The 54,574-nt window shown below is 70.1% G+C and carries 59 protein-coding genes (2 of these 59 running past the window's edge); 21 read left to right on the top strand and 38 right to left on the bottom strand.

Annotated elements, in window-relative coordinates; genetic code table 11:
- From K5L01_RS04030 to K5L01_RS04000, 7 genes are all read right to left on the bottom strand, one after another.
- A protein-coding gene (locus tag K5L01_RS04030; protein WP_250062147.1) for a TonB-dependent receptor crosses the window boundary here: on the bottom strand, positions 1–191 show its start. It extends 2,035 nt beyond the left edge of the window; the window shows 191 of its 2,226 coding nt (coding positions 1–191); it begins with the start codon at positions 189–191; its stop codon lies off the left edge, out of view.
- A 103-nt stretch (positions 192–294) separates the two neighbouring features.
- Positions 295–1,272 carry a siderophore ABC transporter substrate-binding protein gene (locus K5L01_RS04025; protein ID WP_272494039.1) on the bottom strand — a complete coding sequence of 326 codons (978 nt, stop codon included), beginning with the start codon at positions 1,270–1,272 and terminating at the stop codon, positions 295–297.
- Entirely contained in the window at positions 1,269–2,045 is a 777-nt protein-coding gene (locus K5L01_RS04020; protein WP_250062146.1) for an iron ABC transporter ATP-binding protein, read from the bottom strand. The genes K5L01_RS04025 and K5L01_RS04020 overlap by 4 nt, the downstream gene beginning before the upstream one ends.
- Entirely contained in the window at positions 2,042–2,980 is a 939-nt protein-coding gene (locus K5L01_RS04015) for an iron chelate uptake ABC transporter family permease subunit (RefSeq protein ID WP_272494038.1), read from the bottom strand. Before K5L01_RS04015 ends, K5L01_RS04020 begins: the two co-directional genes overlap by 4 nt.
- Entirely contained in the window at positions 2,977–3,924 is a 948-nt protein-coding gene (locus tag K5L01_RS04010; protein WP_336254075.1) for an ABC transporter permease, read from the bottom strand. The genes K5L01_RS04015 and K5L01_RS04010 overlap by 4 nt, the downstream gene beginning before the upstream one ends.
- Complete coding sequence (locus tag K5L01_RS04005) at positions 3,921–5,693, bottom strand: ABC transporter ATP-binding protein (RefSeq protein ID WP_250062144.1); 1,773 nt, start codon at positions 5,691–5,693, stop codon at positions 3,921–3,923. Before K5L01_RS04005 ends, K5L01_RS04010 begins: the two co-directional genes overlap by 4 nt.
- Positions 5,687–7,480 (bottom strand): ABC transporter ATP-binding protein, encoded by a 1,794-nt coding sequence (locus K5L01_RS04000; RefSeq protein ID WP_250062143.1) that lies wholly within the window; start codon positions 7,478–7,480, stop codon positions 5,687–5,689. The genes K5L01_RS04005 and K5L01_RS04000 overlap by 7 nt, the downstream gene beginning before the upstream one ends.
- A 227-nt stretch (positions 7,481–7,707) precedes the next feature.
- Between K5L01_RS04000 and K5L01_RS03995 the strand changes: the two genes are divergently transcribed.
- On the top strand, positions 7,708–8,337 hold the full coding sequence (locus K5L01_RS03995) for a TetR/AcrR family transcriptional regulator (RefSeq protein WP_250062141.1): 630 nt from the start codon (positions 7,708–7,710) through the stop codon (positions 8,335–8,337).
- Between the two features lie 87 nt (positions 8,338–8,424).
- Here K5L01_RS03995 and K5L01_RS03990 read toward each other — a convergent pair whose 3' ends face one another.
- From K5L01_RS03990 to ppsR, 12 genes are all read right to left on the bottom strand, one after another.
- Positions 8,425–8,589: a hypothetical protein gene (locus K5L01_RS03990; RefSeq protein WP_250062139.1), complete on the bottom strand. Its 165-nt coding sequence runs from the start codon at positions 8,587–8,589 to the stop codon at positions 8,425–8,427.
- A 31-nt stretch (positions 8,590–8,620) separates the two neighbouring features.
- On the bottom strand, positions 8,621–10,963 hold the full coding sequence (locus K5L01_RS03985) for a Tex family protein (RefSeq protein ID WP_250062137.1): 2,343 nt from the start codon (positions 10,961–10,963) through the stop codon (positions 8,621–8,623).
- 197 nt (positions 10,964–11,160) lie between these two features.
- Positions 11,161–11,376, bottom strand: coding sequence for a hypothetical protein (locus K5L01_RS03980; protein WP_250062134.1), 216 nt, complete (start codon positions 11,374–11,376; stop codon positions 11,161–11,163).
- A 155-nt stretch (positions 11,377–11,531) separates the two neighbouring features.
- Positions 11,532–11,996: a hypothetical protein gene (locus K5L01_RS03975; RefSeq protein ID WP_250062132.1), complete on the bottom strand. Its 465-nt coding sequence runs from the start codon at positions 11,994–11,996 to the stop codon at positions 11,532–11,534.
- Positions 11,986–12,354, bottom strand: a complete 369-nt coding sequence (locus K5L01_RS03970; RefSeq protein WP_250062130.1) for a DUF5329 family protein — start codon at positions 12,352–12,354, stop codon at positions 11,986–11,988. Before K5L01_RS03970 ends, K5L01_RS03975 begins: the two co-directional genes overlap by 11 nt.
- Entirely contained in the window at positions 12,351–13,415 is a 1,065-nt protein-coding gene (locus tag K5L01_RS03965) for a class III poly(R)-hydroxyalkanoic acid synthase subunit PhaC (protein ID WP_250062128.1), read from the bottom strand. The genes K5L01_RS03970 and K5L01_RS03965 overlap by 4 nt, the downstream gene beginning before the upstream one ends.
- Positions 13,412–14,446 carry a class III poly(R)-hydroxyalkanoic acid synthase subunit PhaE gene (phaE, locus tag K5L01_RS03960; RefSeq protein ID WP_250062126.1) on the bottom strand — a complete coding sequence of 345 codons (1,035 nt, stop codon included), beginning with the start codon at positions 14,444–14,446 and terminating at the stop codon, positions 13,412–13,414. The genes K5L01_RS03965 and phaE overlap by 4 nt, the downstream gene beginning before the upstream one ends.
- Before the next feature lie 49 nt (positions 14,447–14,495).
- A complete protein-coding gene (locus K5L01_RS03955) occupies positions 14,496–15,110 on the bottom strand; it encodes a CDP-alcohol phosphatidyltransferase family protein (protein WP_250062123.1) in 615 nt (204 codons plus the stop codon).
- A gap of 133 nt (positions 15,111–15,243) precedes the next feature.
- Positions 15,244–15,858, bottom strand: coding sequence for a DUF2239 family protein (locus tag K5L01_RS03950; protein WP_250062122.1), 615 nt, complete (start codon positions 15,856–15,858; stop codon positions 15,244–15,246).
- 102 nt (positions 15,859–15,960) lie between these two features.
- On the bottom strand, positions 15,961–16,449 hold the full coding sequence (locus K5L01_RS03945; protein ID WP_250062121.1) for an NUDIX hydrolase: 489 nt from the start codon (positions 16,447–16,449) through the stop codon (positions 15,961–15,963).
- Between the two features lie 30 nt (positions 16,450–16,479).
- On the bottom strand, positions 16,480–16,995 hold the full coding sequence (locus K5L01_RS03940; protein WP_250062120.1) for a DUF1249 domain-containing protein: 516 nt from the start codon (positions 16,993–16,995) through the stop codon (positions 16,480–16,482).
- A gap of 49 nt (positions 16,996–17,044) precedes the next feature.
- The gene (ppsR, locus tag K5L01_RS03935; RefSeq protein ID WP_250062119.1) at positions 17,045–17,866 is read right to left on the bottom strand and encodes a posphoenolpyruvate synthetase regulatory kinase/phosphorylase PpsR; all 822 of its coding nucleotides are present in this window, start codon (positions 17,864–17,866) and stop codon (positions 17,045–17,047) included.
- 194 nt (positions 17,867–18,060) lie between these two features.
- Between ppsR and ppsA the strand changes: the two genes are divergently transcribed.
- The gene (gene ppsA / locus K5L01_RS03930) at positions 18,061–20,439 is read left to right on the top strand and encodes a phosphoenolpyruvate synthase (RefSeq protein WP_250062118.1); all 2,379 of its coding nucleotides are present in this window, start codon (positions 18,061–18,063) and stop codon (positions 20,437–20,439) included.
- A gap of 228 nt (positions 20,440–20,667) precedes the next feature.
- Here ppsA and K5L01_RS03925 read toward each other — a convergent pair whose 3' ends face one another.
- Entirely contained in the window at positions 20,668–21,501 is an 834-nt protein-coding gene (locus tag K5L01_RS03925; protein ID WP_272494036.1) for a glycine zipper 2TM domain-containing protein, read from the bottom strand.
- A gap of 161 nt (positions 21,502–21,662) precedes the next feature.
- Between K5L01_RS03925 and K5L01_RS03920 the strand changes: the two genes are divergently transcribed.
- Together K5L01_RS03920 and K5L01_RS03915 are read left to right on the top strand one after the other, a co-directional pair.
- The gene (locus tag K5L01_RS03920) at positions 21,663–21,899 is read left to right on the top strand and encodes a DUF6116 family protein (protein ID WP_250062117.1); all 237 of its coding nucleotides are present in this window, start codon (positions 21,663–21,665) and stop codon (positions 21,897–21,899) included.
- Between the two features lie 5 nt (positions 21,900–21,904).
- Positions 21,905–22,681, top strand: coding sequence for a TatD family hydrolase (locus tag K5L01_RS03915; protein ID WP_250062115.1), 777 nt, complete (start codon positions 21,905–21,907; stop codon positions 22,679–22,681).
- Positions 22,682–22,696: 15 nt separating this feature from the next.
- Here the strand turns inward: K5L01_RS03915 and K5L01_RS03910 are convergent, their stop codons facing one another.
- On the bottom strand, positions 22,697–23,491 hold the full coding sequence (locus K5L01_RS03910) for a tRNA threonylcarbamoyladenosine dehydratase (RefSeq protein ID WP_250062112.1): 795 nt from the start codon (positions 23,489–23,491) through the stop codon (positions 22,697–22,699).
- 84 nt (positions 23,492–23,575) lie between these two features.
- Here K5L01_RS03910 and K5L01_RS03905 point away from each other — a divergent pair, with 84 nt between their 5' ends.
- Together K5L01_RS03905 and K5L01_RS03900 are read left to right on the top strand one after the other, a co-directional pair.
- A complete protein-coding gene (locus K5L01_RS03905) occupies positions 23,576–24,007 on the top strand; it encodes a cytochrome c (protein WP_250062110.1) in 432 nt (143 codons plus the stop codon).
- Positions 24,008–24,116: 109 nt separating this feature from the next.
- A complete protein-coding gene (locus K5L01_RS03900; RefSeq protein ID WP_250062108.1) occupies positions 24,117–24,605 on the top strand; it encodes a glycine zipper 2TM domain-containing protein in 489 nt (162 codons plus the stop codon).
- Between the two features lie 78 nt (positions 24,606–24,683).
- Here K5L01_RS03900 and K5L01_RS03895 read toward each other — a convergent pair whose 3' ends face one another.
- Positions 24,684–24,893, bottom strand: coding sequence for a cold-shock protein (locus tag K5L01_RS03895; RefSeq protein WP_250062106.1), 210 nt, complete (start codon positions 24,891–24,893; stop codon positions 24,684–24,686).
- Positions 24,894–25,125: 232 nt separating this feature from the next.
- Between K5L01_RS03895 and K5L01_RS03890 the strand changes: the two genes are divergently transcribed.
- The 4 genes from K5L01_RS03890 to K5L01_RS03875 all read left to right on the top strand — a co-directional run bounded on the left by K5L01_RS03890 (position 25,126) and on the right by K5L01_RS03875 (position 28,445).
- Positions 25,126–25,611 carry a DUF456 domain-containing protein gene (locus tag K5L01_RS03890; RefSeq protein ID WP_250062105.1) on the top strand — a complete coding sequence of 162 codons (486 nt, stop codon included), beginning with the start codon at positions 25,126–25,128 and terminating at the stop codon, positions 25,609–25,611.
- A 124-nt stretch (positions 25,612–25,735) separates the two neighbouring features.
- A complete protein-coding gene (locus K5L01_RS03885) occupies positions 25,736–26,875 on the top strand; it encodes a phospholipase A (protein WP_250062104.1) in 1,140 nt (379 codons plus the stop codon).
- A 4-nt stretch (positions 26,876–26,879) separates the two neighbouring features.
- Complete coding sequence (gene arsC, locus K5L01_RS03880) at positions 26,880–27,227, top strand: arsenate reductase (glutaredoxin) (RefSeq protein WP_250062103.1); 348 nt, start codon at positions 26,880–26,882, stop codon at positions 27,225–27,227.
- A gap of 108 nt (positions 27,228–27,335) precedes the next feature.
- Complete coding sequence (locus K5L01_RS03875) at positions 27,336–28,445, top strand: sterol desaturase family protein (RefSeq protein ID WP_250062102.1); 1,110 nt, start codon at positions 27,336–27,338, stop codon at positions 28,443–28,445.
- Between the two features lie 13 nt (positions 28,446–28,458).
- Here K5L01_RS03875 and K5L01_RS03870 read toward each other — a convergent pair whose 3' ends face one another.
- The 3 genes from K5L01_RS03870 to K5L01_RS03860 all read right to left on the bottom strand — a co-directional run bounded on the left by K5L01_RS03870 (position 28,459) and on the right by K5L01_RS03860 (position 31,100).
- Positions 28,459–29,097 carry a glutathione S-transferase family protein gene (locus tag K5L01_RS03870; protein WP_250063457.1) on the bottom strand — a complete coding sequence of 213 codons (639 nt, stop codon included), beginning with the start codon at positions 29,095–29,097 and terminating at the stop codon, positions 28,459–28,461.
- 94 nt (positions 29,098–29,191) lie between these two features.
- Positions 29,192–29,491, bottom strand: coding sequence for a hypothetical protein (locus K5L01_RS03865; protein ID WP_250062101.1), 300 nt, complete (start codon positions 29,489–29,491; stop codon positions 29,192–29,194).
- A 91-nt stretch (positions 29,492–29,582) separates the two neighbouring features.
- Positions 29,583–31,100 carry a fumarate hydratase gene (locus K5L01_RS03860; protein ID WP_250062100.1) on the bottom strand — a complete coding sequence of 506 codons (1,518 nt, stop codon included), beginning with the start codon at positions 31,098–31,100 and terminating at the stop codon, positions 29,583–29,585.
- 165 nt (positions 31,101–31,265) lie between these two features.
- On the opposite strand from K5L01_RS03860, the gene sigJ reads away from it, so the two are divergent.
- The 5 genes from sigJ to K5L01_RS03835 all read left to right on the top strand — a co-directional run bounded on the left by sigJ (position 31,266) and on the right by K5L01_RS03835 (position 36,371).
- On the top strand, positions 31,266–32,165 hold the full coding sequence (gene sigJ, locus K5L01_RS03855) for an RNA polymerase sigma factor SigJ (RefSeq protein WP_250062098.1): 900 nt from the start codon (positions 31,266–31,268) through the stop codon (positions 32,163–32,165).
- Between the two features lie 35 nt (positions 32,166–32,200).
- Positions 32,201–32,647: a carboxymuconolactone decarboxylase family protein gene (locus K5L01_RS03850; RefSeq protein WP_425603826.1), complete on the top strand. Its 447-nt coding sequence runs from the start codon at positions 32,201–32,203 to the stop codon at positions 32,645–32,647.
- Between the two features lie 78 nt (positions 32,648–32,725).
- A complete protein-coding gene (locus K5L01_RS03845) occupies positions 32,726–33,370 on the top strand; it encodes a trimeric intracellular cation channel family protein (RefSeq protein WP_250062096.1) in 645 nt (214 codons plus the stop codon).
- A 153-nt stretch (positions 33,371–33,523) separates the two neighbouring features.
- On the top strand, positions 33,524–35,392 hold the full coding sequence (locus K5L01_RS03840; protein WP_250062094.1) for an ABC transporter ATP-binding protein: 1,869 nt from the start codon (positions 33,524–33,526) through the stop codon (positions 35,390–35,392).
- 196 nt (positions 35,393–35,588) lie between these two features.
- A complete protein-coding gene (locus tag K5L01_RS03835; RefSeq protein ID WP_250062092.1) occupies positions 35,589–36,371 on the top strand; it encodes a ferredoxin--NADP reductase in 783 nt (260 codons plus the stop codon).
- Positions 36,372–36,383: 12 nt separating this feature from the next.
- Here the strand turns inward: K5L01_RS03835 and K5L01_RS03830 are convergent, their stop codons facing one another.
- Positions 36,384–36,866, bottom strand: a complete 483-nt coding sequence (locus tag K5L01_RS03830) for a glutathione peroxidase (protein WP_425603825.1) — start codon at positions 36,864–36,866, stop codon at positions 36,384–36,386.
- 154 nt (positions 36,867–37,020) lie between these two features.
- Between K5L01_RS03830 and K5L01_RS03825 the strand changes: the two genes are divergently transcribed.
- Complete coding sequence (locus K5L01_RS03825) at positions 37,021–39,189, top strand: M3 family metallopeptidase (protein WP_250062090.1); 2,169 nt, start codon at positions 37,021–37,023, stop codon at positions 39,187–39,189.
- A gap of 102 nt (positions 39,190–39,291) precedes the next feature.
- Here K5L01_RS03825 and cfa read toward each other — a convergent pair whose 3' ends face one another.
- The 5 genes from cfa to K5L01_RS03800 form a co-directional block, all read right to left on the bottom strand.
- Positions 39,292–40,407 (bottom strand): cyclopropane fatty acyl phospholipid synthase, encoded by a 1,116-nt coding sequence (gene cfa / locus K5L01_RS03820; protein WP_250062088.1) that lies wholly within the window; start codon positions 40,405–40,407, stop codon positions 39,292–39,294.
- Positions 40,408–40,517: 110 nt separating this feature from the next.
- Positions 40,518–41,363 carry a DUF3298 and DUF4163 domain-containing protein gene (locus K5L01_RS03815; protein ID WP_250062086.1) on the bottom strand — a complete coding sequence of 282 codons (846 nt, stop codon included), beginning with the start codon at positions 41,361–41,363 and terminating at the stop codon, positions 40,518–40,520.
- 57 nt (positions 41,364–41,420) lie between these two features.
- Complete coding sequence (locus K5L01_RS03810; protein ID WP_250062084.1) at positions 41,421–41,717, bottom strand: GNAT family N-acetyltransferase; 297 nt, start codon at positions 41,715–41,717, stop codon at positions 41,421–41,423.
- A gap of 93 nt (positions 41,718–41,810) precedes the next feature.
- Positions 41,811–42,431 carry a rhomboid family intramembrane serine protease gene (locus tag K5L01_RS03805; protein ID WP_250062082.1) on the bottom strand — a complete coding sequence of 207 codons (621 nt, stop codon included), beginning with the start codon at positions 42,429–42,431 and terminating at the stop codon, positions 41,811–41,813.
- 2 nt (positions 42,432–42,433) lie between these two features.
- Complete coding sequence (locus K5L01_RS03800) at positions 42,434–44,029, bottom strand: POT-type proton-dependent oligopeptide transporter (protein WP_250062080.1); 1,596 nt, start codon at positions 44,027–44,029, stop codon at positions 42,434–42,436.
- A gap of 185 nt (positions 44,030–44,214) precedes the next feature.
- Here K5L01_RS03800 and K5L01_RS03795 point away from each other — a divergent pair, with 185 nt between their 5' ends.
- Entirely contained in the window at positions 44,215–44,985 is a 771-nt protein-coding gene (locus K5L01_RS03795) for an endonuclease/exonuclease/phosphatase family protein (protein WP_250062078.1), read from the top strand.
- A gap of 79 nt (positions 44,986–45,064) precedes the next feature.
- Here the strand turns inward: K5L01_RS03795 and K5L01_RS03790 are convergent, their stop codons facing one another.
- Positions 45,065–45,676, bottom strand: a complete 612-nt coding sequence (locus K5L01_RS03790) for a superoxide dismutase (protein WP_250062076.1) — start codon at positions 45,674–45,676, stop codon at positions 45,065–45,067.
- A 236-nt stretch (positions 45,677–45,912) separates the two neighbouring features.
- Between K5L01_RS03790 and K5L01_RS03785 the strand changes: the two genes are divergently transcribed.
- Together K5L01_RS03785 and K5L01_RS03780 are read left to right on the top strand one after the other, a co-directional pair.
- A complete protein-coding gene (locus K5L01_RS03785; protein WP_250062074.1) occupies positions 45,913–46,362 on the top strand; it encodes a guanyl-specific ribonuclease in 450 nt (149 codons plus the stop codon).
- On the top strand, positions 46,359–46,796 hold the full coding sequence (locus K5L01_RS03780) for a barstar family protein (protein WP_250062072.1): 438 nt from the start codon (positions 46,359–46,361) through the stop codon (positions 46,794–46,796). Before K5L01_RS03785 ends, K5L01_RS03780 begins: the two co-directional genes overlap by 4 nt.
- A gap of 11 nt (positions 46,797–46,807) precedes the next feature.
- Here K5L01_RS03780 and K5L01_RS03775 read toward each other — a convergent pair whose 3' ends face one another.
- The 3 genes from K5L01_RS03775 to K5L01_RS03765 all read right to left on the bottom strand — a co-directional run bounded on the left by K5L01_RS03775 (position 46,808) and on the right by K5L01_RS03765 (position 50,154).
- Positions 46,808–47,227, bottom strand: a complete 420-nt coding sequence (locus K5L01_RS03775) for a VOC family protein (protein WP_250062070.1) — start codon at positions 47,225–47,227, stop codon at positions 46,808–46,810.
- 89 nt (positions 47,228–47,316) lie between these two features.
- The gene (locus K5L01_RS03770) at positions 47,317–49,194 is read right to left on the bottom strand and encodes an ATP-binding cassette domain-containing protein (protein ID WP_250062068.1); all 1,878 of its coding nucleotides are present in this window, start codon (positions 49,192–49,194) and stop codon (positions 47,317–47,319) included.
- Between the two features lie 54 nt (positions 49,195–49,248).
- Positions 49,249–50,154: a LysR family transcriptional regulator gene (locus K5L01_RS03765; protein ID WP_250062066.1), complete on the bottom strand. Its 906-nt coding sequence runs from the start codon at positions 50,152–50,154 to the stop codon at positions 49,249–49,251.
- 96 nt (positions 50,155–50,250) lie between these two features.
- On the opposite strand from K5L01_RS03765, the gene K5L01_RS03760 reads away from it, so the two are divergent.
- Together K5L01_RS03760 and dbpA are read left to right on the top strand one after the other, a co-directional pair.
- Positions 50,251–51,303 (top strand): YeiH family protein, encoded by a 1,053-nt coding sequence (locus K5L01_RS03760; protein ID WP_250062064.1) that lies wholly within the window; start codon positions 50,251–50,253, stop codon positions 51,301–51,303.
- Between the two features lie 52 nt (positions 51,304–51,355).
- Complete coding sequence (dbpA, locus tag K5L01_RS03755) at positions 51,356–52,732, top strand: ATP-dependent RNA helicase DbpA (RefSeq protein WP_250062062.1); 1,377 nt, start codon at positions 51,356–51,358, stop codon at positions 52,730–52,732.
- 177 nt (positions 52,733–52,909) lie between these two features.
- Here dbpA and K5L01_RS03750 read toward each other — a convergent pair whose 3' ends face one another.
- The 3 genes in view from K5L01_RS03750 to K5L01_RS03740 are tightly spaced (at most 12 nt apart) and all read right to left on the bottom strand, a layout consistent with a single transcriptional unit that may run on beyond the window.
- Positions 52,910–53,461, bottom strand: a complete 552-nt coding sequence (locus tag K5L01_RS03750; protein ID WP_250062060.1) for a demethoxyubiquinone hydroxylase family protein — start codon at positions 53,459–53,461, stop codon at positions 52,910–52,912.
- A gap of 4 nt (positions 53,462–53,465) precedes the next feature.
- On the bottom strand, positions 53,466–54,005 hold the full coding sequence (locus tag K5L01_RS03745) for an adenine phosphoribosyltransferase (RefSeq protein ID WP_250062058.1): 540 nt from the start codon (positions 54,003–54,005) through the stop codon (positions 53,466–53,468).
- A gap of 12 nt (positions 54,006–54,017) precedes the next feature.
- Positions 54,018–54,574: the 3' end of a protein adenylyltransferase SelO gene (locus K5L01_RS03740; RefSeq protein ID WP_250062056.1), read on the bottom strand. It continues 997 nt past the right edge of the window; 557 of the gene's 1,554 nt are visible here — the last part of the coding sequence; the start codon falls outside the window, past its right edge — the gene reads right to left on this strand; it ends in the stop codon at positions 54,018–54,020.

The following is a 54,574-nucleotide window of genomic DNA, read 5'->3' as shown; positions in this document are numbered from 1 at the left end:
TGCAGCGTCGATACCGCGGGCGGCTGGGCCGGCGCCTGCGCGGCGCGCTGGCGGGCCACGGCCTGGGCCAGGGCGCTGGGCGCGGCGAGCAGCGAGGTGGCCAGGCCGAGCGCCAGCAGCGGCGCGGGCCCGGGGCGCGAGGGCCGGGACCGGCGGGGGACCGGGGCGGAGGAGAGGTGCAGCGTTTTCATGCCGGGTTCCTTCTATCTGTCGTGCAGGGGGCGGCGCTCCACGCGGAGCGCGCGCCGTGGGGTGTTGGCTGGGTCGGAACCTGGCTGGCAGGGGGTGTCGGGGTCAGTCGCGGTAGCCGCGGATGATGTCGTCGGCCAGCAGCGCCAGCGACGTCGGGCTGGCGGCGGTGATGTACCAGGCGTCGGCGTCGACGAACACGACGCGGCCGTTCTTCCACGCGCGGGTCTGCCGCAGCAGCGGATTGGCCATGCGCTCAGCGGTCATCAGCGGGCCGTGCTCCATCACCGCGGTGCGGTCGACCACGTACAGGATGTCCGGGTTCGCCTGCTGGATGAATTCGCTGGAGATCGGCTGTCCGTGCAGGCTGGAGGCCAGCGCGCCGCTGGCCGGCTTGACGCCCAGGGCGTCGAACACGAAGCCGTAGCGCGAGCCGATCCCGAACGAGCTGAAGGCGCCGTTGTTGTGCAGCACGATCAGTGCCCGCTCGGGGCGGCCGGCGGTGACCGCGCGTACCTGCTCCATCTTGGCGTCTAGTTCGGCGGCGATCTCCGCGGCCTGCGCCTGGCGGTCGAAGATCCGCCCGAGGGTCAGCAGGTGGTCCTTGACGATGTCCAGGTGGTGCCCGCGGCTGTCGCGGAAATCCACGTCGTAGTGCAGCGTCGGCGCAAGTTCGGACAGCTCCTGGTAGTGGTTGCCCTGGATGGAGGTCATCAGCACCAGGTCGGGGTGGAGTGCATGCACGCGTTCGAGGTTGGGCTGCACGATCGCGCCGAGGTCGCGCACCGCGGCGTCGTCCTTGTAGCGGGCCAGGAAGTGCGGCACGTAGTCCTTGGCCATGCCGGCGACCGGCACCCCGAGGCGGTCCAGGAAGTCGACTTCGTTCATGTCCAGCGCCGCGACGCGCTGCGGGCGGTGGGTGATGGTGGTGATGCCCAGTGCATGGGCCACGGTGACCGGGGTCTCCAGCACCGGGGACGGCGCGGCGGCCGCCGGCGTGCTGCCGGGGTTGCCGCAGCCGGCCAGTGCCGTGGCGGCCAGCAGGGCCAGCAGGCCGCGCAGGCGCGGGGGGGAAAGGTTCATGAGGGGACTCCGTTGGCGTTGAAGTAGTCGCAGAGGCGGCCGTGGGCGCCCTGCACGATTTCCACCTGCAGGCCGTACAGGTCGGAAAGGCCGGCCCGGGTGACGACCTCCGCCACCCCGCCGCTGCTGTGCACGCGGCCGTGCTTCAGCGCGACGATGTGGTCGGCGTGGCTGGCGGCGAAATTGATGTCGTGGATGACCAGGATCACCGTGCGGCCGGATTCGTCGCACAGGCGGCGCAGTGCCAGCATCAGTTCGACGCCGTGCTTCAGATCCAGGTTGTTCAGCGGTTCGTCGAGCAGCAGCACGTCGGTCTGCTGGGCGATGGTCATGGCCAGGAACGCCATCTGCCGCTGGCCGCCGCTGAGTTCGTCGAGGGGGGCGTGGCGCAGCGGTACCAGCCCCAGGAACGCGAGGGCTTCGTCGACCGCGCGCCGGTCGGCGGCGGTCAGCGTTCCACGGCTGTGGGGAAAACGGCCGAAGCCCACCAGTTCCTCGACCCGCAGCCGCAGTGCGACGCCGGGCGACTGGCGCAGCGTGGCCACCCGGCGCGCATAGGCGGCGATGCCGAACGTGGCGATGTCGCGGCCACCGAGCAGGATCCGGCCGCCGTCCACCGACAACAGCCCTGCCATGGACATCAGCAGCGTCGACTTGCCGGCCCCGTTGGGGCCGATGAGCGCGCTCAGTTTCCCGGCGGGGAACCGAGCGGTGACGTCGTCGAGCACCTGTGTGGCGCCATAGCGCTTGCGCAGCCCGTGCACGCTGATCATGCCGTACTTCCCCGCCGCAGCATGAGCCCCAGGAAATAGCCGCCGCAGACCAGGTTGACCAGGATGCTGACGGTCGTGCGGTAGTTGAACACGTGCTCGACCAGGAGCTGGGCGGCCACGAACAGGCCGATGGCGACCATGCAGCCGGTGGGCAGCGTCCAGCGGTGGCGGCTGCTGCCGGCCAGCGCGTAGGCGGTGTTGGCGATGAAGATGCCCATGAATCCCGCCGGCCCGATCAGGCTGGTCGATACCGCCACCAGCACCGCGATCAGCGCGAACCCGACGCGCAGGACACGGGCATGGTCGAGGCCGAGGGAGCGGGCGTTGTCGCGGCCCAGCGCCATGACGTCCAGTACCGGCAGCAGGCGCCGGCCCAGCACGAGCACGGCCGCCAGGCCGGCCGCGGCGTACAGCAGGGTATCCGGACGCGCGCGGTTGAACGAGGCGTGGCTCAGCCCCTGGAAGACCGCGAATTCGCCGGGGCTGATGCGCAGCTGCACGAACTGCGCGAAGGTGCCGAGCACCAGCGTCAGCACCAGGCCCAGCAACAGCACCGGGAAGATGTCAGCATCGCCGCGCAGCAGCCAGCGCTGCAGCGCCCAGGAGTAGCCGAGCATCAGTGCGATGGAGACCAGGAAGCCGCCGCCGGTGCCCAGCACCGCCATGCCGGCGGTGCCCGCCAGCAGCAGCAACAACGATTGCCACAGCAGGTACACCGCTTCGTAGCCCATGATGGCGGGGGTCAGGATGCGGTTGCCGACCAGGGTCTGGAACAGGATCGAGGAAAGGGCCACGCAGAGACCGCCGATGACGATGGCCGACAGCCGCTGCAGGCGCTTGGGGATCACGTAGGCGACATCCAGCCCGGCGCCGGCGAACACGAACACCGCGGCCAGGACCGCGAGCAGCAGCGCCAGCGCCAGCAGCCGGTTCATGCGCACCGCCGCATCCCCCGGATGATCAGCAGCAGGAACAGCACGCCGCCGATGCCGCCCGCGGTCAGGCCGATGGGAACCTCGTAGGGATGCATCAGCAGGCGGCCGGCGATGTCGCAGACCAGCAGCAGCGAGGCGCCGCCCAGGGCCACCAGCGGCAGCGTGCGGGCGAGGTTCTCGCCCCGCCACAACGCCACCAGGTTGGGGACCACCAGGCCGATGAAGGGAATGGCGCCGACGGTGATGACGATGGCCGCCACCGTCACCGATACCAGTACCAGACCCAGGGCCGCGGTGGCCGTGTACCCCAGGCCGAGGCTGCCGGCCATGTCCTCGCCCATGCCCAGCACGGTGAAGCGGTGCGCGTACAGGTACGCCACCACGACCGCGGGCAGCACCAGGTAGATGATCTCGTAGTGGCCCTGCACCACCTTGGAGAAGTCGCCCAGCAGCCAGCCCTGCATGCTCTGCAGGATGTTGTGCCGGTAGGCGTGGAACTCGGCGAGCGCGGCGAGCACGCTGCCGTACATCAGCCCGACCACCGGCACCAGTACGGTGTTGCGGAAGCGGATCCGGCGGATGATCGCCACGTAGAGCAGACTCGCGCCGAAGCAGAACAGCAGGGCGAAGGCCATCCGTGTCGGCACGGCGGCCGCCGGCAGCACGGTCAGCGACACCAGGATGCCCAGCTTGGCCGCATCCAGTCCGCCGGACGTGCCCGGTTCGACGAAGCGGTTGCGCACGATGTGCTGCAGGATCACCCCGCAGACCGACAGCCCGACCCCGCTCAGCACCAGGGCGGCCAGCCGCGGCAGGCGGCTGGCGGTGAGCGTGAGCCAGGCGTCGGCCGGTGCCGCACCGAGGAGCGGGGTCGCACCGATCGCCAGCGATGCCAGGCACAGGGCGGCGAACAGGCCGCACAGGCCGATGCGCACCGTACTCACGGCTCGGCGCTGGGAGCGGGCCCGGCCGTGTCGATCCGCCATCCGCGGGCGTTGCGCGCCTGCTCCAGGAAGCGCGCATAGGCGCCCCCGGCCGCCCGCAGCCGCGCCGGCGGGCCGTACTCGACGATCCGACCATCCGCGAGCACGGCGATCTGGTCGGCGTTCTCCACCGTGGACAGCTGGTGGGCGATGACCACCAGGGTCCGCTTGCCGCGCAGCTGCGCCAGCGCGGCGGCGATGACCGCCTGGTTCCCGGCATCGAGCGCGGCGGTGGCCTCGTCCACCAGCAGGATGGGCGCGTCCTTGATCAGGGCGCGGGCGATGGCGATGCGCTGGCGTTCGCCACCGGACAGCTGTGCGCCGCCCTCGCCCACCGGCGTGGCGAGGCCGTCGGGCAGCCGCGCGGCGATGTCCTCGACCCCCGCCAGGCGTACCGCCTCGGCCAGCTGCGCGTCGCTGGCCGCGGGCCGGCCCATGCGGATGTTGTCGGCGATGCTGCCGGCGAACAGGTAGCTGTCCTGGAACACCTGGCTGACCTGCGCCGCCAGCTCGGTCTCCGCGATCTCGCGCACGTCCACGCCACCGATCATGACCCGGCCCCGGCGGACATCGAAGAAGCGTGCGATCAAGCGCACCAGGGTGGTCTTGCCGGAGCCGGAGGCGCCGACCAGTGCGAGCATGCTGCCGGCGGGAACGTCCAGGTCGATCTGCTGCAGGGTGTCCGGGGCGTCCGCGCTGTAGCCGAAGCCGACACCGCGCAGCTGGATCGAGCTGTCGGCCGGGCGCCGGGGCTGCAGCGGTTGCGGCAGCGGGGCCTGGGCGAAGATCCCGGCCACCGTATCGAGCTGGCCACGGGCGCTGCGCAGCACTTCGCTGTAGCCGGCCAGTTCCTGCAGCGGATCGATGAACCGGGTGACCAGCAGCAGCGCGACGCTCAGGCCGATCGACTGCGCCGGATCGAACGGCCCGTGCAGGCCGCCGCCGATCCGGAACACCGCCAGCAGCACGAGCCCGGCGAACACGGCCTGGACCGCCCAGCTGCCCAGCACTGCCGACAGCGAGGAGAGCACGATCAGCCGCAGCCCGGAGCGTTGCTGGCGGTCGAACGAGGCCTGCAGGAAGCGCAGGCTCGTGGCCTCGCCGCTGAAGGCGCGCAGCACCGACTGCGCCTGCGCGAACTCGATCATGCGCTGGCTGGCGTCGGCGAAATGCCGATGGAAGGCGGTGTCGGCACGCCGCGACAGGCGACCGCAGGCGGCGAACACCGCGAGCAGCGCCGGTACCGCGAGCAGCGCAACCGTGGCCAACGCCGGTTCGATCGCGAACAGCGCGATGCCCAGCACCAGCGGCGTCACGATGCCGGCGATCACCGGGGTCAGGACATGGGCCGGCAGCTGTGCCACCGACATCATGCCCTGGGTCACGACATGGCCGAGCCGGGCGGAGTTGGCGGCGTCGAACCAGCCCACCGGCAGGCGCGCGACATGCGCACCGAGCCGGTGCCGGGTGCCGCGCAGGATCGCCACCCCGACGCGGATGCCGGCATGCTCGACCTGGCGGCGCCAGGCCCAGCACACCAGCACCGCCGCCAGCAGCAGCCCCAGCCAGGGCAGCAGGCCCTGCATGTCGCCGGCCAGCAGGTGCTGGAAGACCGGCAGCAGCAGCGCCGTGGCCAGGCCGCACAGCACGCCGTACAGCGTCGCCATCCACAGGTAGCGGCGGAACGTGCCGGCCTCTTCGCCGAGCAGCTGCATCAGGTGCTTCAGCATGGACGGTCCTCCATGGCGGCGGATGCGCGGGCATGGCCGCCACTGGCCCACAGCCGCGCATAGCGTCCGCCGCGGGCCAGCAGCTGCGCATGGGTGCCCTGCTCGACGAGGATGCCGCGGTCGAGCACGACGATCCGGTCGGCATGCACTATGGTCTCCAGGCGGTGGGCGATGACCATCACCGTGCGGCCGCGGACGAAGTGCGACAGCGCTTCCTGGATCGCCACTTCGTTGCCGGCGTCGGCCGCGGCGGTCGGCTCGTCCAGCACCAGCACCGGCGGGTCCAGCAGCATCGCGCGGGCGATGCTCAGCCGCTGGCGTTCGCCGCCGGACAACTGCACGTCTTCGTCCAGCACCGAGTCGTAGCCGCGCGGCAGGGCCAGGATGCGCTCGTGCAGGCTGGCCAGGCGGGCGGCCTGTTCGATCTGCTCCTGGGTCGCCGATGCGCGCCCCAGGGCGATGTTGTCGCGCACGCTGGCCCGGAGCAGGCGCACCTCCTGCAGCACGAAGCCGATGCTCCGGTACAGTTCCGGCGACGGAATGTCGCGCAGGTCCACGCCGCCCAGGGTGATGCGGCCCTGCTCCGGATCGTGGAAGCGCAGCAGCAGCCGCGCCAGGGTCGACTTGCCGGCGCCGGACGCGCCGACGACGGCGGTGACGGTGCCCGGTGCCAGGGTCAGGTCGATGCCGGACAGCACCGGGTGGTCGCCGGCATAGCCGAAGCCGACGTTCTCGAAGCGGATCTCGTGCCCCGAGGGGCGCTGCCCGGCGTAGTCCGGGGGGGCTTCCAGCAACGGTGTCTCCAGCAGCTGCAGGAGACGGCCGGCGGCCGCCCTGCTGGCCTCGAGGTCGTGCAGGAGCGTGTGCAGCAGCAGCAGCGGCGCGGAGATGCCGGGGGCCACGAGGACGAACGGCAGGACCTCGACCGGCCGCATCTGCCCGTAGTGCACCAGGCCGGCGCCGCCGGCGACGGCCACCGCGAGCACGGTCACCGGGGCGATCAGGGCATGCGCTTGGGCCATCGCGGCGACCAGGGGCCGGGTGAAGTCGGTGAAGGCGTCGGCGAAGCCGTCGACCGCCGCGCTGTAGCCGCGGTGCGCACCTCCGTCGGCGGTGAACGTCTTGATGACCGGCAGGCCGTTGACGAACGCGATCGTGGCGCTGTTCAGGCGTCCAAGGCTGGCCGCGAAATCCGGCATGCTGGCGCCGCCGGCGCGCAGCGCCCGGCGCAGGAACAGCAGGTAGCCGGGGAACGGCAGCAGCGCGATGAGCGCCAGCCGCCAGTCCATGGCGGCCAGGTACAGCACCGCGCCGGCGACGGCGCCGGCGGCCCGCCCGGCACTCGGATAGAAGTGCGCGCTGAGCGCGTGCAGGGTGGCGATGTCGTCCTGCAGGATCTGCTTGACCTCGCCGGAGCTCTTCCGGTCGAACCAGCCCAGCGGCACCCGCATCAGCCGCTGCGCCACCGCCTGCCGCAGCTGGCCGGTCATCCGGTTGTCCGCCAGGTGCGCCAGCATTTCGGCGACGACCGCCAGGGCCAGGCCCGCGACCAGGCTCGCCACCGCCAGGGTGATCGGTGCCCCCAGTCCCCTGCCCGCCTGCGCGGCGAGCAGGGACGGATCAAGCAGCGTGGCGGCGACATGGGCCAGCACCGCCAGCGGCACCAGCACCAGGATCGCGGCCACCGCCGACAGCAGCGCGGCAGCGCGCAGGGGGACCCTGATCGGGCCGAGCACACGTCCGATCGGATCGGGCGGCGGCGGGGAGGAGGCTCCGGAAGGATTCATGCGGTCGTATCGGGCAGACGGGCGGTCCTGGCGACGCCCCGCTCCCCAGCCAGGACCAGCGAGGACCGGGATCGGGCCTGGCGTGCGGGACTGGGGTCGGAACGGCAGGAACAGCGCCGTTAATGAGAGTGATAATCAACAATCAAATTAGTTGATGGACTATAAACTAATTGACCCGAGGGCAACAAGGCGGCTAGATGGACGCCCGCTACAGACGAACAGGACCCATGCACGCTGGCCAGCCGCCCCCCGCCCGCGGACGCCCCCGCCGCATCACCCCGCAGCGCATCGCCGAGGCCGGCATCGCGCTGGGCCTGCCGAACCTCACGTTTGTCGGGGTCGCCGGTGCCCTCGGGGTCAGCCCGGTGGCCCTGTACCGCCACGTGCCGAACCTGGAGGCGCTCAAGCACCTGGTGGCCGAGGCGATCTTCCAGCGCTGGGCCCCTCCCCTGGCGGTGCGCGGGGAGGACGGGGAGCTCGAGGGCTACCTGCGGCGCTTCGTCGCCGCTTCGCAGGCACTGGTGAAGGCGCACCCCGGGCTGACGCCCTACCTGCTCCGGCGCTCGGCGGCCACCGCGCCGATGCTCGACAAGATCGGTGCCCACCAGCGGCATGTGGCCGAGGTGTTCGGGCTGTCGACCGGGCAGGCGCGCTGGCTGCTCGCGACCCTGGCGTTCCACTGCTTCGCGGGCGCGGACGCCCTGTATTCGGCGATGGCGGTGGACACCGGCCGGCCCTCGCCTGGCGATGACCGCGAACTGGCCGAACTCGAAGCGGAGTTCGCCCCCGGCATGGACGCCTTGATCGTCGGTGTGCTGGCGATGCTGGAAGAGCGCGGAACCCCCGCGGCGGAGTGATGCGGGGCCGAGCGCGGGCCGGTACCAGGCCGGGAACGGCGGTGGACGTCCCCGGCGCCTGACGGCCGGGACTCCGGCGCCGGCCGGTTACGCCGGACCGTCATCCTGCACGCAGCGCAGGGCGTCGCCGTCCAGGTAGCGCCTGGGTGCGCGGGCATAGGTGCTTGCCGCGGCCATGGGCCGCCAGGCGCGGCGCGGTGCATCCACTGCGCCACTGTGCTGTGGCAGGCCACCGGGCACGGCGACGGTCATGCCCCCGCCGTGGTCCGCGAACGCCGGGGCGTCAGCCGCGCCGGGCGCGGGCGAAGGCCTCCGCCAGGGCATTGTCCGCCGGCGGCGCGCTGCCGGTCCGCGGGCCCCGTGCGGGGGCGCCGCGGCCGTTGTCGCGGCGGGCCGGAGTGCCCTGCCCGCCGGCCTTGTCGGTGCGCTTCGCCGCCGCCGGGGTGTCCTCCAGGCGTCGGGTCAGGGCGATCCGCTTGCGTACGACATCCACCTCCAGCACCTTCACCTTGACGATGTCGCCCGCCTTGACCACGTCGCGCGGGTCCTTGACGTAGGTGTCGGAGAGCGCGGAAATGTGGATCAGGCCATCCTGGTGCACGCCGATGTCGACGAATGCGCCGAACGCGGCCACGTTGCTGACCACGCCTTCCAGCACCATGCCTTCGCGCAGGTCCTTAATGTCCTCCACACCTTCGGCGAAGCGTGCGGCCTTGAACTCCGGGCGCGGGTCGCGTCCGGGCTTTTCCAGCTCCTTGAGGATGTCGCGCACGGTCGGCAGGCCGAAGGTCGCGTCGGTGAACTGTTCGGCCTTCAGGCCGCGCAGGTAGCGGCCGTCGCCGAGCAGCGTGCTGATCGACCGTTGTGCGGCGGCGACGATGCGCTCCACCACCGGGTAGGCCTCGGGGTGCACCGCGGAAGCGTCCAGCGGTTCGTCGCCATCGGCGATGCGCAGGAAGCCGGCGCACTGCTCGAAGGTCTTGTCGCCCAGCCGCGGCACCTTGAGCAGGTCCTTGCGGCGCTTGAACGGGCCGTTCTCGTCGCGGTGGCGGACGATGTTCTCGGCCACGCTCGCGCTCAGCCCGGAAACCCGCGACAGCAGGGCCGCCGAGGCGGTGTTGACGAACACGCCGACGGCGTTCACGCAGTCCTCCACGCGCGCATCCAGCGCCTTGGCCAGGCGGAACTGGTCCACGTCATGCTGGTACTGGCCGACGCCGATCGCCTTGGGCTCGATCTTGACCAGCTCGGCCAGCGGATCCTGCAGGCGGCGGGCGATGGACACCGCGCCGCGCAGCGAGACGTCCAGCCCCGGGAACTCGCGGGCCGCGAACTCGGATGCCGAGTACACCGAAGCGCCGGCCTCGCTGACCACGATCTTCTGCAGCTTCGGCGTGTCGCAGGCCTGGATGACCTCGCCGGCCAGCTTGTCGGTCTCGCGGCTGGCGGTGCCGTTGCCGATCGCGATCAGCTCGACCCCGTGCGTGGTGCACAGGCGCTTGAGCGTCTGCAGCGACTGTTCCCACTGGCGCCGGGGCTCGTGCGGATAGATCGTCTCGGTGGCCAGCAGCTTGCCGGTGGCGTCGACCACCGCCACCTTGCAGCCGGTGCGGATGCCAGGATCCAGGCCGAGCACGGCTTTCGGGCCCGCCGGGGCAGCCAGCAGCAGGTCCTTGAGGTTGTCGCCGAACACGGCGATGGCCTCGGCTTCGGCCTTCTCGCGGGCCTGGTTGAACAGGTCCAGCAGCAGGTGCATGTGCAGCTTGGCGCGCCAGGTCAGGCGGCAGGCGTCGAGCAGCCAGCGGTCGGCGGCCCGGCCCTGGTCGGCGATGCCGGCGTTGCGTGCCACGCGGCCCTCGGCGTACTGGTGGCCGGCCTCGGCGTCACCGCCCGGGTCCAGCTCCAGGAACAGGATCTCCTCACGGCGCGCGCGGAACAGCGCCAGCAGCCGGTGCGAAGGTATCTTCGCCAGCGATTCGGCATGCTCGAAATAATCGCGGTACTTGGCACCTTCGGTCTCCTTGCCCTCGGCGACGCGGGCGCGGATCACGCCGACGTCGGCCAGCCACTGGCGCAGTTCGCCGACCAGTGCGGCGTCCTCGCCCCAGCGCTCCATCAGGATCGCGCGGGCACCTTCCAGCGCGGCCTTGACGTCGGCCACGCCCTTGTCCGCATCGACGAAGGCGGCGGCGCAGCCCTGCGGATCCTGGGCGGGATCGGCCAGCAGGCTGTCCGCCAACGGCTCCAGCCCGGCTTCGCGGGCGATCTGGGCACGGGTGCGGCGCTTGGGCTTGTACGGCAGGTACAGGTCTTCCAGGCGGCTCTTGGTGTCCGCGCCCAGGATGTCGTTGCGCAGCTCGTCGCTCAGCTTGCCCTGCTCGGCGATGCTGGCCAGCACCGCCGCACGGCGGTCCTCCAGTTCACGCAGGTAGGTCAGGCGGGTTTCCAGGTTGCGCAGCTGGGTATCGTCCAGGCCGCCGGTCACTTCCTTGCGGTAGCGGGCGATGAACGGAACGCTGGCACCCTCGTCCAGCAGGGCGATGGCGGCCTTGGCCTGGGTGGGCTGTGCACCGATCTCGTCGGCGATGGTCTGCGCGATCTGCTGCGCGAGCGTGCTTTCTTGCATGGGATCCGGGGGCTGCCGCTACTCGGGAGGCCGCATTCTGGCAGCGCGCTCCAGCACGGGGAAGCCGTTGACAGCGGGGTCCGGGGTTGCTTCGGCCCGGCGCCAGCCTGGCCGATGCAGGCGCCTGTCATGCCGGCGGCGCGGCGGGAATCCCCTGCGCCGGCCCCGCGCCGTGGCGGAGCGCGGAGGGGCGGGCCTCAGCCCAGGTGGCGGCTGAGCTGCTGGACGGCGATCTCCTCGCGCAGATCCTCCAGCACCATCACCCGCATGCGGCCCTTGCCGCTGATGTCCATCATGCGTTCCACGTAGATCTCGGGGCCTTTGTCGGTATCCATGCGGGTCTTGCTGAAACCGTACGGAACCACACCCTTCTTACCGTCCTTGCTGCCACCGATATAAAGAACCACTGCCATGGTGACCGGTACTCCTGTTGCGTCTGTAACGGTTCCACTTTAGGCGCGCGGGCGTTATCGCGATGTTCAAGGGAGGTTGACGATTCATGACGGCCCGCCGGTAATGCGCTGGCCGTCACGCTCGTACTGCGATGCGTGCCTGGTCGCGCATTCCGTCAAGGCCTGCCGGGCCACCACCCACGGCCCTGCAGTGCGTAGCGGTCGGCCGCCCGCTCGAACGGGTTGCGCACGCTGACCCCGCCACAGAGCAGGTAGACCGGCAGGAACAACGGCCCCAGCACCATGTACTGGAACACGTGCGCGCGCTCATGGTCACCCAGGCGGATCCGCGGATGCCGGCAGCGGCCGGCCCGGTGTTCATAGGTATCGCAGGCGGTGTCCAGGGTCGGGCCCGTGTGCAGGATCACCATGCCCAGGGTGATCGCGCCGCCCGGTCCCCACGGCCAGTGTTGGAACACCAGGGCATGGTCACGGCGACTGCAGTGCGCGCGGGCGCCGGCCAGCAGCCCGGCAAGCCCCGCGGCCAGGCCGATCACGGTGTTGGGCAGGGTCCAGAGCGCGCCCAGCAGCCAGGCCAGGCGCCGCGGCGCCGTCCCCTGCCGCGGCCGATCAGCGGCCACGCAGCTCCGCCAGGTGCTGGCGGAACCAGGGCGCCGCGTCCTGCTCGGGACGGCCCGGGCACGCGACCCGGTACGCGCTGCCGCTGCGGCTGCTGTGCGAGGCCGCACGCTCGATGAACCGCTCCGCGCTGTCGACCAGGCCGCGCTTGTGCAGATAGGCGTACTTGCGCTGCAGGTGGCGCTGCGCCTCGCCGGCCTCGTGCCAGTGTCCGTTGCGCTGGAAGCGGCAACCGGAGTGCGCCAGCGCCTCCATCAGGCCGTTGATCTCCCGTTGCGCGGTGGCCGTCGGCGGCGTGGCCGCCTGGCCGCTGCCGGCCACCAGCAACGCCGCCAGCAGGCAGGCGCGGGCCGCGCTCATGTCCGTGCGTCCAGCCAGTCGTGGATGGCCGGGGGCACCTCGCGCTGGGCGCGGCCGGAGACATAGAGCCCGATATGGCCGCCGCGGAAGCCCAGCTCGGTGTAGTCGCCGGTGCCCAGCCGGTCGCGCATCGCCCGCGATGCCGCGGGCGGCACCAAGTGGTCCTGCTCGGCATAGATGTTGAGCACCGGCATGCGTACCCGGGCGAGGTCCACGGCCTCGCCGCCGATGCAGACACTGCCGTGCATCAGCCCGTTGGCCTGGTAGAACTGCTTGACGAACTGGCGGAAGGCCTCGCCGGCCAGGTCGGGCGAATCGAAGATCCACTTCTCCATGCGCAGGAAATCCTCCAGCGCCTGCCTGTCGTCGAGGATGTCCAGCATCCCCACGTACTTCTGCACGTTCAGCCGGAAAGGCTTGAGCATCAGGTAGCTGGCGTTCATCAGATCGGCCGGGACATTGCCCAGGGTGTCGACGAACAGGTCCACGTCCACGTGCCGCGCCCAGTGCGAGAGCATGTTATCCGGCGTATGGAAGTCCACCGGCGTGACCATGGTGACCAGGTTGCGCACCTGGTGCGGCCGCAGCGCGGCGTAGCACAGCGCGAACACGCCGCCCTGGCAGATGCCGAGCAGGCTGGGCGGCCCGCCATGCGCCGCGCGCAGGTGGTCGACGGCGCCATCGACATAGCGCAGCAGGTAGTCCGCCAGGTCCAGGAAGCGTTCCGAACGGTCGGGGTAGCCCCAGTCCAGCACGTAGACGTCCTGTCCGGACGCGAGCAACTTCTGCACCAGCGAGCGGCCGTCCTGCAGGTCCACCATGTAGGGACGGTTGACCAGGGCATAGACGATCAGCAGCGGCGGGCGTGACGATGGCGGCTGCGGGCCGACGAAGCGGTAGAGCTTGACCCGGCCGTCGCTCCAGACCTCCTCGCGCTCGGTGACGCCGTATTCGACGTCCTCCACCGCCGGCAGCAGCTTCAGTCCGTCGGCCAGCTTGCGCTGCAGCTGCAGGGTCTCCTGCAGCAGGTCGTCCATGCCGAAGCCCAGCGGCCCCTTCATGCCTTGCCTCCGCGCCGCGGGGCGGCCGTGGCCTTCTTCGTCGCGGTCTTCTTCGCCGCACTCCCGCCTGCTTTCGGGGCGGCCCTGCGCCGGCGCGTGGCGGTGGGGGCATCGGCCGGCATCCCGGCGGTGGCCACCGGGGGCGCCGCCGAGGCGTTGGCCATGCGCCGGACCCAGCGTTCCAGGTCGGCGATGCGCCGGTGCGCGGCATCCATCTCGGTGCGGGTCGGCATGCCCAACTGCTCGCAGGCGCGCTCCAGCTCCTGGCGGGCGGCGGCCTGCAGCCGCAGCTGGCTGTTGGCCAGCTCGGCGTAGAGCCGCTGGAAGCGGTCGGACAGCGCGACCGCGGCGTAGGCGTCTTCGGCGGCGTCGATCCACAGGTCGAACAAGGCCCGTGCCCCGGTCAACTGGCGGCCGGGCGCCTCGTGTTCGGCCAGCTTGGCCTCGAAGCGCACGAAGGCATCGTCCAGTACGCCGCGGAGCACGCCGGCGTAGGCGTCCATGTGCTGCCGGTGCTCGCGCTGGGCGCGCAGCAGTGCCTGCCAGCGCGCCTGGTGCTCGCGCGCCGGCCCGAACGCCGGGACCTTCAGCCAGTCGCCGCCCTCCATGCCCTCACGCAGGCCCTGGAACAGCGGATGCTCCCACCAGGACGGCCCGGCCAGGCCGCCGCGGGCGGCATCGAGCATCCAGTGCAGCATCGCATCGCCCTGCCCTTCGACGCTGTCGCGCCAGGCCGCGGCGATCTCGGCGGCGCTGGTGTCGCGGCCGGCGAACCTGGCCGCCAGCTGCTGCATCGCCCCGAGCCAACCGCTCGCCTGCTGCTGCAGGTGGGCCCCGAGCTGCTGTGCCTGCGCGGGGGCGTCGGTGGCGACCAGCTGGGCCCACCGGGTGAGGCCTTCGCGCCAGTCGAACCCGTTGTCCGCAGTGGCGCCGGGGGCTTCGCCCAGCGCATGCAGCCAGGCGTCCCAGCTGCGCTTCAGGCTGGCGTCGAACCCGGTTCCGTCATTGTCCTCGGCCATCGCCATCTTCATGCTCCCGCAGTACCACGGCGATGATAGCAACGCGGCCGCAGGACCGCGGTCAGGGTTTGGGGATGCGCAGGGTCTTGCTGATCATCAACGAGCCGGACAGCGCGAACAGCAGCACCAGCGGATGCAGCTGCCATGGCCCGAGTTGCCAAACCCCGCCCCATACCGCCGGGCCGATCGCGCCGACGTGCGCGGCCACCGCGAGCACGACCACCAGCGCCAGGCTGGTCGGGATCGGCGTGCCCTCGAAATACGGCACCTTGTCGGCGTCGCCGGCGATCGCCTCCGCGGTGACGTTGTAGCGCGCCAGGCGGCCGACGCCGCAGCAGACGAAGTAGCTCAGGACCAGCCAGTCCCACCCGCCCTGCATGCCGCAGGCGTAGGCCAGCGCCGCGGGCGCGACGCCGAAGGAGATCACGTCGGCCAGCGAATCCAGTTCGCGCCCGAGGGTGGACGCGGACTGCCGCCAGCGCGCGACCCGGCCATCGAGCGCATCGAACACGAACGCCAGCGGGATCAGCGCCATGCCGAACAGCAGGAAGCCGCGCTCGCCCTCCTGCAGGAAACGCATCGCGGCGAAGACCGCGCCGGTGCCGCAGAACGCATTGACCAGCGTGAACCAGTCGGCGAGCTGGAAGTCGCGCAGCATGGAGAAATGGCGTTTCATGGAGCCTCGCGATGCAGGGGACGGTGCAGAGTAGAGCGTAGCCTGCGTCGGCACGGTGTCGACCTGCCCTGGCGCTGGCAGGGAGCGCCGGGCATTGGCCTCCGGCCACCGAGGCGGTGCCCGCTGCCGGGCGTCAGCCGGTGGAAGCGTCGTCCTCGTCGGGGGTGGCCAGGCGCAGCGCATGGGTGCGCACGTCCGCCGGCCAGTTGCCGGCCAGCGCCTCCAGGCGCGCGTGATCTTCGGCGAACAGCGCACGGAGGGCCTCCTCGAAGCCCGGCAGATCACCGGCGAGGGTCTGCAGGAAGTGATAGGCGCGCTCGGCCGCGCGGCGGCGGCGGTCCTTGTCGAGCTGGGTGCGGCGGGCCGCCTCCACCAGTCGCCGCAATGCCACCGATGCGCCCCCCGGCTGCTCGCCCAGCCAGGCCCAGTGGCGCGGCAAGAGGGTCACTTCGCGACCGACCACGCCCAACCGGGGCCGTCCGCGGCCCCGTGCCGCGGGCGGGTCGGCTGGGCCTGGAGCCGGCTCGGGCGGCGGTGGCGCGGCGAGCCGCGCCCGTACCTCGGCCTCGCTGCCGCGGGTGTCGAAGTCGTGCGTGCGTCCGGACGTGTTGTCGAACACCAGCGCGGGCGGCGATGGCGATACCTGGCGCAGCTGCCGCAGTGCGAGGGCGACGACCTCGGGGGAACCGCAGGCGACATGGCGGTGCCCCTGGAAAAGGCTGTAGAGCGGCAATGGAGTGGCGGGCATGGTCGGGCACCGGGAAGGAAAGCCGGATTATTACCCGGGTATATAGTTCCGTCAATATCATCCGGGTTTTATTTCCGATGTGTCCTGCGGTCCGGGACGGCGCTACATCCGGCTGAATGCCCAGGACTGCATCTGGCCGTCCTTGTAGGGCATCACGCCATGGAACGGCCGCGGATCGTCGTCGAACACCAGCGGCAGGAAATGACGGTCGCCTTCCCACATGGGCAACCGGTCGAGCTTGTCGACATCGACCCACTCCAGCGTCCCTTCGTGGTTGCCGCCGTGCGGGCGGCCCTCGAAGCGGTCGATGATGAAGACGAACCCGAACCAGTCCTCGCCGTGCTTGCCGAATCCCGGCCAGCTGAGGGTGCCCCGCAGGCGCATATCGGTGCAGTCGATGCCCGCCTCCTCGGCGATTTCGCGGCGCATGCAGGCGAGCACGTCCTCGCTTGGCTCGACCTTGCCGCCCAGGCCGTTGTACTTGCCCAGGTGGTGGTCGCCGGGACGGGTGTTGCGGTGGATCATCAGCACCTGGCGACGATCGGGCGAAAGCACGTAGCCCAGGGTGGCCACGATCGGGGTATACGGCATTACGGGGTCCAGCGGTGGATCAGCCGCCGATTATGGACGATCCGCGCCGATGCGGCAGGCGGCCGCCGGCGCGTGGGGCTCGGCCGCCGCCCGCCGCAGGGTGGCCACGCCATGCCCGCGCTCGGCCAGGTACTCCAGCCATTTGCCGAGGAAGGTGTTCATCCGCAGCCGGTGGCTGACCAGTTCGGCGGCCGGGGGGTACATGCCCATCACGTCCTGCCAGCGCCGGCCGACGTAGCAGTGTGTGCTCTCGGCCTGCCGCGCGTCGCGGTAGACGCGCAGGTAGGCCGAGGGATCCGGTTCGCCGGTCAGCGGGTCGCGGATGCCGTAGGTCATCCGCAGTTCCACGGTGTAGCGGTGGCACTCGATCACGTCCAGGCACAGGTCCAGTCCGTCGCCGATGGACGATACGTAATGCCCGTGGACGAGGCGCTCAGGTGCGAACAGGCGGGTCAGGTGCCGGTAGTTCTCCGCGTACAGCCCCATCAGCCAGCCGAGACGGCTGAGCTTGGGAAGGCGGTCAACGCGGGAAAGCGCCTGGTTCATGCCGTGATCGTACACGCCCGGCCCGGCACGGGGATGCGCGGCCGGGCGCTCAGAACATCTCCCGTTGCAGGCCCAGGGTGCCGAGCACCTTGCTGGAGATCTCCTCGATCGAGGTGTGGGTGGTGCTCAGCGTGGGAATGCGCTCCATGCGGAACATGAGCTCGGCGGCGGCCACCTCGCGGCGGCAGACCTCGGCGCTGGCGTAGCGGGAATTGGGGCGCCGCTCCTGGCGGATCTGCTGCAGGCGTTCCGGATCGATGGTCAGGCCGAACAGCTTGTTGCGGTACGGGCGCAGGCGCGGCGGCAACCGGTCGCTCTCCAGGTCCTCCTCGGTCAGCGGGTAGTTGGCGGCGCGCAGGCCGTAGTGCAGGGCCAGGTAGATGCAGGTCGGGGTCTTGCCGGCGCGCGATACCGCCACCAGCACCACGTCGGCCTCGTCGTAGTTCACCGCGATGCCGTCGTCGTAGCTGAGCGCGAAGTTCATCGCGTTGATGCGGCGATGGTAACGTTCGAAATCGACCATGCCGTGGGCCTGGCCGATCTTGGCGTGGCGCGCGGCTCCCAGTTCGTTTTCCAGCAGGCCGATGAACGGCTCGAACACGTCCAGCACCAGCGCCCCGCTCTCTTCGAGCACCTTGGCCAGCCCCGAATCCACGCAGGAACTGATCACGATCGGGCGTATCCGGTAGCGCTCGCCGGCGGCGCGGATGCTTTCCGCCGCCGCATGGGCCTTGTCGGTATCGTCCACGAACGACAGGCGATCGGTCACGAAGCTAAAGCCCGAGAACTGGGTCAACAGGCTGTGGCCCACGGTTTCGGCGGTGATGCCGGTACCGTCTGACACATAGAAAACCGGCCGGATCGCCGTCATGCAGGAGTCCTCGGGAAGGAGTGGGAAGCAGGCAGGCCGCACTGGCCGGCGCCTGTCCGGGAAAAGACAAGCACAAGACAAAGTAATGTCACAAGCTTGTGCGGCTTGGGTGTGCACTGCATCATATTGGCTTCTTCCTACGGACGTGGCCAAACCAGCCCGCCTCGGGCGATGGCCCCAACGGAGCATCGCGCTTGAACGAGAACATCCTGTGGTTGCATGAGCTGCGCCTGGCCGATCTGGCACGCGTGGGTGGCAAGAATTCTTCGCTCGGCGAAATGATCGGCAACCTTGCCGGGCTCGGGGTGTCGGTGCCGGGGGGCTATGCCACCACCGCCGAAGCGTTCAAGGATTTCATCGCCCACAACGACCTGTCCAAGCGCATCTTCGACCGGCTGGCCACGCTGGACGTGGAAGACGTCGAGGCCCTGACCGTCGCCGGCGGCGAAATCCGCGGCTGGGTGACCGATGCTCCGTTGCAGCCGGCGCTGGACAAGGACATCCGCGAGGCCTATGCCGCGCTGTGCGCCGACAACGGCGGTGGCGAGGTGGCCGTGGCGGTGCGTTCTTCGGCCACCGCCGAAGACCTGCCCGACGCCTCGTTCGCCGGCCAGCAGGAGACCTTCCTCAACGTCACCGGTGCCGACGACGTCGTGCACAAGGTCAAGGAAGTGTTCGCCTCGCTCTACAACGACCGTGCCATCGCCTACCGCGTGCACCACGGCTTCAAGCACGAGGACGTGTTCCTGTCCGCCGGCGTGCAGCTGATGGTGCGCTCCGGTTCGGGCTCGTCCGGCGTGCTGTTCACCCTGGATACCGAATCCGGGTTCCGCGACGTGGTGTTCGTCACCTCGTCGGTCGGGCTGGGCGAAATGGTGGTCCAGGGCGCGGTCAACCCTGACGAATTCTACGTCTACAAGCCGACGCTGCAGGCCGGCAAGCCGGCGATCCTGCGCCGTTCGCTGGGTTCCAAGGCGATCCGCATGGTGTACTCGGACGACCCCGGCGAGCGGGTGCGGGTCGAGGACACCCCGGCCGACCTGCGCGGCCGCTTCTCCATCAGCGACGAGGACGTGCATGCGCTCGCCCGGCAGGCGCTGATCATCGAGAAGCACTATGGCCGCCCGATGGATATCGAGTGGGCCAAGGACGGCGTCAGCGGCAAGCTGTTCATCGTCCAGGCGCGTCCGGAGACGGTGAAGTCGCGCAGCCACGCCACCCAGATCGAGCGCTTCGCGCTGGCCGACAAGGGCGCCAAGGTACTGGCCGAAGGCCGTGCCGTCGGCGCCAAGATCGGCTCGGGCGTCGCGCGCGTGGTGAAGTCGCTGGACGACATGAGCCGGGTGCAGCCCGGTGACGTGCTGATCGCCGACATGACCGACCCGGACTGGGAGCCGGTGATGAAGCGCGCCGCGGCGATCGTGACCAACCGCGGCGGCCGCACCTGCCATGCGGCGATCATCGCGCGCGAGCTGGGCGTGCCGGCCGTGGTCGGCTCGGGCAACGCCACCCAGGTGATCGAGGACGGCCAGGAAGTCACCGTCAGCTGCGCCGAAGGCGATACCGGCTTCATCTATGCCGGCAAGCTCCACTTCGAGCGCACCACCACCGACCTGGACAACATGCCGCCGGCGCCGCTCAAGATCATGATGAACGTCGCCAACCCGGAGCGCGCGTTCGACTTCGGCCAGCTGCCCAATGCCGGCATCGGCCTGGCGCGCCTGGAGATGATCATCGCCAGCCACATCGGCGTGCATCCGAATGCGCTGCTGGAGTACGACCGCCAGGATCCGGCGACCAAGGCCAAGATCGACGCCAAGATCGCCGGCTACAAGGATCCGGTGAGCTTCTACGTGGACCGCCTGGCCGAAGGCATCGCCACTCTCACCGCCTCGGTCGCGCCGAACCCGGTGATCGTGCGTCTGTCGGACTTCAAGTCCAACGAGTACGCCAACCTGATCGGCGGCAGCACCTACGAGCCGCACGAAGAGAACCCGATGATCGGCTTCCGCGGCGCCAGCCGCTATGTCGATCCGAGCTTCGCCCGCGCCTTCGCCCTGGAATGCCAGGCGGTGCTGCGCGTGCGCAACGAGATGGGCCTGGAGAACCTGTGGGTCATGATCCCGTTCGTGCGCACCCTCGAGGAAGGCCGCAAGGTCGTCGAGGTACTGGCGCAGAACGGCCTCAAGCAGGGCGAGAACGGCCTGAAGATCATCATGATGTGCGAGGTGCCTTCCAACGCGCTGCTGGCCGAGGAGTTCCTGGACATCTTCGACGGCTTCTCGATCGGCTCCAACGACCTCACCCAGCTCTCGCTGGGCCTGGACCGCGATTCCTCGATCGTCGCGCACCTGTTCGACGAACGGAACCCGGCGGTCAAGAAGCTGCTGTCGATGGCGATCAAGGCCGCCCGCGCCAAGGGCAAGTATGTGGGCATCTGCGGCCAGGGGCCGTCGGATCACCCCGACCTCGCCGAGTGGCTGATGCAGGAGGGCATCGAGTCGGTCTCGCTCAATCCCGATACCGTGGTCGATACCTGGCTGCGGTTGGCCAAGAGCAAGGCCGCGGCCTGACCGCGCGCCCGTCGGGTTGAACAGACGAAGCCCCGGTCCGCCGGGGCTTCGTGTTTTCCGGCGGCGGCAGCCGGAGCTGTCAACGGTGGGCGGACCGTCCGGCCGCCGGGCGGGCCTCGCCCCAGCCCGGGCGCAGACGACGACGCCCCCGGAAAGGGGGCGTCGATCATGCTGCCGGCGGTTGCAGCACCGCGGCCACAGGCGGCAATGGCGCGACCCGTCCGGAGGTTACTGCCGGGTGCCGGCGGACTCCGCGGCGGCGGTCCGCGTCACCACCTTGCCGTCGATGACCGGCAGGCGGTCGCTGCTGGGCTTGTCGTCCATGCGGATCTTCTGCTCCTCGCCGTTGAGGCGGTAGGTCACGTCATAGCCGATGGTCCGACGGGTGTTGCCCAGCGAGATCCGGTTGCCGGGCTGCTGGTCCATGCGCATGCTGCCGGTGCTGCCGTCGGCCTTGCGGTAGGTAACGTTGTAGCCGGTGACACGGGACGACTCGGAGGGCGTCTGTTCGGTGTGGCACTGGCGCTCGGTACGTTGGACCACGCGTCCGCCGACATGCCGCTTGTCGACCTGGTTGCCGATCACGCCACCGGCGACGGCGCCGGCCGCGGTCGCGGCCTTGCGGCCACTGCCCTTGCCCACCTGGTTGCCCAGCAGGCCGCCGATGACCGCGCCGGCGACGGTGCCGCCGACGTTGCCGTCGCGCTCCGGCAGGCGCTCCTGTACCACCACGTCCTCGCAGACCTCGCGCGGCACCATGGTGGTCGAGGTCTCGCGGACCGGATCGGTACCGATCACGGTGGCGTAGGCCGGTTCGTTGCGGGTGACCGGGTCGACCTTCAGGACATCGGCATACACCAGCGCGGCCACCGGCGGCGCGACGCTGTCGTCGACCGCGGCATCCTCGGCCGGCGGCGTCGTCGCCTCGGCCAGCGGTTGTTCCGTGTGCGGCGATGGCAGGGGGGCGCTCTTGTCGCGCCCGCTCATGAAGGCCGCGGTGGCGATGCCGCCCACCAGCAGCGCACCCGCCGCCACCAGAACCGTCGTCGTGCTGCTCTTCATCGTCTGCTCCCTGCGGATTGCCCGCCCGTTGACTGTAGCAATTGCACCATGATGAAGCTGAACGATGGCATCGGGTTCACCCGCCGTCCCTTAAATTCCCCTTCGGCTGCCGCAATATCAAGCCCGTACGACCTTGTACCTTCTCCCGCAGGAGCCTTCCCATGTCCAGTCCCGTCGTGCTGCCCTTGATGGAATGGGCGCGCAAGCTGCGCTATCCGACCCTCTTCAAGATCACCGCAGGCCTGTTCCTGCTCAGCCTGGTCGTGCCCGATCCGCTGCCGTTCGTCGACGAGATCCTGTTCGGCCTGGGTACCCTGCTGCTCGCCAACTGGAAGCGCCGGCGGCGTCCCGGCGGCGTTGACGACGCGGTCCCCGCGACCGCGCCACGCAAGCCCTGAGCGCCGTGCAGCTGGTAGACAGCCACTGCCACCTGGATGCCCCCCGGTTCGACCCGGACCGCGGCGCGGTGCTGGAACGCGCCGCGGCGGCCGGTGTCGCCGCGCTGGTGGTGCCGGCGGTCACCGCCGCCAGCTGGCCGGCCCTGCGCCAGGCCTGTGCCCTGCCCGGCCCTCTGCTCCGCCGTCCGGCCTATGGCCTGCATCCGATGTTCCTGGCCGAGCACCGGCCGGAGCATCTCCAGGCACTGGGCGACTGGCTGGAGCGCGAGCGTCCCTGCGCGGTCGGTGAATGCGGCCTGGACTTCTTCGTCGAGGGCCTGGACGCCGACGTCCAGCGCCGCTATTTCCTCGCCCAGCTGCAGTTGGCGCGGGACCTGGGGCTTCCGGTCATCGTGCATGCGCGCCGCGCCCTGGACGAGGTCATCCATACCCTGCGCCGTGTCGGCGGACTGAGTGGCGTGGTCCACAGCTTCTCCGGCAGCCAGGAGCAGGCGCGGCAGCTGTGGGACAGCGGATTCCTGCTCGGCCTCGGCGGGCCGGTGACGTATCCGCGGGCCAATCGCCTGCGCACCCTGGCCGCGCGCATGCCGCTGGACTACCTGCTGCTGGAGACCGATGCCCCCGACCAGCCGGATAGCGCGATCCGCGGGCAGCGCAATGCGCCGGAGCGGTTGCCGGTCATCGCCTCGGTCATCGCCGGACTGCGCGGCCAGCCGCTGGACGAGGTCGCCGCGCAGACCACCCGCAACGCGCAGCGCCTGTTCGGCCTGCCGGCGCTGTAGGGCCCGCGGGGCGGCTCAGGCCGTCCGGTGTTTCAGCAGCATTTCCAGCGCCTTGCCCACCGCCGCGAAGGCGAAGGCGCCGGTGATGTGGGTGGCCGCGCCGAGGCCGGCGCCGCAGTCCAGCGAGAGCGCCGCATCGGCTCCCAGATTCGGGCGCACGCCGCAGACACTGCCGTCGGCCTGCGGATAACGGACGTTCTCCAGCGAGTACACCGCGGGCACGCCGAAATAGCGCTGGGGATTCTTCGGGAAGTTGAAGTCGCCGCGCAGCTTCTTGCGGATCAGCGCCAGCATCGCGTCGTGCTCGGTGCGGGACACATCGCGGACCCGCACCAGCGTGGGATCGGTGCGGCCACCGGCAGCCCCGATGGTGAGCACGGGCTGCTTGCGCCGCCGGCACCAGGCGATGGCCTCGACCTTGACCCGGAAGCTGTCGCAGGCATCGATCACCAGGTCGAAGCCGCGGTCCAGCAGGTCGTCCAGGTTGGACGGGGTCAGGAACGCCTCCACCGCCTCCACTTGCACCTCGGGGTTGATCGCGCGGCAGCGTTCGGCCATGGCGACGGCCTTGTTGCGCCCGTACTGGCCGGCCAGTGCCGGCAGCTGGCGGTTGGTGTTGGAGACGCAGATGTCGTCGGCGTCGACCAGGGTGAGGTGGCCGACTGCCGAGCGCGCCAGCGCTTCGACGATCCACGACCCGACGCCCCCCATCCCGACCACCGCGACCCGGCGGCCGGCCAGGTACTCGATGGTGCCGGCTCCATACAGCCGGTCGATGCCGGCGAAACGTTCCCGCAGTGCTTCTTTCATCCTCACATCTTACCCGTGGCCGCAAACCGCCCGGGCGTCGTACCATCGTTCCATCCCCAGTGATGCTCCAACGGAACCAGGGCCATGACCGAAACCACCCGCAAGCCGTCCAACGCCTACCGCTACCTGTTCGTGCTCATCTTCGGACTGGTGATCGGCGTCGTCGCCAGCGTGATGCTCGCGTCCGCGATCAAGAAGCGCCAGGACCCCTTCCCCGGCAGCCTGATGCAGGTCATGGCCAAGCAGTCGCAGCTGCTCGAACAGAGCCGCAAGCAGAGCCGCTGCTCCATCAACGACACCGCGCCGCGGCTGCAGACCCTGCGGGCCCTGTCCAACGATCTGGACCTGGCCTTCCCCGGGCTGCGTGACGACGCCCGCTTCCAGCAGCACGCCAGCCGCTTCCGCGCCAGCCTGAACGATGCGCTGGGCACGCCGCCGTCCGACTGCACGGCGCTGGCCATCGTCACCGAGCGCATCGGGAACGACTGCAAGGCCTGCCACCAGGACTTCCGCTGAAACGATGCCCTTTTCACGCGTGGTTGGCCCGCCATTCACGCGTGAAAAGGGAGGATTGCCCGTGCCGGGTATGGCCATACCCGCTCACCCTCTGGCAAGGAGAACGACCATGAAGATCCAGTTGATCGCCGCGGGCGCCATCGCCACCCTGGCATTGGCCGGCTGTGCCACGTCCCCCGGGTACGGCGGCGGTTATGGCGGCGGGTACAACAACGGGGGCTACAACAGCGGCGGCTACAACGATGGCCGCTGTGCCGACTGCGGCATCGTGACCCGCATCAACACCGTGGCCTCGGGCCGCAGCGCACCGTCGGCGACGGGGGCGATCCTCGGCGGCATCGTCGGTGCCGTCGCCGGCCACGAGATCTCCAGCCATACCGGAGGCAGCAAGGGCAACCAGAATGTGTCCGCCGCCGCCGGTGCGGCCGCCGGCGCGCTGGCCGGCAACAAGGTCCAGCAGAACGTCACCGGCGACTCCTATGACATCCAGGTGCGGATGGACGATGGCCGGGTGATCATGGTGAACCAGAAGGACCTCGGCGGCATCCGCGAGAACACCTACGTGCGCGTGGTCAACGGCCGCGTGGTGATCCGCTGACGCAGCGCCGCCGCGAACCGCGCGATGCAAACGGAAAGGCCCGCCGAAGCGGGCCTTTCCTTTGCCTGTCCGGCCCGGTCAGTCGGGCTGGACGGCGTCGGCCTGCAGGCCCTTCTGGCCCTGCACCACGGTGAAGGTCACCTTCTGGCCTTCCTTCAGGCTCTTGAAGCCCTGGGTCTGGATGGCGCGGAAATGCACGAACACGTCCTCGCCGTTCTCACGGCTGATGAAGCCGAAGCCCTTGGCGTCGTTGAACCACTTCACGGTGCCGGATTCACGTTCAGTCATCTCGACTAACTCCCTGTTGCTCTCTCGTTTTATGGATACGCCCGCGAGGACGGCTGACTGCAAGGAGGAAGCGAGGTGCAACGATGCAGCAAATCATGCGATCTACCCATCAGGCCACGATTCACGGTGACCTTGCCAAGCTCAGCGGCTGAAACTTAACCCGACCATAACCAAAAAGCAATCGCTTTCGCGCACTCTTGTCAACCCCTTTTCCCGCCCTCCCCAGCCGCCCATGGATCATTCGTTCATCTTGTATCTGCTAGCCGGCCTGCTGGTCGTGGCCGGAATCGCCGGGGTCGTGCTGCCGGCGATCCCCGGCGTACCGCTGGTGTTCCTGGGCCTGCTGCTGGCGGCCTGGGGCGAGGGATTCAACCGGGTGGGCGTGGTGACGCTGGTGGTGCTGGGGGTATTGACGGTGATCTCGCTCATCGTGGACGTGCTTTCCACCACCCTGGGAGCGCAGCGGCTCGGCGCCAGCCGGCTGGCCCTGGCCGGGTCAGTCCTGGGCACCCTGGTCGGCCTGTTCTTCATGCCCATCGGGCTGTTCGCCGGCCCCTTCGCCGGGGCCATGCTCGGCGAGTTCCTTCACGGCCGGCGGCTGGGCCATGCCACCAAGGTGGGGTTCGGCACGTGGCTGGGCATCGTGCTCGGGGTCGCGCTCAAGCTCGGCCTGGCACTGGCGATGCTGGCGGTCTTCGCCCTGGCCTGGTTCCTGTAGCACGGTTCCCGATGGGCACTGACTCCCACTACACGGGCCAATGACCGACAATCCCCGATTCGGGGGCCGGCGGACATTCTCCACCGGCGCGCCCTTTTCCCATGTCTGGACGGATCATCGCCGCATGCCCAAGCCTTCCACCCGCCACCTCCTCCTGATCGCGCTGTCCGGGTGTTCCCCGAGTGTGCTCGCGCAGGAGTCCGTTGCCGCTCCCTCCTCGCCGCAGGCCTGTTTCGCGCTGGATTCGGATGCCGCCCGGCTCAGCTGCTACGACCGGACCCTGGGCCGGAGCCCGGCCGATACCCGGGCGGCCGATGCGGCAGCCAGCGCCGCGCAGCAGACCCTGAAGGAGGCCCGGACCGGCGCCGCCGAGCTGGACCGGGCGCTGCCCGCGCGCAACGAGCTTTTCGCCCACGACGAGCTGGCCTCGGCGGTCGCCAATGCCGGACGCGGTTCGATGCTCGACGGCCGCTGGGAGCTGGCGAAGGACTCCAAGCTCGGGCTGTTCCAGTTGCGGGCCTACAAGCCGGTGTACCTGTTCCCGGCATTCTGGAGCAGCAAGACGAACCAGATGCCGCATTCGCCCAATCCGGCCAATACCGTGACCGAGGCGGAGCAGCTGGACAACACCGAGCTGAAGTTCCAGCTGAGCTTCAAGACCAAGGTGGCCGAGAACCTGTTCGGGGACAACGGCGACATCTGGGTCGGCTACACCCAGAGTTCGCGCTGGCAGGCCTACAACGGCGAGACCTCACGGCCGTTCCGCGAAACCAACTACGAGCCGGAGGCGATGCTGGTCTTCCGCAACGGCTATTCGCTGTTCGGCTGGAACGGGCGCATGACCGGGATCAGCCTCAACCACCAGTCCAACGGCCGCAGCGATCCACTCTCGCGCAGCTGGAACCGGGTGATCCTCAACGTCGGCCTGGACCGTGAGAACTGGGCGATCATGCTGCGCCCCTGGTACCGCATCCCGGAGAAGGCCGGGGACGACAACAACCGCGACATCCAGGACTACATCGGGCGCGGTGATGCCACCCTGGTCTACAACCGCGACGGCCACGAGTTCGCGCTCACCGCCCGGCATTCGCTGCGCAGCGGCAGCCGCGCACACGGCTCGCTGCAGGCCGACTACGGGTTCCCGCTCAACCGCCTGCTGCGCGGGCACATCCAGGTGTTCGACGGCTATGGCGAGAGCATGATCGACTACAACCACCGCGCCACCTACGTCGGCGTCGGCATCTCCCTGCTGGAATGGTTCTGAGACGATGAAAGCGACGATCTGGCACAACAACCGCTGCTCCAACTCGCGCGGCGCGCTGGCCCTGCTGCAGGAAGCCGGGGCGGACGTCGAGGTCATCGACTATCTGGCCACTCCGCCGGATCCGGCCACCCTGCGCCGGCTGCTGGACGAGATGGGCCTGCCGGCGCGCGACCTGCTGCGCCGCAAGGAGGCCGCCTATGCCGAGCTCGGCCTGGACAGGCACCTCGACGATGATGCCGCGCTGGTCCAGGCGATGGCGGCCCACCCGGCGCTGATCAACCGTCCCATCGTACGGACGGCGAAAGGCACGGCACTGTGCCGGCCGCCGGAGACTGTCCGCACGCTGCTGTAGCGCAGCGCCCCTGCCCTGCGGCCGGAGTCGGTCCGCAGGGCGGCCGGGAGTTGTCCGGGGTCCGCGTCTGCAGGCAGAATCCTGCCGTCCTCCGGCAGAAGCCCCCACATGGCACGACCGCACCGATCCTTTTTCGCCCATGCCTCGGCCCTGCTGGGAGTGCTGAGCCTGATGGCGGTGGCCTGCTTCCACTTTCCGGAGCTGCTGACCAGCCGCGAGTTCCGCGCGGTCTACAACGAGCAGTTCGCCCGCCACCTGCTGCTGGTCGGGCTCGCCGCGGCCTTCGTCCTGGGCACCCTGGCCATCCTGCGCGACCGCAACAAGCGCATCGCCACGATCGGCGTCGCCAGCGCGACGCTGGCGGTGCTGTTCGGCGGCACCAACGTGCAGTTCGACACCATCGGCCAGACCCCCTATTCGCTGGGGCTGGACTGGTTCGTGCTGTCGCTGTTCTTCTCCGCGCTGGTGTTCGTGCCGCTGGAGCGCTACCTCGGCAAGCGCCCGCTGTCGCCGCTGCGCCCCGGCTGGCGCACCGACGTGGCGTATTTCTTCATGAGCCACGTGCTGGTCCAGTTCATCCTGATCGTGGTGACGGCCTCGACCTCCACCCTCGCCGGGCTGGCGGCGTTCCCGGCGCTCAAGACGGCCATCCAGTCGCTGCCGGTCTGGGCGCAGTTCCTGATCGCGGTGTTCGTGGCCGACATGGCCCAGGCGCTCCTGCACCGCGCGTACCACAACATCCCCTGGCTGTGGCGTTTCCACGCCGTGCACCATTCCAGCCGCCACCTGGACTGGCTGGCCGGCTCGCGCATCCATTTCGCCGAGATCGTGATGACCCGCAGCGCGGTGCTGCTGCCGCTGCTGGTCCTGGGGTTCTCCCCCCCCGCGGTGAACGCCTACGTGATCCTGGTCGGCCTGCAGGCGGTGCTGGCGCACGCCAACCTGGGCATCCGCTTCGGCTGGCTGGAGTACCTGGTGGTGCTGCCGCGCTACCACCACTGGCATCACGCCCGCCAGCAGGACTACATCGACGTCAACTACGCCATCCACCTGCCGCTGGTGGACATGCTGATGGGCACCTTCAAGCTGCCGCGCGACCAGGCACGGTGGCCGCAGGAATACGGCGTGATGAAGCTGGAAACCGTGCCCAAGGGGATCCTCCGGCAGCACGCGATGCCGTTCCAGCGCGGCCGCCGCTTCGACGACCACGTGGACTGACCCCGCGCCGGGCTCAGGTCCAGTCGTGGATGCCCTCGCGCCGGTAGACCTCGGCGAATGCGGGCCGGGCCTTCATCCGCCGCGCATGTCCGGCCAGCGCGGGCCAGGCATCGCTCGGCCGCGGCATGCCGCGCGACCAGCGCATCAGCATGGTCAGCATGGAATCCACCGCCGAGACCTGCGCCCCCAGCATGTACGGCCCCTGCGTGTCCTGCAGGTGGTCGGCGACCTGCTGCCAGGCGGCCTCCAGCTGCACGCGGGCACGTTCCTTCACCGCGTCGATGCCGGCCTCGCCGGCCGGCTCGTGCGGATAGAACCACGCGCGGTAGGCCGGCATCAGGGTATAGACGCAGAAACACATCCAGCGGTAGTAGTCGCCGCGCGCCGGGGTGCCGGGGGGTGGTGCCAACCCGGCCTGCGGATGCAGGTCGGCCAGGTGCATGGCGATGGCCGCCGACTCGGTCAGTACCTGGCCGTCGAGCAGCAGGGCCGGCACGCGCCCGGCCGGGTTGATCGCCAGGTACCCGGGCGATGCCTGCTCGCGCCGTTCGAAGTCCAACTGGCGCAGTTCGTGCTCCAGGCCCAGCTCGATCAGCAGCCAGTGCACGACCAGCGAGGCGGTGCTGCGCGACCCGTACAGGACGATCGATATGGCGGTTCCCGAAGGCAGGCGGTGCCGCATCTTACTGCGCGGTCTTGGCGGGAGCGCAGGCTGTCCCTCGAGTACCGGGCCGGCTGGCAGCGGCTCAGTTGCAGCCGGCCATGCAGCTGTCCAGGCGTTCGCCGCAGACGGCGCCACGCGAACGGTTCTGGCAGAAGGCCTGCGAGGTCTGGCAGGCGCCCCGCAGCTCCGGGTTGGTGATCCGCTCGCACGAGTTCTGGCGGCTGCCCTCGCCGCAGTCGCCATAGCCGCCGGTGCTGGCCATGCAGCTCTGGTGCCGGGCCTGGCAATGGGTCACGCAGGCGGCGGGGTCGCCTCCCGGAGCGGTGCGCCATCCGCCATGGCCACAGCCGGCGAGCAGCAGCGCCAGCATCGAAACCTGCATTCCTCGCCATCCGCGCATCGCCCTTCTCCGGAAACCGTGACGGCCCGAGCATAGCGCGGGCCGTCACGGCGCCCCGTGGATCCGTGGCCTCCTACTCGACCACCACCGGAATCTTGCCGATGCGGGCCTGCCATTCGCGCGGACCGGTCGTGTGCACCGACTCACCGGTGGAATCGACAGCCACGGTCACCGGCATGTCCTGCACGGTGAACTCGTAGATCGCTTCCATGCCCAGGTCGGCGAAACCGACCACCCTGGAGGCCTTGATCGCCTTGGACACCAGGTAGGCCGAGCCCCCGACGGCCATCAGGTAGGCTGACTTGTTGTCACGAATGGCCTCGATCGCCGCCGGGCCACGCTCGGCCTTGCCGACCATGCCCAGCAGGCCGGTCTGCTCCAGGATCTGGCGGGTGAACTTGTCCATGCGGGTGGCGGTGGTCGGGCCGGCCGGTCCCACCACTTCGTCTCGCACCGGATCGACCGGGCCGACGTAGTAGATGAAGCGGCCCTTCAGGTCGACCGGCAGTTCCTCACCCTTGTTGAGCATGTCGACCATGCGCTTGTGCGCGGCGTCGCGGCCGGTCAACAGCCTGCCGTTGAGCAGCAGGGTCTGGCCCGGCTTCCAGCCGGCCACCTCTTCCGGCGTGATCGTGTCCAGGTCCACGCGGGTGCCCTTGGACGCGTCGTAGGTCAGCTTCGGCCAGTCTTCCAGCGACGGCGGATCCAGCATCACCGGGCCGCTGCCGTCCAGGGTGAAGTGCGCATGGCGGGTGGCCGCGCAGTTCGGGATCATCGCCACCGGCAGGTTGGCCGCGTGGGTCGGGTAGTCGTTGATCTTGATGTCGAGCACGGTGGTCAGTCCGCCCAGGCCCTGCGCCCCGATGCCCAGCGCGTTGACCTTCTCGTACAGCTCCAGGCGCAGCTCCTCGATGCGGTTGGAGGCGCCACGGGCCTGCAGCTCGGTGATGTCGATCGGCTCCATCAGCGCTTCCTTGGCCAGCAGCATCGCCTTCTCGGCGGTACCGCCGATGCCGATGCCGAGCATGCCCGGCGGGCACCAGCCGGCGCCCATGGTCGGCACGGTCTTCAGCACCCAGTCGACGATGGAGTCGGACGGGTTGAGCATGGCGAACTTGGTCTTGGCTTCCGAACCGCCACCCTTGGCGGCGACGATGACGTCGACGGTATTGCCCGGCACCACCTTGACGTTGACCACGCCCGGGGTGTTGTCCCTGGTGTTGATGCGCTTGCCGGCCGGGTCGGCCAGCACCGAGGCGCGCAGCGTGTTGTCCGGGTGCAGGTAGGCGCGGCGCACGCCTTCGTTGGCCATCTCTTCCACGCCCATGGTCGCGTCGTCCCAGCGCACGTCCGTGCCGATCTTCAGGAACACGGTGACGATCCCGGTGTCCTGGCAGATCGGACGGTGGCCTTCGGCGCACATCCGCGAATTGATCAGGATCTGCGCCATCGCTTCCTTCGCGGCCGGCGACTCCTCGCGCTCGTAGGCGGCGGCAAGGTTCTTGATGTAGTCGACCGGGTGGTAGTACGAGATGTACTGCAGCGCGTCGGCGATGGACTGGATGAGGTCTTCCTGCTTGATCGATGTCACGGCTTGCTCGAGGCTGGCGGGGGTGGACCGGGCATTTTACGCCGTGCCGCCGCGGCCGTCCCCGACCGGCCCGCCTGGTCGCCTGGTCGCCGATGGCGCGGCCGGCGTTGAGGCACGGTGCCGGTCCGGCTGTCACGATGGCAGCCCCTGCCGCGTCCTGGACGCATGGACATGACCGCTACCTTCGAGCACCACCGCCCGCGCCTGCTGGCGCTCGCCTACCGCCTGCTCGGCAGCCGCGCCGATGCCGAGGACGTGGTCCAGGACGCCTGGCTGCGCTGGGCCGCCGCGGAGACCGATGCGATCCAGGATCCGGAGGCGTGGCTGGTCACCGCCACCACCCGGCTGGGGCTGGACCGGTTGCGGGCGGCCGCCCGGCAGCGGTTGGACTACGTGGGCCCCTGGCTGCCCGAGCCGCTGCACATCGCCGCGGACCTGCCGCCGGTGCCCGGCCCGGCGCAGGTCCATGCCCTGGCCGAGGACCTCTCGCTGGCCTTCCTGGCGCTGCTCGAACAGCTGGGCCCGGACGAGCGCGCCGCCTTCCTGCTCAGGGAGGTGTTCGACCACGACTATGCGGCCATCGCCGGGCTGCTCGGCCACAGCCCGGCCAACTGCCGGCAGCTGGTCCACCGCGCCCGCCAGCGCCTGCAGGCGGGACGGCCGCGCTTCGCCGCCGACAGCGGCCAGCACCGGCGCCTGCTGGCGCGCTTCATGGAGGCCACGCAGAACGGCGACGGGGCGGCCATCCAGGCCCTGCTGCACGCCAACGCGCAGCTGCTCTCCGACGGCGGCGGCGTGGCCACGGCCGCCCGCCGGCCCTTGCACGGCGCCGAGCGCATCGGCCGCCTGTTCTGGGCCATCGCGCGCCGGGGCGGGGTCCATCCCTCGCGGCTGGGCAGCGTCAACGGCGAGCCGGCGATCCTGCGTTTCGAAGGCGACCGGCTGCGCTCGATCACCACCATCGTGGTCGACGGCGAGCGCATCGCCCGCATCTACAGCGTGCTCAACCCGGCAAAGCTGGGCGCCTTTGTCACGGCGACCGGCCCCGGCGCGTCCTTGCAGTGAAAGTGGCCCTTCCGGCCACTCCCCGGAGCCTGACGATGCACACCCCGTTCCCCCGCGTTCCCTATACCCGCCTTGCCGCCGACGCCTTCAAGGCATTGCAGGCGACCAGCCAGGCCGTGCACGCGGGATCGCTGGAGCACGCGCTTCTGGAGCTGGTCTTCCTGCGCGTCTCGCAGATCAACGGGTGCGCCTACTGCATGGACATGCACGCCACCGCGCTGCGCGGGGCCGGCGTGGAGCCACGCAAGCTCGACACCCTGGCGGCCTGGCACGAAAGCCGCTTCTTCGATGCGCGCGAGCGTGCCGCACTGGGCTGGGCCGACGCCCTGACCCGCCTGCCCGCGGCGGCGCCCTCCGAGGCCGCCTACCAGGCGCTGGCGGCGCATTTCGATGAAAAGGGCATCAGCGACCTGAGCATGGCGATCGCGGTGATCAACGCCTGGAACCGGCTGGGCACCGGGCTGCTGCCGCCGCTGCCCTGAGGCCTCGATCGCACGCCGGCGCCCGAGCGCGGCCCGCGCCGATGGCCGTTGCCGGGGCCACGGCCCACAATAGGGTGCATGAACACCCTCGTGCTGATCCTGGATCTCATCGGTACCTTCGTCTTCGCCCTGTCCGGGGCGACGATGGGCGCGCGCCGGCGGCTGGACATCTTCGGCGTGCTGGTCCTGTCCTTTGCCGCCGCACTGGCCGGCGGCATCACCCGCGACCTGCTGATCGGCGCCACCCCGGTGGCGGCGATCAGCGACTGGCGCTACCCCGCCATCACCCTCATGGCCGGCATCGTCACCTTCTACTGGGCGCCGCTGATCGAGCGCCTGCAGTACCCGGTGCGGCTGTTCGACGCCATGGGCCTGGCCCTGTTCGCCGTGGCCGGCACCCAGAAAGCGCTGGCCTTCGGCATCGCACCGCCGATGGCCGCCGCGCTGGGCATGCTCACCGGCATCGGCGGCGGCATCGCCCGCGACGTGCTGTTGGCGCAGGTGCCGCTGGTGCTGCAGGCCGAGCTGTATGCCGTCGCGGCGCTGGCCGGCGCTTGCGTGGTGGCCCTGGGCAACTGGCTGGGGCTGCCGCCGCTGCCCTGTGCACTGGCCGGTGCCGGCCTGTGCTTCGGGTTGAGGATGATGGCGATGCACTACGGCTGGCACCTGCCGGTGGCGCTGCAGTCCTCCGATCCGCCGCCTCCCGAGGGCCCCCGGCGTTGAGCCCGGCGGCCGGCGGCCGCATCGGCGCCGCCGCCCCGCGCTCCGGGCCGGTGTCGCCGCCCCCCGGCGGCGTGCGTGGCGCACAGGTGCCGGTTGTCGCCGCCGAAACGGGCCGCGGGCGATAATCCCGGACGACCCCGGCCCGAGTCCCCCATGCCCCACGCCCCTTCCCCCGCCTCCCCGGCGAACAAGCGCCCCAGTTTCCGCGAGCGCATGAATGCCATGCGCAACCTGCCGCCGTTCCTCCGGCAGATCTGGCAGACCAGCCCCGCCCTGACCCTGACCAGCCTCGGCCTGCGCCTGGTGCGCGCGCTCATGCCGGTGGCGATGCTGTACGTGGGCAAGCTGATCATCGACGAGGCAGTACGCCTGGCCGGCGCCGGTGCGATGCCGCCGCTGGGCGAGGCCCTGGCCAGCGGCCACCTGGACACGCTGCTGGAGCTGCTGCTGCTGGAGCTGTGCATCGCCATCGGCTCGGACCTGCTGGGGCGGCTGGTCAACTATGCCGACTCGCTGCTCTCCGAACTGTTCACCAACGTCACCAGCGTGCGGCTGATGGAACATGCCGCGGAACTGGACCTGGAAGACTTCGAGGACCCCGAGCTGCAGGACCGGCTCGACCGCGCCCGCCGCCAGACCATGGGCCGGATGAACCTGATGAGCCAGCTGCTCGGGCAGGCGCAGGATGCGATCACCGTGGTCAGTTTCGCCGCCGGGCTGGTGGCCTATGCGCCCTGGCTGATCGTCCTGCTGGCGGTGGCGCTGGTGCCGGCCTTCCTGGGCGAATCGCACTTCAACACGCTGGGCTATTCGCTCAACTTCAGCTGGACCCCGGAGCGCCGCCAGCTGGACTACCTGCGCCAGGTCGGCGCCAGCGTCGAGACCGCCAAGGAGGTGAAGATCTTCAACCTCCACCGCTTCCTGATCGACCGCTACCGCCTGCTGGCCGGGCGCTTCTACCAGGCCAACCGCACCCTGGCGCGCAAGCGCGCGTTCTGGGGCACGCTGCTCGCGGCGCTGGGCACGCTGGGCTACTACACCGCCTACGCCTACATCGCCTGGCGGACCATCCGCGGCGATTTCAGCATCGGCGACCTGACCTTTCTCTCCGGCAGTTTCCTGCGCCTGCGGCAGCTGCTGGAAGGCCTGCTGACCGGCTTTTCGCAGGTGGCCGGCCAGGCGCTGTACCTGGACGACCTGTTCTCGTTCTTCGCCATCGAGCCGGAGATCCGCTCGCGGCCGGACGCGGTGCCGGTGCCGCGTCCGATCCGCGACGGCTTCGTGTTCGAGAATGTCGGCTTCCGCTACCCCGATGCCGAGCACTGGGCGGTGCGGCACCTGGATTTCCACCTGCGCGCCGGCGAGGTCATCGCCCTGGTCGGCGAGAACGGCGCCGGCAAGACCACCCTGGTCAAGCTGCTGGCGCGGCTCTACGACCCGGACGAAGGCCGCATCCTGCTGGACGGGCGCGACCTGCGCGACTATGACCTGGACGACCTGCGCGCCAACATGGGGGTGATCTTCCAGGATTTCGTGCGCTATCACCTGACCGCCGGCGAGAACATCGGGGTCGGCCTGGTGGAGGCGCTGCAGGACGAGCAGCGGATCCGCGGCGCGGCCCGCCGGGCGCTGGCCGACGAGGTCATCGAAGGGCTTCCGGACGGCTACGGGCAGCTGATCGGACGTCGTTTCAAGAGCGGTGTGGACCTTTCCGGCGGGCAGTGGCAGAAGATCGCCATCGCCCGCGCGTACATGCGCGATGCGCAGGTGATGATCCTCGACGAACCCACCGCAGCGCTCGACGCACGGGCCGAGTTCGAGGTGTTCCAGCGCTTCAAGGAGCTGTCCGACGAACGTACCGCGGTACTGATCTCGCACCGCTTCTCCTCGGTGCGCATGGCCGACCGCATCCTGGTGCTGGCGGGCGGGCGGATCGAAGCCAGCGGCACCCATGCGGAGTTGATGGCCGAGGGAGGCCGCTACGCGGAACTGTTCGAACTGCAGGCCGCCGGGTATCGCTGAGTCCCGGCGACGGTGACCCGTTCCCGCACTGCCCCGGCACTGGCCGGGACAGCAGCCGCTCCCGGCCAGCGGTCCGGCCCGGGGCGGCACCGACACCGCAGGGCCCGTTGCCGGCTCCCGCCCTCAAATGCGAGTCATTCCCATTTGTGGCATTTCAGCTAGAATGCACGGGACTCTCCAAATCCGACCCCCCAGCATGTCTTCCGCTTTTGGCGCCGAAACGGTGCTTGAAGTCCGTCACTGGACGGACGCCTACTTCAGCTTCTCCACCACCCGCGACAACGGTTTCCGCTTCGAGAACGGCCAGTTCGTGATGATCGGCCTGGAAAACGAGGGCGGTCGCCCGCTGATGCGCGCCTATTCGCTGGCCAGCGCCAACTGGGAAGAACAGCTGCACTTCTTCAGCATCAAGGTGCAGGACGGCCCCCTGACCTCGCGCCTGCAGCACCTCAAGCCGGGCGACCAGATCCTGGTCGGGAAAAAGCCCACCGGCACCCTGCTGATCTCCGACCTGCACCCCGGCAAGCACCTGTACCTGCTGGGCACCGGCACCGGCCTGGCGCCCTGGCTGAGCATCGTCAAGGACCCGGAGACCTACGAGCGCTTCGAGAAGGTCATCGTCTGCCATGGCGTGCGCTTCGAGAAGGACCTGGCCTACCGCGAGCACTTCGAGAAGGAGCTGTTCGAGGACGAGATCCTCGGCGAGCTGGTCCGCGACAAGCTGCTGTACTACCCGGCGGTCACCCGCGAGCCGTTCCGCAACCAGGGCCGCCTGACCACCCTGATGGACACCGGCGAGATGCCGCGGACGCTGGGGCTGCCGGCGTTCGACCCGGCCAACGACCGCTTCATGATCTGCGGCAGCCCGCAGATGCTGGCCGACCTGCGCGGCGTGCTGGATGCCCGCGGTTTCGAGGTCTCGCCGCGCATCGGCTCGCCGGGCCACTACGTCTTCGAACGCGCCTTCGTCGAGAAGTAAGGCCGCCCGGCCTCAGGCGAGTGCGGCGCGGAGCCGGTCTTCCAGCGCCGCCGGGCGCGTGGAAGGCGCATGGCGGGAAAGTACCCGGCCCTCGCGTCCGACCAGGAACTTGCTGAAGTTCCACTTGATCGCGGCGATCCCGAGGGCGCCGCGCTGCTCGCGCTGCAGCCAGCGCCACAGCGGATCGGCGCCCGGGCCATTGACCTTCAGCTTGGCCGACATCGGGAAACTGACTCCGTAGTCGCGGCGGCAGAACGTGGCGATCGCGCCCGCGTCGCCGGGCTCCTGGCCGCCGAACTGGTCGCAGGGACAGCCCAGCACCACCAGGCCCTGTGCCCGGTACGCGCGCCACAGCCATTCCAGCTCGGCGTACTGCGGCGTGAAGCCGCAGCGCGAGGCGGTATTGACGATCAACAGGACCTTGCCGGCGAAGGCCGCCAACGGCAGTGGCCCGCCGTCCAGCGCGGTCAGCTCGAAATCGTGGGCAACGGCCACCGCAGGCTCCCCGCCGGAAAGCCCCCAGCGTACGCGATCGGGCCGGCAACGGTTTGCAACAGACGGCTTTTCAGCGCACCCCTGCCCTTCGACACACCTGCCGCCGACGCCGGCAAGGTACCCTGACGGTTCAGAATTTTCCGGAGTTCCCGAATTGAATACCCGTCTCGCTCTCGCCATCGCCCTCGCGCTGGGTGCCGCCCTGCCGGCCGGCAGTCAGGCCGCGGCCACCACCGCCGGGCAGGCTGCCCAGCAGGCCAATCCTTTCTTCGCCGAGAGCACGCTGCCGCTGCACTACCCGCAGTTCGACCGTATCCATGACAGCGACTTCGCACCGGCCTTCGACGCCGGCATGGCGCAGCAGCTCCGCGAAGTGGCGGCCATCGCCGACAATCCGGACGCGCCGACCTTCGACAACACGCTGATCGCCCTGGAAAAGAGCGGCGGCATCCTCGACCGCGCCACCACCGTGTTCTTCTCGCTGATCGGCGCCGACACCAACGATGCGCGCAGGAAGCTGCAGGCCGACTACTCGGCCCGGTTCGCCGCGCACAGCGATGCGGTCAACCTCAACGGGAAGCTGTTCGAGCGCATCCAGGCGCTCCATGAGAAGCGCGACACCCTGGGCCTGGATGCCGAAGGCCTGCGCCTGGTCGAGAAGTACCATGACAACTTCGTCCGCGCCGGCGCCCAGCTGTCCGACGCCGACAAGGCCACGCTCAAGGAGATCAACGCCGAGCTGGCCAACCTGGGTACCCGTTTCAGCCAGAACGTGCAGGCCGAGGTCAACGCCGCCTATATCGTGGTCGACAGTGCCGCCGAGCTGGACGGGCTGTCGGCCGGGCAGATCGCCGCCGCCGGCGAAGCCGCCAAGGCCCGCGGACTGGAAGGCAAGTACGTGATCGCCCTGCTCAACACCACCGGCCAGCCGGCGCTGAGCAACCTCACCAACCGTGCGCTGCGCCAGCGCATCCACGAGGCGTCGGTGGCGCGCGGCAGCAAGGGCGGCGAGTACGACAACACCGCACTGGTGTCGCGGATCATGACCCTCCGGGCACAGAAGGCCGCACTGATGGGCTTCCCGAACTATGCCGCCTATGGGCTGGGCAACCAGACCGCCAAGACCGCCGAAGCGGTGAACGCCATGCTCGGCCAGCTGGCGCCGGCGGCGGTCGCCAATGCCCGCCGCGAGGCCGCCGACCTGCAGGCGATGATCGACCGCGAGCAGCAGGCCGCCGGCAAGCCCGGCTTCGAGCTGCAGCCGTGGGACTGGGCGTTCTACACCGAGAAGGTGCGCCAGGCCCGCTACGATTTCGACGAATCCCAGCTCAAGCCGTATTTCGAGCTGAAGAGCGTGCTGGAGAACGGCGTGTTCTTCGCCGCCGGCAAGGAGTTCGGGCTGAGCTTCAAGCAGCGCACCGACCTGCCGGTCTACCACGAGGACGTCACCGTCTACGACGTGTTCGACGCCGACGGCAGCCAGCTGGCGATCTTCATCTTCGACCCGTATGCCCGCGAGTCCAAGCGTGGCGGTGCGTGGATGAACGCCTATGTGTCGCAGTCGGCGCTGACCGGCAACAAGCCGGTGGTGGCCAACCACCTCAACATTCCGCGGCCGCCGGCAGGCCAGCCCACGCTGTTGACCTGGGACGAGGTGACCACCACCTTCCACGAATTCGGCCATGCCCTGCACGGCATGTTCTCCGATGTGACCTACCCCTATTTCTCGGGTACCGCGGTGCCGCGCGACTTCGTCGAGTTCCCCTCGCAGGTCAACGAGATGTGGGCCGATGAGCCGAGCATCCTGGCCAACTACGCCAAGCACCACCAGACCGGTGCGGCCATGCCGCAGGCGCTGCTGGACAAGGTCGTGGCCGCGGCCAAGTTCAACCAGGGCTTCGCCACCACCGAATACCTGGGCGCGGCGATGCTGGACCAGCGCTGGCACCAGATCGGCGTCGACCAGGTGCCGGCACCGCAGGACGTGGTGAAATTCGAACAGGACGCGCTGGCCAGCGACGGCATCTTCTATGCCCCGGTACCGCCGCGCTACCGCACCACGTATTTCAGCCACATCATGGGCGGCTATTCGGCCGGCTACTACGCCTACATCTGGTCGGAGGTGCTGGACGCCAACACCCAGAAGTGGTTCCGCGAGCATGGTGGGCTGTCGCGCGCCAACGGCGACCATTTCCGCAAGACCCTGTTGTCGCGTGGAGGCAGCGCCGATGCGATGGAGCTGTTCCGCAACTTCGCCGGCCACGATCCGCAGATCGAGCCGCTGCTGGAGAAGCGTGGCCTGACCGGCGCCGAAGGCCGGTAAGCCCGGTCCCTGCGTTCCGAAGGAAGCCGCCCGGTCCGCCGGGCGGCTTTTCCGTTGCCGTCCTCCGTTCCGGCCCGCCGTCGGCCTGCCCCTGTCGCGACGCTAGCGCGGGGCGACGTAACCCCCGGGCACGCCATGCGGCGACAGCACCAGCTGCCACAGCTGCGACTGGCGGGTACGGAAGGTCGCCATGGAACCGGCCAGGTAGAAGCGCCACATGCGCCGGAAGCGTTCGTCGTAGCGCGGGTCCAGCTGCGGCCAGGCGGCCTCGACGTTGTCGCGCCAGGCCTGCAGGGTGCGGTCGTAGTCGGTGCCGAAGTTGTGCCAGTCCTCCAGGACGAACGCGCCCTCCATCGCCGCGGTGATCTGCGCGGCCGACGGCAGCATCGAGTTGGGGAAGATGTAGCGCGCGATCCACGGGTCGGTGCGCTCGCGGCTGACATTGCTGCCGATGCTGTGCAGCACGAACAGGCCGTCCTCGTGCAGGCAGCGCCGCGCCACCTCGAAGAACGCGCGGTAGTTCTTGACGCCGACGTGCTCGAACATCCCCACCGACAGGATCGCGTCGAAGCGCTCGTCCAGCGCGTGGTAGTCCTGCAGGCGGATCTCCACCGGCAGGCCGGCGCACAGCCCGCGCGCGAAGTCCGCCTGTTCCTGCGAGATGGTGACGCCCACGCCCTCCACGCCATAGCGCTCGGCCGCGTACTTCAGCGCCTCGCCCCAGCCGCAGCCGATGTCCAGCACGCGCATGCCCGGGCGCAGGCCCAGCTTGCGGCAGATCAGGTCGAGCTTGGCCGCCTGCGCGGCATCGAGGTCGCGGGCCTCGCGCCAGTAGCCGCAGCTGTAGACCAGGCGGCTGCCCAGCATCGCCCGGTACAGGTCGTTGCCCAGATCGTAATGGCGCTTGCCGACCTCATAGCTGCCCTGCCCGGCCTGCAGGTTGAACAGCCGCGCCTTGAGCGCGTCCCAGACCTCGCCGCCGCCATGCACGCGCTCGTCCAGGCGTGCCGCCAGCAGCCGGGTGAGGAAGGCGTCCAGCGAGCGTGCCCGCCACCAGCCGTCCATGTAGCTCTCACCCAGGCCGAGCGATCCCTGGGCCAGCACCCGGGCATGGAAGCGCGGGTCGAGGATCTCGATGTCCTGCGGCCGGTCCCCGCCGGGAACGACGTCCGCCTCCTGCAACAGTCCCTCCACACGCCGTTGCACGCCTGCATCCATGGGTGGCCCTCCACGGTCTGGAAATCGGTCGTGCCCGCCGCGGCGCGGCGGGCTGACGGAGACCACGTTTGCACGGACCGCCGGCCATTGCCAGCCCGGGCGTGCCCGGCTCAGGCTCCGGCGAACAGCTCCCGGTAGTCGTCCGCCACGTACGGCAGCACCACCGCGGCCGGTACGTCCACCGTCTGGGTTCCGTCCGAGTACGGACCGACCTGGTAGGGCGGGAACACGAAGCGCAGCGCGGCGATCCGCCCGGCAGCGTCCATCACCGGCTGGAACTGGGCGAAGTTGGCCGCCTCCGGCGCGCTGCCCTCCGCGATCATCCGCGACAGGTTGCGCACCTGGTCCTGCTGCTCCTCCGGCGTCATCTCCTGGCTCTGCGCGCGGACCATGGCCTGCTCCAGCAGCTTGTCGCCGACGTACTCGCTGACCGCCTGCCAGCCCTTGGACGAATCGACCAGTGCCTGCACGGTGAGCATCCGCTGCTGCACCGGCAGCCACACGAAGCGCGCCACCAGCGGCTGCCCGTGGGCACCGCCGGTGTAGGTGCTGCCTTCGGCGGCGACCGCTACCACCTGCGGGGTATCCACCACCATGTCGAATGCCAGCGACAGTTCATAGGGGGCGGTCGGCTTGTCGTTGCCCAGTTCGTCGACCGCCTTGAGCAGCTCGGCACGGGCATGCTCGGCATACTCGGCCAGGGCCCGGGCCAGCCCCGGGTGCGCGTTGGCCGCCGGCGGATAGCTGATGCCGACCACGTAGCGCGGGGTCGTGTCGATGACATCCTGCAGCCCGGCGTCGGCCGCCGCGGCCGGCGCCTGCTCTCCGGGCGCAGCGTCCGCCGGCGTTTGGGCGTCCGCGCCGGCCGGTCCGCGGGCCTCGTCCTTGCCACAGCCTGCCAATGCGATCGCCACTGCCACTGCCAGCGCGCAGGCGCCCTGTCCGAACCTGTTCATGTCCTTTCCCTTGTCGATGGATCGCGCGTTGCCGCACGGAGCAAAACACCCTGGCGATTATCCCAGCAGGTCCGCGTATTCACCATGCCGCTGCATGAAGGCCGCGGCATAGGTGCACTCGGGGACGACCCGGGCCCCGGCCGTGCGCGCGTGCGCCAGCGCCGCGCGGGTCAGCCGGGCGGCGATGCCGCGTCCCCCGATGGCGGCGGGCACGCCGGTATGGGTGATCACCATCGCCCCGTCGCGCCAGGTGTAGTCGAGTACCGCGAGGTGTCCATCGACGTCGGTCGTGAAGCGCTCCGACGCGGCATCGTGCACCACGGCCGGCGGTGTGCGGTCTTCGTCGCTGCCCATTGCCCGTATCCCTGCCCTGTCCTCTGGTGCGGCCCATTGTGCCGGCGCGCGGTGCAGGCACGACGTGAAAGGTGCCCCGGCGAGGGACGCGGGTCAGCGCCCGAAGCGCGGGTTCATCAGCTGCTGCAGGAACACCTGCAGCACCTGCGGCTCCATGAACAGCAGGAACATCACCCCGAACGCGGCGCCGGCCAGGTGCGCGCTGTGGTTGATGTTGTCGCCGCCGCGCTTGTCCATCCACAGGCTGTAGCCCACGTAGAAGACTCCGTAGAGGATCGCCGGCGCGGGAATGAAGAACACGAAGATCAGCGACCACGGCGAGATCAGGATGAAGGCGAACAGCACCGCCGATACCGCGCCGGACGCGCCCAGGCTGAGGTAGTTGGGGTTCTTCTGGTTCTTCAGGTAGCTGGGCAGGATCGAGACCACCAGCGCCGACAGGTAGAACAGCGGATAGGTCCAGCGGTTGCCGGTCACCTGCAGCATGATCTGTTCGATCAGCCGCCCGAAGAAGAACAGCGTGACCATGTTGAACAGCAGGTGCGGGAGATCGGCATGGATGAAGCCGTAGGTCACCAGGCGGTCGTACTGGCGGTGGCGGTCCACCGCCGGCGGCCACAGGACCAGCCGGTCGGCCAGCTTGCGGTTGTTGAAGGCCAGCCACGACACCAGGCCGGTGATGGCGATCAGGAAAAGGGTTATCGGTCCTTGCATGCTCAGGCTGTCCGGTAGTTGTCGACCATCCTGTAGCGTCGCGCGTACAGGCCGAATGCCAGTGCCGCCAGGAAGGCGAAACCGGCGAAGAAGAACATCAGGAACGCCGCCTCGCTCAGGCCGGTGCCGGCGATCCGCGCGGTCACCGCCTCGTTGCGCACCGCTGCGTTGGACAGCAGTACCCAGAGGTTGCCGATGGTGGTGGTCAGGTTCCAGAAGCTCATGACTACCCCTTTCATCGATGCCGGCGCCTGGCTGTAGGCGAACTCCAGGCCGGTGGCCGAGACCAGCACCTCGCCGAAGGTCAGCAGCGCATACGGCAGGATCTGCCAGACGATGGACAGCGCGTCGCCGCCGTCCATCACCACCTGCAGGCCGCCCACCACCACCCAGGCCAGGCCGCTGAAGGCGATGCCGGCGGTCATCCGCCGCAGTGCGGTCGGCTCGATGCCGAAGCGGCGCAGCGCCGGGTACAGCACCAGGTTGTTGAAGGGGATCAGGATCATCACCAGCAGCGGATTCACGGCCTGCATCTGCGAGGCGGTGAACCAGGCGGGCATGGTCATCTGCTGGCCCTGCAGCACCCAGGTCGAGGCTTTCTGGTCGAACAGCGAGAAGAACGGCGTGGTCAGCGCGAAGATCACCAGCACCTTGAGTACCGAGCGCACGCCTTCCACCGCGGCGTCGGGATGCGTGCCGCGCGCGCGGTCCAGCTGCAGCATCGTGCCGCCGCCGACGCCGGCCAGCAGCGCCACCAGCGCCAGGCACAGGTAGATCACCACGCCCAGCCCGCCATCGCGCAGCCCGGCCAGGTCCAGCACCGCCAGCGCCAGCGCCCACAGCGCCAGGCCGGTGCCGGCCAGCGCCACCACCAGCCCCGCGTTGCCGCGCCCGGGCGCCCGCGCCAGCAGCGCGGTGCGCACCACGTTGGCGAACGAATGCGGGTCCTTGGGCGGCAGCGGCACCAGCACGTAGCGCCGGCGGCCCAGCCAGAACACGAAGGTGGCCACGAACATCAGGATGCCGGGAATGCCGAACGCCCATTGCGGGCCCAGGTTCTTCAGCGCCAGCGGGATCAGCAGCGAGGCGAACAGCGAGCCGAAGTTGATGATCCAGTAGAAGGCGTCGAACACGACCTTGGCCAGGTGCTTGTTCGACTGGTCGAACTGGTCGCCCATGAACGAGGCCACCAGCGGCTTGATCCCGCCGGCACCCAGTGCGATCAGGCCCAGCCCGAGGAAGAAGCCCTGGCGGCTGTCCTCGAACACCGCCAGGCACAGGTGGCCCAGGCAGTAGATCAGGCTGAACCACAGGATCGTGTGGTACTTGCCGAAGAAGCGGTCGGCCAGCCAGCCACCGAGCAGCGGGAAGAAGTACACGCCAATCATGAAGCTGTGCATGATGTCCTTGGCCTCGCCCGCGCGGCCGTCGGCGGTGAGCTCCTGCAGCAGCAGCGAGGTGATCAGGAACTGCACCAGGATGTTGCGCATCCCGTAGAAGCTGAAGCGCTCGCAGGCCTCGTTGCCGATGATGAAGGGAATCTGGCGGGGCATTCGGGCCTTGCCGGCGGGCGCTGTCGCCAAGCGGGTGTCGGTCATCTCTGGAGCGGTCCTGCGGTGCAAAGGAGGCAAGCGTAACGCAAGCTGCGCATCCCATCCGCCGCGCGGGGCCGCATCCACGGCCCGTAGACGCCGCGGCAGGCTACGATGGCGCCCTGTCCGAACGGGTTTCCGCAATGACGCGCTGGGCGTGCCTGGCTCTGCTGGCTGTATCGTTTGCCGTGGTGGCCGACCCTGTCGTGCCGGTGCTCAAGGTCGCCAGCCTGCGCCTGCCGCCGGACGCCGCGCAGTGGCGGCAGCAGCGCGAACGCATCCTGGAGCGGCTGGCGGACCTGCGCCCGGACGTGATCGCGGTGCAGGACGTGCAGCAATCCGCCGAGCGCCCCAACCCGGCCTGCTGGCTGGCCCGCCGGCTGAGCTACAGCTGCGACTTCATCACCGCCGATCCGCCCAGCCATGCCCTGCGCCGCGGCAATGCGCTCCTGGCCGGGCTGGACGTGCTGGAGGATGGCATCACCCTGCTGCACGGCCGCGGCGTGGCGACCGCCGCCGGCATGCAGCGTGCGCGCCTGGACCGCAAGGCGGTGAACATCTACATCGTCCGCATCGTCACCGGCGACGGCAACGACGGCATGCGCGCGCAGCAGGCCGCGGACCTGCAGGCATGGATCGGCGCGACCGACGCCGGCGAGCCTTCGCTGATCGTCGGCGAGTTCTCCGCGCCCACTGAGGAACTGGTGCGGCAGCTGCCGGGCTTCCAGCCTGCGCGCCGCAACCCGTCGTCGCGCCGCGAACGGCCGGCGATGGCCGCCGCACTGCGCGCGCATGGATTGGATGTGCTCTACCAGGTGCGCAACTTCGCCGACGTGGCCCAGCAGTCCATGGAGCTGCCCGCGGCCGCGGCCGGCCGTGCCCCGGAACGCTTCGGGGTGATGACCACGCTGAGCCTGATCGAACCGCCGCCGGCCGATCCCGCCGGGACCCTGAAACACTGAACACCGGGCGTCTGCGCCCGGCGTCCGTGTCGACCGCTCCGCAGGCGCGCCACGAGGGCGGCGCCTGCGACGGCGATGTTCAGGCCACCGCGGCCTGGTAGCGGCGCTCGACCTCGTTCCAGTCGATCACGTTGAAGAAGGCCGCGATGTATTCCGGACGGCGGTTCTGGTACTTCAGGTAGTACGCATGCTCCCACACGTCCAGGGTCAGGACCGGGGTGTTGCCGTCCATCAGCGGGCTGTCCTGGTTGGCGGAGCTTTCCACGACCAGCTTCTTGTCCGGGGTCACGCTCAGCCAGGCCCAGCCCGAGCCGAAGCGGGTCAGCGCGGCCTTGGTGAAGGCGTCCTTGAAGGCATCGAAGCCGCCCAGGTCGCTGTCGATGGCCTTGCCCACGCCGCCGACCGGGGCGCCACCGCCCTGCGGCGACATGACCGACCAGAACAGCGAGTGGTTGGCGTGCCCGCCGCCGTTGTTGCGCACCGGGCCCTGGAGGTTTTCCGGCAGCGACTTGGTCTTGCGCACCAGCTCGTCGATCGGCAGGTCGGCGTACTCGGTTCCTTCCACCGCCGCATTGACGTTGTTGACGTAGGTCTGGTGGTGCTTGGAGTAGTGGATCTCCATCGTAGCCGCGTCGATATGGGGTTCCAGCGCGTCGTACGCGTAGGGCAGCTTGGGCAGGGTGTAGGCCATGAGGAATCTCCTTGGAGGTATGCCTGGGTTCGTTATCCGGCGCATGCCGGATGGCGCACCGGCAATGGTAGGCAGGAAGCCGCAACTTACCAAGAGCGATGTAAAGGAAACTTCGTCCTGCCGTGTACACAACCGCAGGGGGCGGTGCCGCGCGGCCGGCGCGGGCACCGGTCCGCGTTCAAGAAACTCGCCGCACAGCGGCGATAATCGGGGCTCCGCACCTACAGGCCGTCCCCATGCGCAAACCGCTGCTCCTGCTCACCGCCGTGATCCTGCTGGTCGCCGGCCTGTGGGGCATGCGGATACTGCAGCAGCCGCCGGCACCGCAGTTCGCTCCGGTGGCGGCGCCTGCGGCGACCGTCGAGGACACGCCGCGTCCGGGCGCCACCGACCCGCTGCCCGCCTTCCTGCCGCCGGAAGCGCACGACACCCTCGCGCTGATCCTGCGCGGCGGGCCGTTCCCCCACCGCCAGGACGGCAGCGTGTTCGGCAACCGCGAACGGCGCCTGCCGCAGCGCCCGCGCGGCTACTACCACGAGTACACCGTGCGCACGCCCGGCCTGCCGCACCGCGGCACCCGCCGCATCGTCACCGGCGGCGATCCGCCCGAGGTCTGGTACTACAGCGACGACCACTACGAAACCTTCCGCGGCTTCAGGGTGCCCGCCGACGGAGGTGCGCGATGAGCGACAGCGGTTTCGACATGGGCCTGGAGGACCTCACGCGGGCCGGCGTCTACGCCGTGGCCTCGGGCGACCTGGGCGGCCTTGCCGCCGCCGCGCGCGACGCCGGGCTCAAGGTGCTGCGGGTGGACCTGGAGGCGTGCACCGACAAGCGTACGCTGCTGCTGCGCCTCGGCACCCAGCTCGACGTTCCTCCGGGCTGGGGGCGCAACTGGGACGCCCTGGCCGATGCGCTGGGTGACCTGTCCTGGCTGCCCGCCCGCGGCTATGCGCTGCTGTTCAGCGGCGCCGGCGACCTGCGCCGGGCCAGTCGCGGGGAATTCGACATGCTGCTGGACGTCCTCGCCGACGCCGCGGCCGGCTGGGCCGGTGACGGCACCCCGTTCTGGGCGTTCCTCGAACTGCCGGCCGCCGATGTGGAGGCCGGCGACGGCTGAGCCGGTACGCCTCAGGCGTCCGCCGCTCCCTTGAGTTCGATCGCATTGCCGTCCGGATCGGCGAAGTACAGCGAAGGCCCATCGCCTTCGGCCCCGAAGTTGCGCTCCGCCGGCCCTTCCGGGGTGCATCCGTGCCGCTGCAGGTGCGCGACCAGCGCCGCTTCGTCGAACGGTTCGATCCGCAGGCACAGGTGGTCGACATTGCGCGCGGCGGCACCCGGAGCATCGCCACCGCGGGCGCCCAGGCGCCCGTGCACGTCCACCAGGTCGATCATCGACGCCCCGGCGCGCAGGTGCGCCAGGCCCAGGTCCGCCCGCTGCCTGACCAGGCCGCAGCCGAGCACGTCGCGGTAGAAGGCGATGCTGCGCTGCAGGTCGCGGACGCGGAAAACCACGTGGTCGATGCGCAGCACGGAAAACGGCAGGTCCATCGCAGGCTCCAGGGGCAACCGGGACGATGCGGCCGCCTGCCCGGCGGCCGCGGGCGATTGTCGCATGCCCGCGCCGGCCCCTTCCTCCGTCAGCCTTCCAGTTCTTCCCAGCGGGCGTAGGCGGTATCCAGTTCGGCCTGCACGCGGGCCAGGTGCTGGGTGTGCGCGCTGACCTCGGCGCTGGAGCGGGTGTAGAACGCCGGGTCGTTCATCGCAGCGGTCAGGCCCTCCACGTCCAGCTCCAGGCGCTCGATCGTCGCCGGCAGCTGTTCCAGTTCACGGGTGTCCTTGAAGCTGAGCTTGCGCTTGGCCGGTGCCGGTGCCGGTGCCGCGGCGGCCGCGGGTTTGGCCGGCGCCGGCTTGCCGACAGGCACCGCGACGGCCATCGGCGGCCGCTGGCGCAGCCAGTCGCTGTAGCCGCCGACATACTCGCCCACCCTGCCCTGGCCTTCCATCACCAGGGTGGAGGTGACCACGTTGTCCAGGAAGTCGCGGTCGTGGCTGACCAGCAGCAGGGTGCCGGTGTAGTCGCCCAGCAGCTCCTCCAGCAGCTCCAGGGTCTCCACGTCCAGGTCGTTGGTGGGTTCGTCCATCACCAGCAGGTTGGACGGCTGCGCGAACAGCTTGGCCAGCAGCAGGCGGTTGCGCTCGCCGCCGGACAGGCGGGTGATCGGCGCGCGCGCGCGCTCCGGGGTGAACAGGAAATCCTGCAGGTAGGCGTGGACGTGCTTGCGCTTGCCGTTGAGATCGATGAAATCCGCGCCTTCGGCGACGTTCTCGATCGCGCTCCAGTCCTCGCGCAGGGTGGCGCGGTACTGGTCGAAATAGGCGATCTGCAGGTTGGTGCCCTGGCGCACTTCGCCGCTGTCCGGCTGCAGCTCGCCCAGCAGCAGCTTCAGCAGGGTGGTCTTGCCACTGCCGTTGGGGCCGATCAGGCCGATGCGGTCGCCGCGCAGGATGGTGGTGGAGAAATCGCGGACCATCGCCCGCTCGCCGAAGGCGAAGCAGACCTCCTTGATGTCCACCACCTTCTTGCCGGAGTGCTCACCGCCCGCCGCTTCCAGCCTGACGTTGCCGCCCAGCTCGCGGCGCTGGCCACGTTCGGCGCGCATGGCCTTGAGCCGGCGCACGCGGCCCTCGTCGCGGGTACGGCGGGCCTTGATGCCCTGGCGTATCCACACCTCTTCCTGCGCCAGCAGCTTGTCGAAGCGGGCGTTCTCCTGGGCCTGGGCATTCAGGCGTTCTTCGCGCCGGCGCTCGTAGTTGGCCCAGTCGCCCGGCCAACTGCTCACCTGGCCGCGGTCGATCTCGACGATGCGGGTCGCCAGCGCCCGCAGGAAGCGGCGATCGTGGGTGACGAACACCACGCAGCCGCTCCAGCCCTTGAGAAAGCCCTCCAGCCAGTCGATGGCCTCGATGTCCAGGTGGTTGGTCGGCTCGTCCAGCAGCAGCACGTCGGGGCCGGCCACCAGCGCCCGGGCCAGCAGCACCCGGCGCTTCATGCCGCCGGACAGCCGTTCGAACCCGGCCTCGCCGTCCAGCGCCAGCCGGGTGAGGGTCTCGGCCACGCGCTGCTCCAGCGCCCAGCCGTCGCCGCTGTCGATCTTGGCCTGCACGCGCGCCAGCGCCTCGCCGTCGAAGTCCGCGGCGCTGCTGAGCCGGTGGAACTCGGCGAGCCAGTCGCCCAGTTCGCCCAGGCCCGCGGCCACCACGTCGAACACGCTGCCGCCGGCACCGTGCGGCACCTCCTGTTCCAGCCGCGCGATGCGTACGCCGGGGGGCACCCGGACCTCGCCGTCATCCGGGCGCAGTTCGCCGGCCATCAGTTTCATCAGGGTGGACTTGCCGGCGCCGTTGCGGCCGATCAGCGCGATGCGTTCGCCCGCGTCGATCGAGAGGTCGGCTTTTTCCAGCAACAACGGGCCGCCGACGCTGTAGTCGACGTTCTGCAGGGTGATCAAAGGCATGCGCGCATTGTAGCGGGCGATGGCGTTGCGAATGCGCCCTCGCCGCCGGCCGCTTCAGCTGTCGGCGAAGACGTCCGCATCCAGCGCCAGCAGCCGGCGCAGGCTGCCCGGCACGCGCTTGCCCGGATGCCGCAGCACCGAGAGCGGGCGGCGCAGCGGCGGCAGCGGCGTGGCCAACGCATGCAGCCGCCCCAGCGCGAGCAGGTCGGCCACCGCGTGCCGCGACAGGCAGGCCAGGCCCAGCCCGGCCACCGCGCCCTGCTTGATCGCCTCGGTGCCGCCCAGCTGCAGCACATCGGCGAACCCGCCCAGGTGCGGCAGCAAGGCCTGTTCGGCCGCCTCGCGGGTACCGGAGCCGGGTTCGCGCAGCAGCCAGCAGGCATCGCGGAGCCGCGGCATGTCCGCACCCGCGCGCAGCGCGGCAGCCTGCGGATGGCGGTCGCCGAACACGATCAGCAGTTCATCTTCCCGCCAGGCCGCGACCTCCAGGCCGGGCGCGTGGCAGGGCCCCTCGATCAGGCCGATGTCCACTTCCAGGCCCAGCACCGCCTGGGCCACGTCGCGGGTGTTGCCGATGACCAGCTCGACGCGGGCATGGTCGTTGCCGGTGCGCAGGTCGGCGATCCGCCCCGGCATCAGGTAGTTGCCGATGGTGGTGCTGGCGCCGACCCGCCAGCGGACCGGCGCGCCGGGTTCGCCGGCGATGCGGAACCGGCGCTCGATGTCGTCCATGCCCGCCAGCAGGGCGCGTGCCTCCGGCAACAGGGCGCGGCCGTGGCCGTTGAGCACCAGCCGCCGCCCGATGCGGTCGAACAGCGGCAACCCGAGCACGCTCTCCAGCTCGCTCAGCGCTGCGCTCACCGCGGACTGCGACAGCCCGATCGCAGCGCCGGCGGCGGTGGTCGTTCCGGCTTCGGCGATGGCCGAGAAGATCTGCAGCTGGCGCAGTGAGAGGTGCACTCCTATCGATCCTGCAGGTTGTTTTTACCGATATTATCTGTTTTACGACTGATGAGGCCGGGGGCAGTATGGGCCACCCCCTGATAACCATCCGTCATGAACACCGCCACGCAAGGGCCGGCACCGGCCCGCACCGCCCGCCTGCCCGGACTGTTGCTCGCCGCGGCCGTCGCCGCCCTCTCGCTCTGGCTCGGCGCCCTGCCCTGGCTGCAGGCGCAGGGCCTCAGTGCACTGACCCTGGCCATCGTGATCGGCATCGTCCTGGGCAACACCGTCTACGCCCCGCTGGCGCCCCGTGCGGCGGCCGGCGTCGGGTTCGCCAAGGCCACCCTGCTGCGCGCCGGCATCGTTCTGTATGGACTCCGGCTGACCCTGCAGGACATCGCCCAGGTGGGCCTCGCCGGTGCGCTGATCGATGCCCTGGTGCTGTGTTCCACCTTCGCCCTGGCATGGTGGCTGGGACGCCGGCTGCTGGGCCTGGAACGCGACACCGCCCTGCTGATCGGCGCTGGCAGCGCCATCTGCGGCGCCGCCGCGGTGATGGCCGCCGAGCCGGTGGTCAAGGGGCGCGCCGAGCAGGTCGCCGTGGCCGTCGCCACCGTGGTGGTGTTCGGCACGCTGGCGATGTTCCTGTATCCGCTGCTCTACCACTGGGGCGTGGAGGCCGGCTGGATGCCGCTGGATGCCGCCGGCTTCGGCGTGTTCACCGGCTCCACCGTGCACGAAGTGGCCCAGGTGGTGGCCGCCGGCCGTGCCATCGGCGCCGGCACCGCCGACACCGCGGTGATCACCAAGATGGTCCGGGTGATGATGCTGGCGCCGTTCCTGCTTGGCCTGTCGGCCCTGCTCGCGCGCGGGCGCGCCGAGGGCGGCCGGCGCACGGCGATCGCCGTGCCCTGGTTCGCGTTCGGGTTCATCGCCATGGTCGGCTTCAATTCGCTGGGCTGGCTGCCGGCGCCGCTGGTCGCGCTGCTGGTCGACCTGGACACGGCGCTGCTGGCGATGGCGATGGCCGCCCTCGGGCTGACCACGCATGCCTCGGCCCTGCGCCAGGGTGGCGTACGGCCGATGCTGCTGGCCCTGCTGCTGTTCGTCTGGCTGCTCGGCGGCGGCTTGCTGATCAACCTCGGCGTGCAGGCGCTGGTCTGAGGCGGCGTGCCACCGGAGGCGCACGGCGCACCGGCATCTGCGAAAATACGGCATGACCGATTTCTCCTCGCTGCCGCTGTCGCCGGCACTCGCTCCCGGCATCGACGCGCTGGGCTATACCGCCATGACCCCGGTACAGGCGCTGAGCCTGCCGCCGATCCTGGACGGGCGCGACGTGATCGCCCAGGCCCCCACCGGCAGCGGCAAGACCGCCGCCTTCGGCCTGGGGCTGCTCCACCGGCTCGATCCGGCCACCCTGCGCACCCAGGCGCTGGTGCTGTGCCCCACCCGTGAACTGGCCGACCAGGTCGGGCGGCAGCTGCGCAGGCTGGCCACCGGCATCCCCAACCTCAAGCTGCTGGTGCTGACCGGGGGCGTGCCGCTGGCGCCACAGCTGGCCTCGCTGGCGGCGCACGATCCGCAGGTCGTGGTCGGCACCCCCGGCCGTGTCCAGGAGCTGGCGCGCAAGCGTGCGCTCAACCTCGGGCAGGTGCGCTGCTTCGTGCTCGACGAGGCCGACCGCATGCTCGACATGGGCTTCGAGGAACCGATCCGCGAAATCGCCGGGCGCACCCACACGGAGCGCCAGAGCCTGCTGTTCTCGGCGACCTTCCCCGAGGAGATCCGTGCGCTGGCCCGCGCCCTGCTCGACGACCCGGTGGAAGTCACCATCGACGGCCAGCAGGAAGCCCCGGCCATCCAGCACCGGTTCTTCGAGGTCGACGCCGCGCACCGGCAGAAAGCGCTGGCCGGCCTGCTGCTCAAGTACACGCCCGAATCGGCGGTGGTGTTCTGCAACACCCGCAAGGACGTGGACGAGGTGGCCAACTCGCTGCGCCAGTTCGGCTTCTCCGCACTGGCCCTGCATGGCGACATGGAGCAGCGCGACCGCGACGAGGTGCTGCTGCAGTTCTCCAACCGCAGCTGCAACGTGCTGGTCGCCAGCGACGTGGCCGCACGCGGCCTGGACGTGGAAGACCTGGCCGCGGTGGTCAACTACGAGCTGCCCGGCGACCTGGACAGCTACCGCCACCGTGTCGGCCGCACCGCCCGCGCCGGCCGCAGCGGCCTGGCGCTGAGCCTGGTCGCCGGCCGCGAACGCCACCGCGCCGAGGCGCTGGAAGCGGCCGAGGGCAGCGCCCTGGACTGGCAGAAGACGCCGCTGGCCACCGCGCGTCCGGCGCAGTTGCCGCAGGCGGCGATGGCCACGCTGCGCATCGACGGCGGCAAGACCGACAAGCTGCGCGCCGGCGACATCCTCGGCGCGCTCACCGGCGAGGCGGGGCTGTCGGGCAAGGCCATCGGCAGGATCGACATCTTCCCCACCCGCTCCTACGTGGCCATCGCCCGCGAACAGGCCGGCAAGGCGCTGGCGCGGCTGGAAGCCGGAAGGATCAAGGGAAAGCGTTTCCGCGTGCGCAAGATGTAGCGCCGGCACCCGGCGGCGTGGCGCGCGCCCTGCACGATCGCGGGGAACGCCCCGCCGCACTCCCCGCGCCGGGACCGGACTGTCAGCGCTGCGGCCGGCGCGGGGCTCCTCCGCGCGGCGCGGTACCCGGCCCCGGCGGGAGCGCCAGGCGGCGGCCGCACGGGTCGATGACCGGCCTCATGAGCGCATGCCGAGCCAGATGACCGCTTCCGTGGCTGCGGCCACGACCGGCGACAGGCCCCGCGGCCAGAACCGGTCGCCCTGGAGGTGGCCGGCCGAGCAGTCATGGTGCTGCTGCTCCTCGGCGACGATGGCCGAGATCGCCACGACCGCCGCCGGATCGTCGTCTTCCAGGAGTGCGAGCTGCTGCTCCAGGTGCCGGAGCACCACGCTCTCGACCGCGACGGTCGTTGCTGAAATGGCGCCGCTCCCGAACAGCCCGGTGATGAGGCCGAGGACGCGCCCGCCAACGCCGCACAGCCAGTAGCTGCGGCAGCGCGGACGCCCCCGGCGCCGCAGTTCCTCCGCGAAGATCGCGCGATGCCTCTGTTCATGCGCACGGAACTCCCGGAGTTCATCGACCATCCCGGGGGCGGTAAGCCGCGCCATGAAGAGCTGGCCGCTGTAGATGTTGACTGCGCCATGTTCGCCGGCGTGGTCGACCTTGAGGATGCGGTCTCCCAGCCCACAGGTCGCTGGCGTCCGCGGCGTCCGCGTCATGGGCTCCATGCGCTCAGTACACCAGCGTCGCCAGCAGCGGCAGGCCGTCGGGCCAGCGCCGGCGGCCACCCAGCGCCTGCAGTTCCACCAGCACCGCCGCGCCCAGCACGTCCACCTCGAGCTGCCGTGCCAGCAGCAGCGCCGCCGCCAGCGTGCCGCCGGTCGCCAGCACGTCGTCGACCAGCAGGGTCCGCGTACCGGCGGCCACCGCACCGGCACAGACCTCGATGCGGTCGCTGCCGTACTCCAGCGCGTAGTCCTGCACCAAGGTGGCCCCGGGCAGCTTGCCCGGCTTGCGCAGCGGCACGAAGCCGGCGCCGAGTTCCAGCGCCAGCGCGGCGCCGAGGATGAAGCCGCGGGCCTCCACGCCCAGCACCGCCTGCACCCCGGCGTTGCGCCAGGGCGCGGCCAGCGCCGCGACCGCGGCACGCAGGGCGGCGGCATCGGCCAGCAGCGGCGTGATGTCCTTGAAGTGGATGCCGGGCCGGGGAAAGTCGGCCACGTCGCGGAGCGTACGGGACCAGTCGGGGAGCGTGGGGGGCGTATCGGGCATGCGCGGAATGTCTCAGGAGCTGCAGGAAAGCATCGAACAGCCGGCGCGCTCACGCGCCCAGTCCGGACGCCGCTGCGCGAACGCCTCGCGGCCGGGCTGCTCGTCGCAGGGGTGGCGCATCACCTCCAGCAGGTCGGCGATGCCGGCCGGGTCGCCCTGCTCGGCGCGGTCGATGGCCTGCTGCACCAGCCAGTTGCGCAGCACGTACTTGGGGTTGGCGGCCGCCATCTGCCGTCGCCGCACCTCGCCGGGAAGCGCGGCATCGCGCACGCGCGCCGCGTACTGATCCAGCCATGCCAGCAGGTCCGGCATCACCTCGGCACGGCGCGCGGGCGAATAGAAGGCCGCCTCCAGCGTGCCCGCATCCGCTTGCCGCGGATCGACGCCGGCCAGGCCGCGGAAAGCCAGGGTCATGTCCATCTCCCCGCGTTGCAGCAGCTCTTGGAAGCGCGCCATGAGCGCCTCGTCGCCCTCGCGGCATGCGTCCAGGCCGAGTTTGGCCACCAGGTGCGCGCGCTCCTCGTCGGCCTGCCGCGCCCGGAAGGCGTCCAGCCCCGCCTGCAGCGGTC

The organism is Stenotrophomonas mori, from assembly GCF_023556335.1.
Taxonomy (GTDB): Bacteria; Pseudomonadota; Gammaproteobacteria; order Xanthomonadales; family Xanthomonadaceae; genus Stenotrophomonas; species Stenotrophomonas mori.
Note: the sequence above shows the minus strand (reverse complement) of the source record. Positions and strands in the feature narration are given on the sequence as shown.

Coding starts and splice junctions, on each gene's coding strand:
- K5L01_RS03895 (WP_250062106.1), bottom strand. CDS start 24,893: ATGACTGAACGTGAATCCGGCACCGTGAAGTGGTTCAACGACGCCAAG.
- K5L01_RS03865 (WP_250062101.1), bottom strand. CDS start 29,491: ATGCAGGTTTCGATGCTGGCGCTGCTGCTCGCCGGCTGTGGCCATGGC.
- K5L01_RS03750 (WP_250062060.1), bottom strand. CDS start 53,461: ATGGAGCCCATGACGCGGACGCCGCGGACGCCAGCGACCTGTGGGCTG.
- K5L01_RS03980 (WP_250062134.1), bottom strand. CDS start 11,376: ATGGCAGTGGTTCTTTATATCGGTGGCAGCAAGGACGGTAAGAAGGGT.
- K5L01_RS03940 (WP_250062120.1), bottom strand. CDS start 16,995: ATGAACCAGGCGCTTTCCCGCGTTGACCGCCTTCCCAAGCTCAGCCGT.
- K5L01_RS03845 (WP_250062096.1), top strand. CDS start 32,726: ATGAACACCCTCGTGCTGATCCTGGATCTCATCGGTACCTTCGTCTTC.
- K5L01_RS04015 (WP_272494038.1), bottom strand. CDS start 2,980: ATGAACCGGCTGCTGGCGCTGGCGCTGCTGCTCGCGGTCCTGGCCGCG.
- K5L01_RS03770 (WP_250062068.1), bottom strand. CDS start 49,194: ATGCCTTTGATCACCCTGCAGAACGTCGACTACAGCGTCGGCGGCCCG.
- K5L01_RS03950 (WP_250062122.1), bottom strand. CDS start 15,858: ATGCCCGCCACTCCATTGCCGCTCTACAGCCTTTTCCAGGGGCACCGC.
- K5L01_RS03910 (WP_250062112.1), bottom strand. CDS start 23,491: ATGAAAGAAGCACTGCGGGAACGTTTCGCCGGCATCGACCGGCTGTAT.
- K5L01_RS04005 (WP_250062144.1), bottom strand. CDS start 5,693: ATGCTGAAGCACCTGATGCAGCTGCTCGGCGAAGAGGCCGGCACGTTC.
- K5L01_RS04025 (WP_272494039.1), bottom strand. CDS start 1,272: ATGAACCTTTCCCCCCCGCGCCTGCGCGGCCTGCTGGCCCTGCTGGCC.
- K5L01_RS03815 (WP_250062086.1), bottom strand. CDS start 41,363: ATGAACAGGTTCGGACAGGGCGCCTGCGCGCTGGCAGTGGCAGTGGCG.
- K5L01_RS03785 (WP_250062074.1), top strand. CDS start 45,913: ATGCGCAAACCGCTGCTCCTGCTCACCGCCGTGATCCTGCTGGTCGCC.
- K5L01_RS03925 (WP_272494036.1), bottom strand. CDS start 21,501: ATGAAGAGCAGCACGACGACGGTTCTGGTGGCGGCGGGTGCGCTGCTG.
- K5L01_RS03810 (WP_250062084.1), bottom strand. CDS start 41,717: ATGGGCAGCGACGAAGACCGCACACCGCCGGCCGTGGTGCACGATGCC.
- K5L01_RS03990 (WP_250062139.1), bottom strand. CDS start 8,589: ATGACCGTCGCCGTGCCCGGTGGCCTGCCACAGCACAGTGGCGCAGTG.
- K5L01_RS03800 (WP_250062080.1), bottom strand. CDS start 44,029: ATGACCGACACCCGCTTGGCGACAGCGCCCGCCGGCAAGGCCCGAATG.
- K5L01_RS03875 (WP_250062102.1), top strand. CDS start 27,336: ATGGCACGACCGCACCGATCCTTTTTCGCCCATGCCTCGGCCCTGCTG.
- K5L01_RS03890 (WP_250062105.1), top strand. CDS start 25,126: ATGGATCATTCGTTCATCTTGTATCTGCTAGCCGGCCTGCTGGTCGTG.
- K5L01_RS03850 (WP_425603826.1), top strand. CDS start 32,201: ATGCACACCCCGTTCCCCCGCGTTCCCTATACCCGCCTTGCCGCCGAC.
- K5L01_RS03885 (WP_250062104.1), top strand. CDS start 25,736: ATGCCCAAGCCTTCCACCCGCCACCTCCTCCTGATCGCGCTGTCCGGG.
- sigJ (WP_250062098.1), top strand. CDS start 31,266: ATGGACATGACCGCTACCTTCGAGCACCACCGCCCGCGCCTGCTGGCG.
- cfa (WP_250062088.1), bottom strand. CDS start 40,407: ATGGATGCAGGCGTGCAACGGCGTGTGGAGGGACTGTTGCAGGAGGCG.
- K5L01_RS03945 (WP_250062121.1), bottom strand. CDS start 16,449: ATGCCGTATACCCCGATCGTGGCCACCCTGGGCTACGTGCTTTCGCCC.
- K5L01_RS03955 (WP_250062123.1), bottom strand. CDS start 15,110: ATGAAACGCCATTTCTCCATGCTGCGCGACTTCCAGCTCGCCGACTGG.
- phaE (WP_250062126.1), bottom strand. CDS start 14,446: ATGAAGATGGCGATGGCCGAGGACAATGACGGAACCGGGTTCGACGCC.
- dbpA (WP_250062062.1), top strand. CDS start 51,356: ATGACCGATTTCTCCTCGCTGCCGCTGTCGCCGGCACTCGCTCCCGGC.
- K5L01_RS03965 (WP_250062128.1), bottom strand. CDS start 13,415: ATGAAGGGGCCGCTGGGCTTCGGCATGGACGACCTGCTGCAGGAGACC.
- K5L01_RS03805 (WP_250062082.1), bottom strand. CDS start 42,431: ATGCAAGGACCGATAACCCTTTTCCTGATCGCCATCACCGGCCTGGTG.
- K5L01_RS03790 (WP_250062076.1), bottom strand. CDS start 45,676: ATGGCCTACACCCTGCCCAAGCTGCCCTACGCGTACGACGCGCTGGAA.
- K5L01_RS03840 (WP_250062094.1), top strand. CDS start 33,524: ATGCCCCACGCCCCTTCCCCCGCCTCCCCGGCGAACAAGCGCCCCAGT.
- K5L01_RS03760 (WP_250062064.1), top strand. CDS start 50,251: ATGAACACCGCCACGCAAGGGCCGGCACCGGCCCGCACCGCCCGCCTG.
- K5L01_RS04000 (WP_250062143.1), bottom strand. CDS start 7,480: ATGAATCCTTCCGGAGCCTCCTCCCCGCCGCCGCCCGATCCGATCGGA.
- K5L01_RS03985 (WP_250062137.1), bottom strand. CDS start 10,963: ATGCAAGAAAGCACGCTCGCGCAGCAGATCGCGCAGACCATCGCCGAC.
- K5L01_RS03745 (WP_250062058.1), bottom strand. CDS start 54,005: ATGCCCGATACGCCCCCCACGCTCCCCGACTGGTCCCGTACGCTCCGC.
- K5L01_RS03775 (WP_250062070.1), bottom strand. CDS start 47,227: ATGGACCTGCCGTTTTCCGTGCTGCGCATCGACCACGTGGTTTTCCGC.
- K5L01_RS03905 (WP_250062110.1), top strand. CDS start 23,576: ATGACCGAAACCACCCGCAAGCCGTCCAACGCCTACCGCTACCTGTTC.
- K5L01_RS03995 (WP_250062141.1), top strand. CDS start 7,708: ATGCACGCTGGCCAGCCGCCCCCCGCCCGCGGACGCCCCCGCCGCATC.
- K5L01_RS03835 (WP_250062092.1), top strand. CDS start 35,589: ATGTCTTCCGCTTTTGGCGCCGAAACGGTGCTTGAAGTCCGTCACTGG.
- K5L01_RS03970 (WP_250062130.1), bottom strand. CDS start 12,354: ATGAGCGCGGCCCGCGCCTGCCTGCTGGCGGCGTTGCTGGTGGCCGGC.
- ppsR (WP_250062119.1), bottom strand. CDS start 17,866: ATGACGGCGATCCGGCCGGTTTTCTATGTGTCAGACGGTACCGGCATC.
- K5L01_RS03780 (WP_250062072.1), top strand. CDS start 46,359: ATGAGCGACAGCGGTTTCGACATGGGCCTGGAGGACCTCACGCGGGCC.
- arsC (WP_250062103.1), top strand. CDS start 26,880: ATGAAAGCGACGATCTGGCACAACAACCGCTGCTCCAACTCGCGCGGC.
- K5L01_RS04020 (WP_250062146.1), bottom strand. CDS start 2,045: ATGATCAGCGTGCACGGGCTGCGCAAGCGCTATGGCGCCACACAGGTG.
- K5L01_RS03920 (WP_250062117.1), top strand. CDS start 21,663: ATGTCCAGTCCCGTCGTGCTGCCCTTGATGGAATGGGCGCGCAAGCTG.
- K5L01_RS03900 (WP_250062108.1), top strand. CDS start 24,117: ATGAAGATCCAGTTGATCGCCGCGGGCGCCATCGCCACCCTGGCATTG.